Annotated in this window: 50 protein-coding genes; 38 read left to right on the top strand and 12 right to left on the bottom strand. The window is 61.5% G+C overall.

Annotated elements, in window-relative coordinates:
* Nucleotides 1–147: 147 nt before the first annotated feature.
* A complete protein-coding gene (locus NKI50_RS27995) occupies nucleotides 148–1,122 on the bottom strand; it encodes an alpha/beta hydrolase (RefSeq protein ID WP_352641884.1) in 975 nt (324 codons plus the stop codon).
* Nucleotides 1,123–1,130: 8 nt separating this feature from the next.
* Entirely contained in the window at nucleotides 1,131–1,952 is an 822-nt protein-coding gene (locus NKI50_RS28000; RefSeq protein ID WP_352482520.1) for an SDR family oxidoreductase, read from the bottom strand.
* 215 nt (nucleotides 1,953–2,167) lie between these two features.
* Here NKI50_RS28000 and NKI50_RS28005 point away from each other — a divergent pair, with 215 nt between their 5' ends.
* The 7 genes from NKI50_RS28005 (at nucleotide 2,168) to NKI50_RS28035 (ending at nucleotide 7,347) form a co-directional block, all read left to right on the top strand.
* Nucleotides 2,168–3,202, top strand: coding sequence for a cysteine synthase A (locus NKI50_RS28005; RefSeq protein WP_023717544.1), 1,035 nt, complete (start codon nucleotides 2,168–2,170; stop codon nucleotides 3,200–3,202).
* Entirely contained in the window at nucleotides 3,202–3,945 is a 744-nt protein-coding gene (locus NKI50_RS28010) for an alanyl-tRNA editing protein (RefSeq protein ID WP_352496515.1), read from the top strand. The genes NKI50_RS28005 and NKI50_RS28010 overlap by 1 nt, the downstream gene beginning before the upstream one ends.
* Nucleotides 3,946–3,980: 35 nt before the next feature.
* Entirely contained in the window at nucleotides 3,981–4,838 is an 858-nt protein-coding gene (gene sseA / locus NKI50_RS28015) for a 3-mercaptopyruvate sulfurtransferase (protein ID WP_023717546.1), read from the top strand.
* Nucleotides 4,838–5,401: a GNAT family N-acetyltransferase gene (locus tag NKI50_RS28020; protein WP_023717547.1), complete on the top strand. Its 564-nt coding sequence runs from the start codon at nucleotides 4,838–4,840 to the stop codon at nucleotides 5,399–5,401. The genes sseA and NKI50_RS28020 overlap by 1 nt, the downstream gene beginning before the upstream one ends.
* An 86-nt stretch (nucleotides 5,402–5,487) precedes the next feature.
* On the top strand, nucleotides 5,488–5,880 hold the full coding sequence (locus tag NKI50_RS28025) for an OmpA family protein (protein ID WP_352641881.1): 393 nt from the start codon (nucleotides 5,488–5,490) through the stop codon (nucleotides 5,878–5,880).
* Between the two features lie 116 nt (nucleotides 5,881–5,996).
* The gene (dapB, locus tag NKI50_RS28030; protein ID WP_023717549.1) at nucleotides 5,997–6,803 is read left to right on the top strand and encodes a 4-hydroxy-tetrahydrodipicolinate reductase; all 807 of its coding nucleotides are present in this window, start codon (nucleotides 5,997–5,999) and stop codon (nucleotides 6,801–6,803) included.
* Nucleotides 6,804–6,879: 76 nt separating this feature from the next.
* The gene (locus NKI50_RS28035; RefSeq protein ID WP_352641879.1) at nucleotides 6,880–7,347 is read left to right on the top strand and encodes a DUF1203 domain-containing protein; all 468 of its coding nucleotides are present in this window, start codon (nucleotides 6,880–6,882) and stop codon (nucleotides 7,345–7,347) included.
* A gap of 204 nt (nucleotides 7,348–7,551) precedes the next feature.
* Here the strand turns inward: NKI50_RS28035 and NKI50_RS28040 are convergent, their stop codons facing one another.
* Complete coding sequence (locus NKI50_RS28040) at nucleotides 7,552–8,853, bottom strand: outer membrane protein (protein WP_352641877.1); 1,302 nt, start codon at nucleotides 8,851–8,853, stop codon at nucleotides 7,552–7,554.
* Nucleotides 8,854–9,052: 199 nt separating this feature from the next.
* The gene (gene ald / locus NKI50_RS28045) at nucleotides 9,053–10,168 is read right to left on the bottom strand and encodes an alanine dehydrogenase (RefSeq protein WP_352641875.1); all 1,116 of its coding nucleotides are present in this window, start codon (nucleotides 10,166–10,168) and stop codon (nucleotides 9,053–9,055) included.
* 158 nt (nucleotides 10,169–10,326) lie between these two features.
* Between ald and NKI50_RS28050 the strand changes: the two genes are divergently transcribed.
* Nucleotides 10,327–10,800 carry an Lrp/AsnC family transcriptional regulator gene (locus NKI50_RS28050; protein ID WP_023675099.1) on the top strand — a complete coding sequence of 158 codons (474 nt, stop codon included), beginning with the start codon at nucleotides 10,327–10,329 and terminating at the stop codon, nucleotides 10,798–10,800.
* Nucleotides 10,801–10,830: 30 nt separating this feature from the next.
* On the opposite strand, the gene NKI50_RS28055 is transcribed toward NKI50_RS28050, so the two are convergent.
* Complete coding sequence (locus NKI50_RS28055; RefSeq protein ID WP_352641873.1) at nucleotides 10,831–11,487, bottom strand: 5-formyltetrahydrofolate cyclo-ligase; 657 nt, start codon at nucleotides 11,485–11,487, stop codon at nucleotides 10,831–10,833.
* Between the two features lie 180 nt (nucleotides 11,488–11,667).
* Between NKI50_RS28055 and NKI50_RS28060 the strand changes: the two genes are divergently transcribed.
* Both NKI50_RS28060 and NKI50_RS28065 read left to right on the top strand, forming a co-directional pair.
* The gene (locus NKI50_RS28060) at nucleotides 11,668–12,933 is read left to right on the top strand and encodes an NAD(P)/FAD-dependent oxidoreductase (protein ID WP_352496508.1); all 1,266 of its coding nucleotides are present in this window, start codon (nucleotides 11,668–11,670) and stop codon (nucleotides 12,931–12,933) included.
* 130 nt (nucleotides 12,934–13,063) lie between these two features.
* Complete coding sequence (locus NKI50_RS28065; protein ID WP_352641871.1) at nucleotides 13,064–15,043, top strand: bifunctional 2',3'-cyclic-nucleotide 2'-phosphodiesterase/3'-nucleotidase; 1,980 nt, start codon at nucleotides 13,064–13,066, stop codon at nucleotides 15,041–15,043.
* A gap of 87 nt (nucleotides 15,044–15,130) precedes the next feature.
* Here NKI50_RS28065 and NKI50_RS28070 read toward each other — a convergent pair whose 3' ends face one another.
* Entirely contained in the window at nucleotides 15,131–16,120 is a 990-nt protein-coding gene (locus NKI50_RS28070) for a glycerophosphodiester phosphodiesterase family protein (RefSeq protein WP_352641869.1), read from the bottom strand.
* A gap of 186 nt (nucleotides 16,121–16,306) precedes the next feature.
* Here NKI50_RS28070 and NKI50_RS28075 point away from each other — a divergent pair, with 186 nt between their 5' ends.
* From NKI50_RS28075 to NKI50_RS28150, 16 genes are all read left to right on the top strand, one after another.
* Nucleotides 16,307–16,441 carry a hypothetical protein gene (locus tag NKI50_RS28075; RefSeq protein WP_023675095.1) on the top strand — a complete coding sequence of 45 codons (135 nt, stop codon included), beginning with the start codon at nucleotides 16,307–16,309 and terminating at the stop codon, nucleotides 16,439–16,441.
* A 102-nt stretch (nucleotides 16,442–16,543) separates the two neighbouring features.
* Nucleotides 16,544–16,831 carry a Dabb family protein gene (locus NKI50_RS28080; RefSeq protein WP_023717556.1) on the top strand — a complete coding sequence of 96 codons (288 nt, stop codon included), beginning with the start codon at nucleotides 16,544–16,546 and terminating at the stop codon, nucleotides 16,829–16,831.
* Nucleotides 16,832–17,135: 304 nt separating this feature from the next.
* On the top strand, nucleotides 17,136–18,020 hold the full coding sequence (locus NKI50_RS28085; protein WP_023717557.1) for a VOC family protein: 885 nt from the start codon (nucleotides 17,136–17,138) through the stop codon (nucleotides 18,018–18,020).
* Nucleotides 18,017–18,868: a 3-deoxy-8-phosphooctulonate synthase gene (kdsA, locus tag NKI50_RS28090; RefSeq protein WP_031193559.1), complete on the top strand. Its 852-nt coding sequence runs from the start codon at nucleotides 18,017–18,019 to the stop codon at nucleotides 18,866–18,868. Before NKI50_RS28085 ends, kdsA begins: the two co-directional genes overlap by 4 nt.
* Before the next feature lie 122 nt (nucleotides 18,869–18,990).
* Nucleotides 18,991–19,356 (top strand): PRC-barrel domain-containing protein, encoded by a 366-nt coding sequence (locus NKI50_RS28095; protein ID WP_023717559.1) that lies wholly within the window; start codon nucleotides 18,991–18,993, stop codon nucleotides 19,354–19,356.
* Between the two features lie 399 nt (nucleotides 19,357–19,755).
* A complete protein-coding gene (gene eno / locus NKI50_RS28100) occupies nucleotides 19,756–21,030 on the top strand; it encodes a phosphopyruvate hydratase (protein ID WP_352718285.1) in 1,275 nt (424 codons plus the stop codon).
* A gap of 134 nt (nucleotides 21,031–21,164) precedes the next feature.
* Entirely contained in the window at nucleotides 21,165–21,485 is a 321-nt protein-coding gene (locus tag NKI50_RS28105) for an FtsB family cell division protein (protein ID WP_352641862.1), read from the top strand.
* Nucleotides 21,486–21,656: 171 nt separating this feature from the next.
* Nucleotides 21,657–22,697, top strand: coding sequence for a pyruvate dehydrogenase (acetyl-transferring) E1 component subunit alpha (pdhA, locus tag NKI50_RS28110; RefSeq protein WP_502895946.1), 1,041 nt, complete (start codon nucleotides 21,657–21,659; stop codon nucleotides 22,695–22,697).
* Nucleotides 22,698–22,712: 15 nt separating this feature from the next.
* Nucleotides 22,713–24,134, top strand: a complete 1,422-nt coding sequence (locus NKI50_RS28115; protein WP_352482537.1) for a pyruvate dehydrogenase complex E1 component subunit beta — start codon at nucleotides 22,713–22,715, stop codon at nucleotides 24,132–24,134.
* An 18-nt stretch (nucleotides 24,135–24,152) separates the two neighbouring features.
* Nucleotides 24,153–25,568 carry a pyruvate dehydrogenase complex dihydrolipoamide acetyltransferase gene (locus NKI50_RS28120; protein ID WP_023717564.1) on the top strand — a complete coding sequence of 472 codons (1,416 nt, stop codon included), beginning with the start codon at nucleotides 24,153–24,155 and terminating at the stop codon, nucleotides 25,566–25,568.
* Nucleotides 25,569–25,585: 17 nt separating this feature from the next.
* Entirely contained in the window at nucleotides 25,586–26,005 is a 420-nt protein-coding gene (locus tag NKI50_RS28125; protein WP_023717565.1) for a hypothetical protein, read from the top strand.
* A complete protein-coding gene (locus tag NKI50_RS28130) occupies nucleotides 26,002–26,640 on the top strand; it encodes an SGNH/GDSL hydrolase family protein (RefSeq protein ID WP_352718288.1) in 639 nt (212 codons plus the stop codon). Before NKI50_RS28125 ends, NKI50_RS28130 begins: the two co-directional genes overlap by 4 nt.
* Before the next feature lie 12 nt (nucleotides 26,641–26,652).
* A complete protein-coding gene (gene lpdA, locus NKI50_RS28135) occupies nucleotides 26,653–28,098 on the top strand; it encodes a dihydrolipoyl dehydrogenase (protein WP_352641858.1) in 1,446 nt (481 codons plus the stop codon).
* A gap of 95 nt (nucleotides 28,099–28,193) precedes the next feature.
* Nucleotides 28,194–28,451, top strand: a complete 258-nt coding sequence (locus NKI50_RS28140) for a GlsB/YeaQ/YmgE family stress response membrane protein (protein WP_023717568.1) — start codon at nucleotides 28,194–28,196, stop codon at nucleotides 28,449–28,451.
* A gap of 134 nt (nucleotides 28,452–28,585) precedes the next feature.
* Nucleotides 28,586–29,551: a lipoyl synthase gene (gene lipA / locus NKI50_RS28145; protein ID WP_023717570.1), complete on the top strand. Its 966-nt coding sequence runs from the start codon at nucleotides 28,586–28,588 to the stop codon at nucleotides 29,549–29,551.
* A 12-nt stretch (nucleotides 29,552–29,563) separates the two neighbouring features.
* The gene (locus NKI50_RS28150) at nucleotides 29,564–30,025 is read left to right on the top strand and encodes a type II toxin-antitoxin system RatA family toxin (protein WP_023717571.1); all 462 of its coding nucleotides are present in this window, start codon (nucleotides 29,564–29,566) and stop codon (nucleotides 30,023–30,025) included.
* Here the strand turns inward: NKI50_RS28150 and NKI50_RS28155 are convergent.
* Nucleotides 30,001–30,510, bottom strand: coding sequence for a CinA family protein (locus NKI50_RS28155; protein WP_023717572.1), 510 nt, complete (start codon nucleotides 30,508–30,510; stop codon nucleotides 30,001–30,003). The two genes, NKI50_RS28150 and NKI50_RS28155, sit on opposite strands and share 25 nt — an antisense overlap.
* Nucleotides 30,507–31,727, bottom strand: coding sequence for a bifunctional 2-C-methyl-D-erythritol 4-phosphate cytidylyltransferase/2-C-methyl-D-erythritol 2,4-cyclodiphosphate synthase (locus tag NKI50_RS28160; protein ID WP_352482539.1), 1,221 nt, complete (start codon nucleotides 31,725–31,727; stop codon nucleotides 30,507–30,509). The genes NKI50_RS28155 and NKI50_RS28160 overlap by 4 nt, the downstream gene beginning before the upstream one ends.
* Nucleotides 31,728–31,908: 181 nt before the next feature.
* On the opposite strand from NKI50_RS28160, the gene dusB reads away from it, so the two are divergent.
* The 8 genes from dusB (at nucleotide 31,909) to hflX (ending at nucleotide 42,126) form a co-directional block, all read left to right on the top strand.
* A complete protein-coding gene (gene dusB / locus NKI50_RS28165) occupies nucleotides 31,909–32,934 on the top strand; it encodes a tRNA dihydrouridine synthase DusB (protein ID WP_023717574.1) in 1,026 nt (341 codons plus the stop codon).
* Nucleotides 32,931–34,070, top strand: a complete 1,140-nt coding sequence (locus tag NKI50_RS28170; RefSeq protein ID WP_352496544.1) for a two-component system sensor histidine kinase NtrB — start codon at nucleotides 32,931–32,933, stop codon at nucleotides 34,068–34,070. The genes dusB and NKI50_RS28170 overlap by 4 nt, the downstream gene beginning before the upstream one ends.
* Entirely contained in the window at nucleotides 34,067–35,527 is a 1,461-nt protein-coding gene (gene ntrC, locus NKI50_RS28175; RefSeq protein WP_023717576.1) for a nitrogen regulation protein NR(I), read from the top strand. Before NKI50_RS28170 ends, ntrC begins: the two co-directional genes overlap by 4 nt.
* A 127-nt stretch (nucleotides 35,528–35,654) precedes the next feature.
* Nucleotides 35,655–37,940 (top strand): sensor histidine kinase NtrY-like, encoded by a 2,286-nt coding sequence (locus NKI50_RS28180; RefSeq protein ID WP_352641853.1) that lies wholly within the window; start codon nucleotides 35,655–35,657, stop codon nucleotides 37,938–37,940.
* Complete coding sequence (gene ntrX / locus NKI50_RS28185; protein ID WP_352482545.1) at nucleotides 37,930–39,291, top strand: nitrogen assimilation response regulator NtrX; 1,362 nt, start codon at nucleotides 37,930–37,932, stop codon at nucleotides 39,289–39,291. The genes NKI50_RS28180 and ntrX overlap by 11 nt, the downstream gene beginning before the upstream one ends.
* A gap of 188 nt (nucleotides 39,292–39,479) precedes the next feature.
* Complete coding sequence (locus NKI50_RS28190) at nucleotides 39,480–40,343, top strand: D-amino-acid transaminase (protein WP_023717579.1); 864 nt, start codon at nucleotides 39,480–39,482, stop codon at nucleotides 40,341–40,343.
* A 145-nt stretch (nucleotides 40,344–40,488) separates the two neighbouring features.
* Nucleotides 40,489–40,734: an RNA chaperone Hfq gene (gene hfq, locus NKI50_RS28195; RefSeq protein ID WP_006202172.1), complete on the top strand. Its 246-nt coding sequence runs from the start codon at nucleotides 40,489–40,491 to the stop codon at nucleotides 40,732–40,734.
* Entirely contained in the window at nucleotides 40,735–42,126 is a 1,392-nt protein-coding gene (gene hflX / locus NKI50_RS28200) for a GTPase HflX (RefSeq protein WP_023717580.1), read from the top strand.
* 4 nt (nucleotides 42,127–42,130) lie between these two features.
* On the opposite strand, the gene mazG is transcribed toward hflX, so the two are convergent.
* Together mazG and NKI50_RS28210 are read right to left on the bottom strand one after the other, a co-directional pair.
* Complete coding sequence (gene mazG, locus NKI50_RS28205; protein ID WP_023717581.1) at nucleotides 42,131–42,955, bottom strand: nucleoside triphosphate pyrophosphohydrolase; 825 nt, start codon at nucleotides 42,953–42,955, stop codon at nucleotides 42,131–42,133.
* A 135-nt stretch (nucleotides 42,956–43,090) separates the two neighbouring features.
* A complete protein-coding gene (locus tag NKI50_RS28210; protein WP_352587530.1) occupies nucleotides 43,091–44,275 on the bottom strand; it encodes an amino acid aminotransferase in 1,185 nt (394 codons plus the stop codon).
* Between the two features lie 215 nt (nucleotides 44,276–44,490).
* Here NKI50_RS28210 and NKI50_RS28215 point away from each other — a divergent pair, with 215 nt between their 5' ends.
* The 4 genes from NKI50_RS28215 to NKI50_RS28230 are packed head-to-tail and all read left to right on the top strand — an operon-like array spanning nucleotide 44,491 to nucleotide 47,115.
* On the top strand, nucleotides 44,491–45,024 hold the full coding sequence (locus tag NKI50_RS28215; protein ID WP_023717583.1) for a sigma-70 family RNA polymerase sigma factor: 534 nt from the start codon (nucleotides 44,491–44,493) through the stop codon (nucleotides 45,022–45,024).
* On the top strand, nucleotides 45,021–45,794 hold the full coding sequence (locus tag NKI50_RS28220; RefSeq protein WP_023717584.1) for an anti-sigma factor family protein: 774 nt from the start codon (nucleotides 45,021–45,023) through the stop codon (nucleotides 45,792–45,794). The genes NKI50_RS28215 and NKI50_RS28220 overlap by 4 nt, the downstream gene beginning before the upstream one ends.
* Before the next feature lie 27 nt (nucleotides 45,795–45,821).
* A complete protein-coding gene (locus NKI50_RS28225; protein WP_023717585.1) occupies nucleotides 45,822–46,529 on the top strand; it encodes a Bax inhibitor-1/YccA family protein in 708 nt (235 codons plus the stop codon).
* Nucleotides 46,530–46,560: 31 nt separating this feature from the next.
* Nucleotides 46,561–47,115, top strand: coding sequence for a DUF2076 domain-containing protein (locus tag NKI50_RS28230; RefSeq protein ID WP_352547211.1), 555 nt, complete (start codon nucleotides 46,561–46,563; stop codon nucleotides 47,113–47,115).
* Between the two features lie 89 nt (nucleotides 47,116–47,204).
* Here NKI50_RS28230 and NKI50_RS28235 read toward each other — a convergent pair whose 3' ends face one another.
* Together NKI50_RS28235 and NKI50_RS28240 are read right to left on the bottom strand one after the other, a co-directional pair.
* Nucleotides 47,205–47,789, bottom strand: a complete 585-nt coding sequence (locus tag NKI50_RS28235; protein ID WP_352641850.1) for a hypothetical protein — start codon at nucleotides 47,787–47,789, stop codon at nucleotides 47,205–47,207.
* Nucleotides 47,790–48,439: 650 nt separating this feature from the next.
* Nucleotides 48,440–49,501, bottom strand: a complete 1,062-nt coding sequence (locus NKI50_RS28240) for a rolling circle replication-associated protein (protein ID WP_352718291.1) — start codon at nucleotides 49,499–49,501, stop codon at nucleotides 48,440–48,442.
* Nucleotides 49,502–49,673: the final 172 nt, after the last annotated feature.

The raw sequence follows: 49,673 nt of genomic DNA on the forward strand, positions 1-49,673 counted from the left end.
ACCGCCTAACGTCGGTCGGCCGCGCATGATGTTAAAAAGCCCCGGGCCTCCCGGGGTGGGGGGGGGCCATGGTGGGTTTGGCCACCCCCTTTTTAACGGGGGCCCCGTATTCTGGCGCGGGCCCCCCTTTTGCTTTGAGGCCTTTGGTTACTTCACCACCGCCTCGACCCACACGACAATCCGCTGCGCCAGGAAAGCCGTGGTCGATGGCGACAGCGCGTCACCCGCAATGACGTGGTTGTCGGGGTCGCCGGTATCGTCGACCGGCACCAATTCATGTGCGGCGCCCCAGCGAGCCGCGATTTCGCGGGTGCGATCTGGTCGTACCACCTTGTCCGAATCCGAAAAAATGAACAGGGCAGGGATGGACGTCTTCTCCACCGGCGCGCCGTAGGCAAGCTCTGTCAGCGCCGCCATCGGCAATGTCGCGGCGATCGGGTAGCGGTAGGTCCAGAACCTTTCATGCAGCGCGTTGCGTGGCACGAAGCTACGCTCCTTGCCGGCGACGAGCTCGACGATCTGTCTGCCCCACGGTAGGGTCAGCAATTCGGCGCCGGAAGCCTTGACGCCGAAATTCGGCGAGATGAATGCGATCGCCGCGACGCTGTTCGATGCGCTTGGCTGCGTCGCGGCCCACGCCGCCAGCGAGCCGCCGGTCGAGGTGGCTATGACGATCACCTTGTCGCCGATCGCTCGGCCGATAGCGAGCGCTTCCTCGTAGTCGTTGATCCAGGCACCGACGCTGCCTTGCGTCATCGCGGCGCCATCCTGTCCATGTCCCCTCAGGCGCGTGTAGAAAAGATTGGCGTCAAGCTGGTCGGCCACCTCATCGGGCAGTGGACGAACCTCGCCCTTCGACGCAGAAAAACCGTGGATGTAAACGATCGCGAATGGCGTCTTGGCATGGACCATCGGGTCGGCCCAGATGATTTCCTTGTCCAGCCCGTCGCGGATGCCGGGCACGGCCGCCTCCCGGCGCGCCAGATAGGCCTGCGGATCGTCGCCGATTACTGAGGGATCGAAACGGATTGTGGTTTCGACGAGGACGCGTGGACCAAGCGCCAAGGCCAGGACAAGGATGAGGACAAGACCCAGCACCGCAAACATGATCCGTCGCCCCATCACGGATCCTATTCGACCGGTGGCTTGCGGTCGAAATTCAACGGCCGCGCATTCCAGCGGGTGACGGTGCTGATCACCCATCGGCAGAACGGCCTCGGTAGTATCCTGAGCAGCTTCAGTGTCCAGCTCAGGCGGCGTGGGAAAGTGACTTCGAAGCCACCGCATTCGATGCCTCGCGCGATGCGGCGCGAGGCCAGATTGACCGGCATCAAGCCCGGCATCGGCAGGAAGTTCTTCTCGGTCAGCCGCGTGTCGACAAAGCCTGGATTCATCACCTGGATGCGGACGTTCATCTTGTCGAAATCGTATTTCAGCGACTCGGCCAAGATATTGACTGCCGCCTTGGTGCCGCCATAGGCGGCGGTGGTGGGCCAGCCGAAATAGGCGGTGACCGAACCGATCAGCACGACATGGCCGCGCGAGCGCACGCGCATGCGTTCGATGACCGGCAGCAGGCCATTGATGATGCCGAAATAATTGACTTCGAAAGACCGACGGAAATTGCGCGCGACAAGATCCTCGCCCGGCGTTGCGATATAGCTTCCCGCGTTGAACACTGCCAACACGATCGGACCGAGATCTTTCTCGATCGCTGCAACCGTCTTTGCCATGCGTTTTTCGTCGGTCACGTCGCAGGGAAAGGCTACGACACGGCCCGCCATCTGCGCCGTTTCGACGATGAGCGTATCGATCGGATGGTCATCGGGCGCAGTTACTGCGACGACATAGCCCTGAGCCGCAAGATCCTTGGCCAGCGAACGGCCGATACCGCTGCTGCCGCCCGTAATCCAGGCGACGCCATGCTTCGGATTGGCCCGATAGAGTGTCATGCTGCGCCCCGCCGGCTCTTCTTAGCCTGTGCTCTAGCGGTGAAGAAATCGAATGAAAAGAGTGCTTTTCGGTACATGGTTGAAATGAATGCCGGCCGGGCGCTCCTGGCTGCAGCAATTGCAGTGTGCGAAATGCGACTGGACCAGGCAAATTCTTGCCTTGAAACCGAAGCGTCGGGTTTCTAGGGTTTCGCCGCACCCACAAAGGAATCTCCATGCCCCGTTCTGTGATCGACGTGATCGGCAACACGCCCCTGATCCGCCTCAACAAGGCCTCGGAAGCAACCGGCTGCGAGATCCTGGGCAAGGCCGAATTCATGAATCCCGGGCAGTCGGTCAAGGACCGCGCCGGCCTGTTCATAATCCGCGATGCGGAACAGCGCGGGCTGCTGCGGCCCGGCGGCGTCATCGTCGAAGGGACGGCCGGAAATACCGGCATCGGATTGACACTGGTTGCCAAGGCGCTCGGCTACCGCACGGTGATCGTCATTCCCGATACCCAGAGCCAGGAGAAGAAGGATACGATCAAACTGCTCGGCGCCGAGCTGATCGAAGTGCCAGCCGTGCCCTACAAGAACCCGAACAACTACGTGAAGCTGTCGGGCCGGCTGGCCGAGCAAATGGCGAAGACCGAGCCGAACGGCGCGATCTGGGCCAACCAGTTCGACAATGTCGCCAACCGCGACGGCCATATCCGCACCACAGCCGAAGAAATCTGGAACCAGACCGGCGGCAAGGTGGATGGTTTCGTGTCGGCGGTCGGTTCCGGCGGCACGCTGGCAGGCGTTGGCTTCGGGCTGAAGGCCAAGAACAGCCAGGTCAAGATCGCACTGGCCGATCCGCTGGGGGCTGCGCTCTATTCCTTCTACACCAGCGGCGAGTTGAAATCCGAGGGCAGTTCGATCACCGAAGGCATCGGGCAGGGGCGGATCACCGCCAACCTCCAAGGCTTTACACCCGATTTTGCCTTCCAGATCCCCGACGAGGACGCACTGCCGATCGTATTCGACCTGATCCAGGAGGAGGGACTTTGCGTTGGCGGTTCGACCGGTATCAACATTGCCGGCGCCATTCGCCTGGCGCGCGAGCTAGGCCCCGGCCAAACCATCGTGACCATGCTTTGCGACTACGGCACGCGCTATCAGTCGAAGCTGTTCAATCCTGAATTCCTGCGCGAAAAGAAGCTGCCGGTGCCGGGCTGGATGGAGCAACGGAGCACGATTTCGGTGCCGTTCGAAAGGGTCGCGTGATGGCGCACAAGACCGAAGCGCTGTTTCGTGACGACGCCTATCTGGGGACGGCCGACGCCACCGTCGTCGCAGTCAACGATCGCGGCGGCATCATTCTGGACCGGACCGTGTTTTACGCCACATCGGGCGGGCAGCCGGGCGACACTGGCAGCCTCGAACGCACCGACGGCACCGGCATTGCGATTGCCGCTACGATCACCGGCGAAACCAAGGACGAGATCATCCATGTGCCGGCGCCGGAGCAGGCGGTTCCACGGTTGGGCGAGCGGATGAGGCTCGCCATCGACTGGCCGCGGCGGCAGCTGCTGATGCGGATGCACTCGGCCTGCCATCTGCTTACCGTCGTCTGTCCGTTCCCGATCACCGGTGCCGCGGTTTCCGAGGACGACAGCCGTATCGATTTCGACATCCCGGATGCCGGCTTCACCAAGGAAGACGTGACGGCCAGGCTGATGGAACTGGTGCGGGCCGACCACCCGATCTTCACCCGGCTGATCTCCGACGAGGAGCTGGCATCCAATCCAAGCCTGGTGAAATCCAAGAATGTGCGGCCGCCGGCCGGCACGGGAAAGATCAGGCTGGTCTGCATCGGCGAGAATGCTTCGGTCGACAGCCAGCCTTGCGGCGGTACCCATGTGAGGAGCACCGGCGAAATCGGCGAGATCCATATCGGCAAGATCGAGAAGAAGGGCCGCGAGAACCGGCGCTTCCGCATTCGCTTTGGCCCGATGCCGCCAGCCTGATATAGGACTGGGACAGGCGGGACAGGAGAGAAAAGATGGCCGACGACAGTCCTTTCACCATCGATGCCGATTGGTTGCAGAAGCGGCTCGGCGAGCCTGGGCTGACGATCGTCGACGCGTCCTGGTATCTGCCGGCGCAAAAGCGCGACGCGCGCGCCGAGTATGACGCAGCGCATATTCCAGGCGCCCGCTTCCTAGACCAGGATGCGGTTTCGGACCCCGACGCGGCTCTGCCTCACACGCTGCCGTCGCCGCAGCATTTTGCCCAATATGTCGGCGCGATGGGCATTTCGGCCGACGACACGATTGTTGTCTATGACGGGCCAGGGTTCTTTTCTGCACCGCGCGCCTGGTGGTTGTTTCGCGTTATGGGCGTGTTCCAGGTCTATATACTCGACGGCGGTTTCGATCGTTGGAAAGCCGCCGGACGGCCGGTGACGGCGGAGCCGACGAAGATCGCGCCTTGCGTGTTTTATGCCAACTTCGATGCCGCCCGCGTCGCCAGCCTTGCCGACATGCGCCGGATCGTCGAGACGGGGGAGAGCCAGATCGCCGACGCACGCTCGCCTGGCCGTTTTGCCGGCACCGAGCCGGAGCCGCGCCCCGGCATCCGCTCCGGCCACATGCCGGGCGCGCACAACGTGCCGTTTTCGGCGCTTTCGGAAAACGGCGAATTGCTGCCCAAGGACAGGCTGCGCAAAGTGATCGAGGAGGCCGGCATCGATCTGTCGAAGCCGGTCGTCACCTCCTGCGGTTCGGGGGTCACCGCGGCAGCCATCACGCTGGCCCTGGAGACGCTTGGCCATGCCGAAAACAGGCTTTACGACGGGTCATGGACGGAATGGGGTGGGCTTTCCGACACGCCCGTCGTGACGGGCAAGGACCGACGGTGATGAAAAACGGAGCGCTGGAAGACATCGACGTCACCGTGACATTTCTCGAAATGCATGTGCCGCCTGCCTATTCGCCGCCGCTGCCGTACAACCGCCAGATCGCGCTGCTCAAGACCAAAGACATTCCGCTGCATTTCTACCGCTATTTGATGGATCGGGTCGGCCGCAAATGGCACTGGGTCAACGTGCTGAGACTGAATGACGAGGAGCTTGCGGCGGGCATCCATCGCGAGGACCGCGACATCAGGGTGCTTTATCTCGACGGCGCGCCGGCCGGCTTCTTCGACCTCAAGCCGCATCTGCCGGAGGAAGTGGAACTCGCTTATTTCGGCATGATGGAGCACGCGACCGGGCAAGGCATTGGCCGCTGGTTCCTCGGTGCGGCAATCGCCGCAGCCTGGGCGCACGGACCCAAGCGGGTGACGGTGCAGACCTGCACCCTTGATCACCCAGCAGCCTTGCCGCTTTATCAAAAACTCGGCTTCACGCCGGTGGCGCAAAAAAAGGAGGTCGTACATCCGATGCCTTTTGCCGAGCGCGCGGCCAGCGTCATGCGGCCCTGATTTTCAGGCTCGTTCATCCAAGCTTCAGCTAGTCTTTGCCATCTTGTCGGCATCACAATGCGGCCGAGGGCCGAAGGAGAAAAGACATGCTGACCCGACGCACATTTGCCGCCGTGCTGGTTGCGGCACTCGCCATGCCGACCCTTGCCGTTGCCCAGGCGACCACGCCTTCGGCCGCGCAATACGCCAAGATCGAAAACATCGCCGATGCACTTCAGCGCATTCTGCGGCGCGATCCGGGTGCCCGCGTGCTGATCGAAGGCCATACCGATGCTGTGGGCTCCTTCCAGTCGAATCAGATTTTGTCCGAACAACGTGCCGCCTCGCTGAAGCGCACCTTGCTGCGTGAATTCGGTGTGCCGGGCTATGCGCTCGAAACCGTCGGCTACGGCGAGGAGTTCCTGCTCGTGCAGACGCAGAATGAGAACTGGCGAAATCGCCGGGTGACGCTGCGCCGCTTCGACGACTTCATCCGTTAAAATGATCTAGCCGTTCAGGGTCTGGATCAATATTCAAAGGCGAGCCCGACTTGAATGAGCCGGGCTCTTTCCATATCGCTGTCGTCTAAAAACCGATGGTGATGGAGGATCGCACGATGGCAATTCGCGTGGTAATGGCCGGCGCGACCGGTTGGGTCGGCAAGGCGCTGGTTCCGGCGATCGGGGCGCAAGGTGACATGGCGCTGGCCGGGGCTGTGTCACGTAGCGGCGCGGGGCAGGATTCCGGCCTGCTGGTTGGCATGCCGGCTAATGGTATCTCCGTTTCGGCCTCGCTGGCCGAGGCGCTGGAGGCGCCGTCGGACGTACTGGTCGACTTCACCAAGCCACATGTCGTGAAAGACCATGTGCTGCTCGCCATCGACAAGGGACGGCACGCTGTGATCGGCACATCGGGACTGGGTGCTGCCGACTATGCCGACATCGACGCCGCGGCGCGCGCCCACGGCGTCGGCGTCGTTGCCGCCGGCAACTTTTCCATCACCGCTACGCTGATGAAGCGGTTTGCACTTATGGCGGCAAAATACGTGCCGGATGTCGAGGTCATCGATTATGCCAGTGCAAAGAAGCCCGACGCGCCCTCCGGTACCGCGCGGGAACTTGCTGAAGCGCTGGCCGACATCCGCAAGGCTTCGACGGCAAAGCCGGTCTCCGAGGTCTCCGGCGTGCCGGCTACACGCGGTGCTGCGGTCGGCGCGGGCGAGGGGGTGCAAGTGCACGCGCTTCGCCTGCCGTCCTACATCCTGTCCTGCGAGGCGTTGTTCGGCCTGCCAGACGAGCGGCTGACCATCCGCCACGATGCCGGCTCGTCCGCGGCGCCTTACGTGGCGGGCACGCTGCTCGCCATCAGGCGGGTACAGCAGATCAAAGGCCTGGTGCGTGGTCTCGACGCGTTGATGGACTGATTCATTTGGCAGGAATCGGGTGGGAAGCTCTGTCTTGCGAGCATAATTTCCGGTCAACGACACCGGAGATTTAGCCATGACGCTAAAATTCAAAGCCTTGCCAACCGATGCGGTTCGCGCGCTTCAGCGCGGCGGACCTGATGCTTATGACCTGAAGCCAGAGCGGCAGATTTCGGACGGCGACGACGTGCCTTGCCGCCACTGCCTGAAGAATGTTGCTGTGGGAGAAGCCTATCTTGTTCTGGCCTATCGGCCTTTTCCTGAGCTGCAGCCTTATGCCGAAACCGGGCCGATCTTTCTGCATGCGGAAGAATGCGAACGCGCCGCCGAGGGGGAAACGCTTCCCGATATACTCGAAAGCAGCGATTACATCGTGCGCGGCTACGGCAAGGACGACCGCATCGTCTATGGCAGCGGCGGCGTCATTCCGACCGATGCCATCGCGGCACGGGCGGAGACGTTGTTCGAGCGCGACGACATTGCTTACGTCCACATCCGCTCTGCACGCAACAATTGCTATCAGTGTCGGATCGACCGCGTGTAATCGGATCGGCTGCACCGGCTTGAGGCTGTCGTACTCCCGCAGAAAGCGACTGTCGATCGATTTGCCGACCGCGGATGAACCGGCGGGAATTCTCGACAACCGAGGAAGCGGGGCTTTGGCTCCGCTTTTTTGTGCCTGCATCGTCCGCAAAGAAAAAACCCGCCGGGATTAACCGGCGGGCTCGAACGATTTGCCTGGAGGGCCTTAGTTGAATTTATACTTCGCACCGATGCGGACGGTATGGAAAGAAGGAGTGGTGGTGAGGACATCGCCCGGCCCTCCAAACTCCTCCAGAATATCCTTCTCGGCAAACTGCGAATAGCGATATTCGAGACCGACAGTTACGTTGTTGGTCACGGCCGCTTCCAAACCACCACCGACCGAGAAGCCGCTAGAGCCCCAATCGATGATGTCGCCGATGGGTGAAGATGCGTTCAGATCGAAATGCTGCCAGCTGTAGCCGCCAAGCACATAGGCGAGGGTCGATTCGTTGACTTTCAAACCGACCCGGCCCAGCACATCGAAGCCATAGTCTGTGTCCAGATTGATGGATCCGCCGGGCACTTCCAGCTCCGTAGTCATGCCGGAGTAGCGAGCATCCACCATGACTCCCACAACCCAGCTGCCGAAATCATGGTCGTAGCCCGCGTTCAATTCGCCAAATACGCCTTCGCCGCCGATACCGTTGAATTCCAGGTCGCCAAGCGGCGGCACATTGATCTGATGCACCGACGCACCCGCGCCGCCCGCACCACCGATATAGAAGCCGGTCCAGTTGTAGGCAGGCGCTTCAAAAGACGCAACGCCGCCATTCTGGGCGCCAAAGCGATAGTTGGCGGCAACCTGGAACGTATGCCGCGATGTGTCGAGGTTGAGTGCGCCATCTGGTGCGCCGAACTCGGAGAGGAGATCATCGTTGGTGCTGAATTGGGTATAACGATATTCGGTTTTGATGGTCCAGTTGCTGTTAATGGCCGTCTCAACGCCGGCTCCGACGAAATAGCCGTTCTGGTCCCAGTCGAAATCAAAGCCTGCGTTCGTGTCGAATTTGTATTTCTGCCAGGAATAGCCACCAAGCACGTAACCCAAAGTGTTTGGCGTGAAGAGGTAGCCTGCCCGCAAGCCAGCGTCGAAACCATAGGTTTCTTTGACCGACGCATCGAATCCAGCAACGTCGAGCGAGGTTTCGATGTTGCCGGCATGAGCGTCTAGAAGTCCTCCGATCAGGAAGCGCGGCGCCACCATATAGTCGTACCCAACGGTGAGTTCACCGTACACGCCTTCGCCACCAATGCCGTTGAACGACACCCCAGGAATGAAATCGCTGCTCAACTCGTGGACGTTCGCCCCGGCGCCAACGCCAAAGCCGACGTAGAGTCCACTCCAGTTAAAACCCGCCGTCTCAACCACCGGTTCGACCACGTCGGCGGCGTGAGCAACCGACCCAAGCGCCAGAATGGAAACTGCGCCAAGAAGAAGAGATTTAGCGGATTTTCTGCTGATCATTTGCCCTACCCCTAATAAACCCAGCATCTTCTTAGCATCGGGTCATTAGGGCGGCTGTAACAAAAAAGCCACAGAAAGAGCACATTGCATCAAACGGGCACCAGATGCGGGAAAAATCCGCTGTAGACCGTGAAAATTGCCTGTGAACAAGCAAGCCGCCGACGGCATCGGCGACTCATCCGGAAAAAACGGTTGGAAATCAGGCCGCGAGAACGGCCTTTGATTCGACCAGCTCGTAACCGAGTGCTTCGGCCACTGCGCGATTCGTGATCTTGCCCTTGTGGACGTTCAGCCCGTTGCGCAGATGGTGGTCGTCTACCAGCGCCTTGAGGCCCTTGTCGGCGAGTTGCAGGCCATAGTGCAGCGTCGCATTGTTGAGCGCGTGGGCCGATGTGACCGGCACCGCACCCGGCATGTTGGCGACGCAATAGTGGATGACGCCGTCGACCTCATAGGTCGGCTCGGCATGGGTGGTGGCGTGCGAGGTCTCGAAGCAGCCGCCCTGGTCGATGGCGACGTCGACCAGCACGGCGCCTTTCTTCATGCCCGAGAGCATTTCGCGCGTCACCAGCTTGGGCGCGGCTGCCCCCGGGATCAGCACGGCGCCGACGACGATGTCAGCCGAAAAACATTCTTCCTCCAGCGCCTCGACGGTCGAGTAGCGGGTGTGGACGCGGCCTCCAAAGATATCGTCGAGCTGACGCAGGCGCGGGATCGAGCGGTCGATGATGGTGACGTCGGCGCCAAGCCCGGCAGCCATCCGTGCAGCATGCAGGCCGACGACGCCGCCACCGAGCACAGTGACCTTGCCGGGCAGCACGCCGGGCACGCCGCCAAGCAGCACACCGCGGCCGCCATTGGCCTTTTGCAGCGCCGTGGCCCCCGCCTGGATCGACAGGCGGCCGGCAACTTCCGACATCGGTGCCAAGAGCGGCAGGCCGCCGCGCTCGTCGGTGACGGTCTCGTAAGCTATTGCGGTGACGCCGGAGGCCAGCAGGCCCTTGGTCTGCTCCGGATCCGGGGCGAGATGCAGATAGGTGTAGAGGATCTGGCCGTCGCGGAGCTGAACCCATTCGTTGGGCTGCGGCTCCTTGACCTTCACGATCATGTCCGACTTGGCAAACACGTCGGCCGCCGTCTTGGCGATCGTGGCGCCGGCGGCGCGGTACGCGTTGTCGTCGGCTCCGATGCCGGCGCCGGCGCCGGTCTCGATCAGCACTTCATGGCCATGCGCGACATATTCGCGGACCGAGCCCGGTGTCAGGCCGACGCGGTATTCATGGTTCTTGATTTCCCGGGGGCAACCGACGCGCATCTTTTTTCTCCTGATCCGGCCCTTTTAGGGCCTGTTCCCTGTCTAGAGATAGTGAACCACGAATCGTTCGGGAAGTGTTTGCGAATGCGCTTGCCGAAGAGACTACTGTTCGATAATCGTTGCGCGAAACAGTAGAATTATCGCAGGAACCCGCAAAAATGCCGCTCGACAGGATTGATATCGCCATTCTCGAGACATTGCAGAAGGATGGGCGGATACCCAATGCAGCGCTCGCCGAAAAGGTCGGCCTGTCGCAGTCGGCCTGTTCGCGGCGGCTGGACAATCTGGAGAAATCCGGAACCATCCGCGGCTATCACGCCCGGCTGTCCAACGCCGCACTTGGGCACCAGATGACGGCGATCGTGCATATATCGCTGTCCGGGCAGTTCGAGAAAACGTTGTCGGATTTCGAAGCGGCGATAAAGCGCTGCCCGAACGTCCTGTCCTGCCATCTGATGTCGGGCGAGTATGATTACATCTTGCGCATCGCGGCGAAGGATCTCGTCGACTACGAACGCATCCACAAGGAGTGGCTTTCGGCAATGCCGCATGTGACGAAGATCAATTCGTCCTTTGCCTTGCGCGAAATCGTCGATCGCACGGCCGTTGGAATGAAGCCTGAGCTAGCCTAGGCCCCGAACTCGCCTAGGCCCCAAACTCGCCTAAACGTTGAATGACTCGGTCACCACACGGTCCATCGGAATATCGTGCGGCTGCGGGTAGATGGTCACGATGCGCTGCAACTCGTAGCCGACGCCGATGACCAGCGGCTTGAACGGCATCGCGGCAAGCGTGCGATCGAAGAAGCCGCCGCCATAGCCCAGGCGAAACTGTCCGGGATCGATGCCGACGATCGGCGAAATGACGATGTCGGGCAGCACCGGATCACCCTCGGCAGGTATCGGGATATTCCAGACGCCCTTCTCCAGCCGGTCTCCGTGGGTATAGGCGCGAAAGACCAGCGGCCGGTCTTTCTCCACAACAACGGGCAGCGCCGTGCGGCCACCCCGCGCGTTAACGGTTTCCATCCACGAGCGCAGGTCCGGCTCGCCGCGAAACGGCCAGTAGAGGCTGACCATGCGCCCGGCGATGTCGCCGATCACCGCATCGAGACCATCGGCAATGCGCTGCGACATGGCTGTGCGCATGTCGGCGGAAACGGCAAGGCGGGATGCGATCAACCGCTCGCGCTCGGCCTTGCGCCAGCGCCTGACATCGGTCCATTCGGACAGCGGCGCTTGGAACTCCGGATCGAGCTCGTGCATAAAACAAGGCGGCGAGGCGTACTGCCCCGAGCCTTCATCTTCATCCTTAGCCATGATTCACCTGCAATATACTGTTCCGACCAAGCCATATCTGGGACGTAGGCTATATCCGGGAATGAGTCTGCAGCATGCGTATTCACGACATCAGGCGACGAGTCCCAGGCAGGTGCAGCGCAGGCATTGCTGCACTGCACAAGGATACTTACATCAGCCTTGGCGAGAGGGATGAGTGAGATGAACACAGCCAACCATCACGTCGTCGTCGTAGGCGCCGGATTCGGCGGCCTCGAATTCACCCGCGCACTTACTGGCGCGCCGGTGCGCATCACCATGATCGATAGGCGCAATCATCACCTCTTTCAGCCGCTACTCTACCAAGTGGCGACGACGGCGCTGGCAACCTCCGAAGTCGCCTGGCCGATCCGCCATCTCCTGCGCAAACGCAAGGACGTGACGACGCTGCTTGCGACCGTGACTGGCATCGACCGCACCGGCAAGCGCGTGCTGCTGCAGGATGGCGGAGCGGTCGCCTACGACACGTTGCTGTTGGCCACCGGTGCGCGGCACGCCTATTTCGGCCATGACGAATGGGAGCCGTTCGCGCCGGGCCTGAAGACGCTGGAGGACGCCACCACCATCCGACGGCGTATTCTTTTGGCTTTCGAGCAGGCCGAGCGGGAAACCGATCCCGCCAAGCGCCAGGCACTGCTGACGCTGGCGATCGTCGGCGGCGGGCCGACCGGCGTGGAATTGGCCGGCACGATTGCCGAACTGGCGCATGACACGCTGCGCGGCGAGTTCCGCAACATCGACACGCGCGAGACGCGTGTGGTGCTGATTGAGGCCGGCGACCGCGTTCTTGCCAATTTCGCGCCGGAGCTCTCCGTTTATGCAATGAAGGCGCTCGAACGACTCGGCGTGACCGTCGAACTCGGCCGGGCGGTTACACGCTGCGATGCTGAGGGTGTCGTCTTCGGCGACAGGCATTTGCCGGCCAGGACAATTCTTTGGGCGGCGGGCGTCGCCGCTTCGCCGGCCGCCGAATGGCTCGGCACGGCAGCGGACCGCGCGGGCAGGGTGCTTGTCGAGCCCGACCTCACTGTGCCGGGAAACCCGGAGATTTTCGTCATCGGTGACGCAGCACACGTCCTGCGGCCGGATGGCCGGCTGGTGCCGGGCGTCGCGCCCGCCGCCAAGCAGCAGGGACGGCACGTCGCCGCGACGATCAAGGCCAGGCTCGCCGGCGAAACAACGGTACGTCCGTTCCGCTACAGGCATGACGGCGATTTGGCGACGATCGGCAAGCGCGCCGCGGCCATCGATTTCGGCTGGATCAAGCTCACCGGCCGGCTTGCCTGGTGGCTGTGGGGCTTGGCGCATATCTACTTCCTGATCGGCTTCCGTAACCGGCTTGCGGTTTCCCTGAGCTGGCTATGGATCTACTTCACCGGTCAGCGCAGCGCTCGGCTGATCACCCAGGGCGACGACGACAAGGGCTGATTGTTCGCTGCCGGACGTTCATCAGCGCGTCACCTCCTCTTGATGGAATCGACTTCTGGACTCGGCTGGATTTCGGCGCGAAGCTTTGCTTCGGGCAGGACTTGTCACGTCGTGGAAGAAAGAGAAACGAATGTCCCAATTGCGCCACCTCGTCTCACGCCGCGATTTCCTCGCCGGCGTCGCCACCGGCGGAGCGCTGATCATGCTGCACCCGTTCTCCGCCCGGGCTCAAGCCAATCAGGCGCATCTGAGGATTATGGAGACGACCGACATCCACGTGAACGTGCTTCCTTACGATTACTACGCCGACAAACCTAACGACACGATGGGGCTGTCGCGAACGGCATCATTGATTGAAGCCGTGCGCAAGGAAGCAACCAACGCGATGCTGATCGATAATGGCGACATTCTGCAAGGCAACCCGATGGGCGACTACTTCGCCTACGAGAGGGGCATGAAGGACGGCGATCTGCATCCGGTCATGAAGGGCATGAACCTGCTCGGCTACGAATGCTCGACGCTCGGCAATCACGAATTCAATTACGGCCTGTCGTTCATGGACAAGGTGCTGGCCGGAGCCAATTTCCCGTTCGTCTGCGCGAATTTGATCCGCGGCACGGAGCTTGCCGCGAACCCGCGCGAAGACAAGCTTTATCTCAAACCTTACGTCATCCTCGACAGGAAGATCAAAGACGGGTCGGGCGCCGAGCAGCCGATCAGGATCGGCATCATCGGCTTCGTGCCGCCGCAGATCATGGTCTGGGATCTGAAAAATCTCGAGGGCAGCGTCAAGACGCGCGACATCGTCGAGGCGGCCAAGGCGTGGGTGCCGCAGATGAAGGAAGAAGGCGCCGACATCATCATTGCGCTCTCCCATTCTGGCATCGACGTGAAGCAAGGCGACATGATGGAGAATGCCTCCTTCTTCGTTGCCGGCGTCGAAGGTATCGATGCGGTGTTCACGGGCCACCAGCATCTGGTCTTCCCTGGTAAGAAGGACTTTCAGTCGCTGGAGGCCGTCGATACGGCGAAAGGCACGTTGCAAGGCAAGCCCGCCGTCATGGCCGGCTTCTGGGGCTCGCATATGGGGCTGATCGATCTGTTGCTGGAGCGCGACGGATCGACATGGAAAATCGTCTCGGCGACCTCTGAGGCCAGGCCTATCTTTGAGCGGGCCGACAAGACGAACAAGCCGACCGTCGCTGACGACCAGCGCATCGTCGACGCGCTCAAACAGGACCACGAGGCGACGCTTGCCTATGTGCGTCGGCCGGTCGGCAAAACCTCGGCGCCGCTTTATTCCTATTTTGCGCTGGTCGCCGACGATCCATCGGTGCAGATCGTGAGCCAGGCGCAGACCTGGTACTTGAAGGACATCCTGAAGAACACCGAATGGAAGGATATGCCGCTGCTGTCGGCGGCGGCACCGTTCAAGGCGGGCGGGCGCAACGGCGCCGACTATTACACCGACGTGCCGGTAGGCGATATCGCCATAAAGAACGTCGCCGACCTCTATCTCTATCCAAACACGGTGCGCGCCGTCGAAATCACGGGGGCAGAGGTGAAGGAATGGCTGGAAATGTCGGCCGGCATCTTCAACCGGATCGAGCCGGGCAAAGCTGACCAGGCGCTCATCAACACCGACTTCCCGTCTTATAATTTCGACGTGATCGACGGCGTCACCTACCGGATCGACCTGTCGCAGCCACCGAAATATGATTCGAAGGGCGGGCTGGTGAACGCCGGCTCGAACCGCATCATTGACTTGATGTTCGACGGCAAACCAATTGATCCCATGCGGAAATTCGTCGTCGCAACCAACAACTACCGGGCCGGCGGCGGCGGCAATTTCCCGGAGATCAATGCCTCGAAGATCATCTACGAAGCGCCCGACACCAACCGCGACGTGATCGTGCGCTATATCGTCAGCAAAGGCACCATCAACCCGTCGGCGGATGCCAACTGGTCGTTTGTGCCGCTGCCGGAAACCAGCGTCGTGTTCCAGACCGGCGCCAAGGCGAGAGAGTTTATTGCGCAAGTGAAGTCGCTGAAGATCGAGCCGGCGGGCGAGGGCGAAGCGGGGTTTTCCAAGTACCGCATCACTCTTTGAGGCGAGGATTTGAGCGTCGGCTCGAAACTGTCTCAGCGTTAAGATACTGTCCCGATACGGCCGATCCGTTTGAGGCAGGCAGCCTCTTCAGGCAGGTGGTGCGAAACGCCGCTTGACGGCAGGCATGACAAGATCCAGCGCATCCGTCGAAATCCCACCGGAATAATCGTCCGGCAGTTGGTCGATCGAGGCGGGGTCGTCGAGGCCTTGTGAAAAGCCGCCGCCGGAATAGGGACCGAGCAGGTAGACGCGGCTGCCGACGCTGTCCATACGGTCGAGAAAACGGGCGGGCCAGCCCCACATCCACTTTGCGACATTGACGGGGATGAGCAAGGTGCCCTGGCGGCAGGCATCCGGAACGTAGCCACTCCAGCCGAGCGCAGCATAGCGAAGAATGCAGCGCGTCAGGGATGCGCGGCTCAGCGTATGCATGTCCGGCAACGCTGCCTTCACTGCTTCTATAGGCCTGTCGCCGCCATAGACCGTCAGATTGGCGCGCTCGGCCGGCGTCAATATGGCGAGCCAGGCGGCCAGCATCTCGCCTTCCTTGGGATCGTTGCTTTTGATGTTGATATTGAAACGCCGGTTCGGGAAGCGCTGCAAGACTTCATCCAGCGACGGCATGATGCCGACACCCTTGCCGCGAAACGGAAAGGTCTTGCCGCCATCGGCAGTGTAGCCATAACCGATATCGAGCGTCTTCAATTCGGACATCGCATGGCGGCGCGTTTCTCCCTTGCCGTTGGTGCGACAATCCAGCGTCCAATCGTGGAAGACGGCGAACTTGCCGTCCGTAGTGGGATGGACATCGAGTTCGAGCGCGTCCGCACCGAGCGCGAAGGCGGCTTCCATCGAGGGTATCGTGTTTTCGAGGAAGGAATGGCGCGGCGTCAGCATGCGATCGGCCGTGCATGTTTCCGATCCGAGGTTCGTACGGTCGAAATCCTGAGCCAGGCCGCGATGGGCAAGCACCGAAGGGGTGACGGCCGGCCGGCTCGACAGCAGCGAAGTGTTGTTGAGCCAGATGCCGCCTGCAGCGACAAGAACTGCAATGAGGGAGATCGTCCGTTTTCGCATGGTATGATTCCTGAAGCGGTCGTCGAAGCCGAGCGGGGTTATCTTTCCAAGCCGCCTGCAGCGGTAGCGCCAGTTTGGCCAGCAAGCATCGCAGCAGACAGGCCAAAGACCGTTAAAATTCGGGGAGGGTCCCAGCAGGGCCGGAATCACTATGGTTGCAACCACCCATATGCGCTAGTTTTAGCCATGCGTTATGTCATCATCATCACGACCGTCACCTTCTTCCTGATCTGGGACGGCATTTACAACCAAGGCCGCTACCTCGACAGGACCATCAGGGAGGTGACCCGCGTCGTGCACTATGTAACCAGTATGGTGTAGTTTCTCTTCTTCGCCACGGTTCGCCGACGCGACATCCTGCCGATTGACGGCACGCTCCCGCTGACACAAAAGAACGCCGGTCCAACGGTCGAGGAGGCTGGGTTGATCCGGCATATCGTTTTCTTCAGCGCGCGTCGTAAAGTGGACGTCGAGGCAGTGCGTACGGGTCTGCTGGCGCTCGGCAAGATACCCCACTCGCGCCGTTTCGAGGTGACGCTCAACACCAAGGTCGACCCGCTCTCGGATGAAATCGATGTGGTCGTCTACGCCGAGTTCGAAGACGAGGCAGCGCTCGCCGCCTACAAGGCGCATCCGCTCTATGCAGAGACCACCAGCCGGGTAAAACCGCTGCGCGAATTGCGTTATTCGGCCGATATAGTGGCAAGTTGACCGCCCTAAGGCAGATTTCACGTCGCGGAGCGGGGCCGCGCCGCAGCCCGATTCATTCCGTCTGAGCCGCGGAGGTCTCGGTCGGATCGACGCCCGGCCGCTTTGGCGCGTTCCAGATCAGCACGGCGATAACTGCTATCGCAATAACGGCCAGGGCAATGAAAAGGTCTCTTCCCCTGGCAATGAGCTAGGATGATTTTTGACGGCGGCAAGTCGGCTCCTCGCGGCCGGGCACTGCGATCGCCGCCGAGGTGCCGGCTAAGCCCTTGAACCATTTTCAGGAATGAGGCACACCGCGCGGGACATGACCGAGAACACCCCCGCAAGCCCTCATCCGCTCGATCACCTGGTGTTGCCGACCGCGAGCCTCGATGTTGCGCGGGCGCGCTTGACCTTGCTCGGCTTTACCGTTGCGCCGACGGGTATCCATCCCTTCGGAACGGAAAACTGTTGTGTCTTCCTCACCGACGGTACCTATCTCGAGCCGCTCGCGGTCGCCGACCGACAGGCCGTGGCAACGGCGATCGCGAACCGCAATGTCTTTGTCGCGCGGGATCACACCTACCGCGAAAGAAACGGTGATGAAGGATTTTCTGCCGTGGTGCTGGGCACCGAAAGCGCCGCCGCGGACCACGCGCGCTTCATCGAAGCCGGACTGTCGGCGGGAGACATGCTCAGCTTTTCGCGCGCCTTCGCTGATGCGACAGGAAAGAGCGACACCGCATCATTCAAGCTTGCCTTCGCGGCTCTAGGCAAGGCAACGGACGCTTTTCTCTTCGCCTGCGAACGGATCAATGCGCCGAAGGTCGACCGCACCGCTTTGCAGGCCCACGCTAATGGCGCAACCGGCATTGTCGAAGTCGTGGCAGTCAGCCGCGAACCTTCCGAACAAGGCCATGTGATTTCGATCGCAGCCGGGATGGAGGCGCAGAGCGGCACTGTCTATAAGCTGCCGAATGCCGCTGTGACCGTTCTGGATCCTGCAGCCTTTGCGGCACGCTTCGGCATTCCCGCCGGGGCGCCGTCTGAACTCCGCTTTGCTGGGATCGTCTTTTCGATTAGGCACTGCGACACCGTCGCAAAGCTGCTTGCAGCCAATTCCGTCGAACACGACATACGCGGCGGTGATATCATCGTGTCGCCGGCGCCAGGGCAGGGCGCGGCCTTCATTTTCCGGGAGATCGCATGAACAAGCTCAATCCTCTGATGCCAAATTCTTCCGTTGCGATCGGAAAGGTCATTTTCGGCAACAGCGCGCCCCTATCGCTGATCGCCGGTCCATGCCAGCTGGAATCGCGGCAGCACGCTTTCGACATGGCCGGTGCGCTGAAGGAATTGACCGAACGGCTCGGCATCGGGCTCGTCTACAAGACCAGCTACGACAAGGCCAATCGCACCTCGCTTGGCGGCACGCGCGGTGCGGGACTTGAAGCGGCAATGCCGATCTTCGACGATTTGCGCAAGAATTTTTCGCTGCCGATCCTGACCGACGTCCACACTGAGGAACAATGCGCGATCGTCGCGCCGCATGTCGACATTCTGCAGATTCCTGCCTTCCTCAGCCGGCAGACCGATTTGCTGATTGCTGCGGCAAGAACCGGCAAGGTGGTCAATGTAAAGAAGGGCCAATTCCTCGCGCCATGGGACATGAAGAACGTCGTCGCCAAGATCACCGGCTCCGGCAACGCCAATGTCTTGGTGACCGAGCGCGGCGCATCCTTTGGTTACAACACCTTGGTGTCCGACATGAGGGCGCTGCCGATCATGGCCGAGATCGGCGCGCCGGTCATTTTCGATGCCACTCATTCGGTGCAGCAGCCGGGCGGGCAGGGCGGTTCGTCTGGGGGCGACCGGCGCTTTGTCGAGACGCTGGCGCGCGCGGCTGTCGCGGTTGGCGTCGCCGGCGTCTTCATCGAGACGCACCAGGACCCCGACAACGCGCCTTCCGACGGCCCCAACATGGTGCCGCTAAAGGATCTTCCCGCATTGCTTGAACGGCTGATGGCGTTCGATCGCATCGCCAAGAGCGTGGGTTGAACCAGCAGTTGCGCCACAGCAGCGTCGCCAAGAAAACTTTGAAGAATTTCGAACCTGTCTGGAACCTTAGCCCGCGGCCCTCATTGTCAAAATCTAATGTCAACGACGACGAGGAGCACACCATGACGACCCAGACGGGACACACCGAAGCCATTGCCGCTTCGCGGGTTATCGGCACATCGGTCTACAACACGGAAGGCACTCATATCGGCGACATCGAGGACGTCATGCTCGACAAATTGTCGAACGGAATCATGTTCGCCGTGATCGGTTTTGGCGGATTTCTCGGCATTGGCGAGAAATACCACGCCATTCCGTGGGCGAGCCTTGATTATGATGAGAACAGGGGTGGCTATGTCGTGCCGTTCACCAAAGACCAGCTGATGGCCGCTCCTTCCTACTCGATCAACGAGCTGACCGGCGCCGACGGCGAGGCTGCACGTGACGCCTCATACAACTACTACAAGGTCGAGCCTTACTGGCACTGACTAAGTCTCCTGGAATCAAAAAGGCCCCCGGGAAATCGGGGGCCTTTCGATGTGGCGGGATGCTACTGCGCAATTTGCAGGGCCGGCAAAGGCGACGATCCCTGCGGGGGTTGCTGATTGTCGCACGACGTCAGGAACGCAGCCGCAATCAGGAACAAACTCACAATACCGCTCAACTGGGACATGGCGAAACTCCTCCTGTTTCGCCCCGCGCGACAACAGCCATAAACCAGAAACCGGCATGCCGCGCATGACAAATGATGACAGCGCTTTGTGCTTCGTGAATCCCAAGAGCGGCAATGGGCGCACGGGCAATATTTGCAAGTGCCCCGATTGCGTTTTGCAGCGCTTTGGCTAAGAGGTGCGCGACGCTTCAATCGATCAATCGGGGACATCGCAATGACGGCCATCATCGACATCGTCGGGCGTGAAATCCTGGACAGCCGCGGAAATCCGACCGTCGAGGTCGACGTCGTGCTCGAAGACGGCTCAATGGGCCGCGCCGCGGTGCCGTCCGGCGCATCGACCGGCGCGCATGAGGCGGTCGAACTGCGCGACGGCGGCCCCCGCTATCTCGGCAAGGGCGTGCTCAGGGCGGTTGAGGCAGTGAACGGCGAGCTGTTCGAGGCGATCGGCGGCATGGAGGCCGAGAATCAGATCCACATCGACCTAACCATGATCGAGCTCGATGGTACGCCCAACAAGAGCCGGCTCGGCGCCAATGCCATTCTCGGTGTGTCGCTGGCCGTGGCCAAGGCCGCGGCCGAAGCGGCCGGCCTGCCGCTCTACCGTTATGTCGGCGGCACCAAGGCGCATGTGCTGCCGGTGCCGATGATGAACATCATCAACGGCGGTGCGCATGCCGACAACCCGATCGATTTCCAGGAATTCATGATTCTGCCGATCGGCGCGCCGACGCTGCGCGATGGCGTGCGCTGGGGCTCGGAGATATTCCACACGCTGCGGAAGAGGCTGAAGGATGCCGGCCATAACACCAATGTCGGCGACGAGGGCGGCTTTGCCCCCAACCTGAAAAGCGCGCCGGCCGCGCTCGACTTCATCATGGAATCGATCGAGAAGGCCGGCTTCAGGCCAGGCGAGGAGGTCGCACTCGGACTCGACTGCGCGGCGACCGAGTTCTTCAAGGACGGCAACTACGTCTATGAAGGCGAGAAGAAGACCCGCGACCCGAAGGCGCAAGCCAAATATCTGGCCAAGCTCGCTGCCGACTACCCGATCATCACCATCGAGGACGGCCTGGCCGAGGACGACTGGGACGGCTGGAAAATGCTGACCGACCTCATCGGCAAGCAAACGCAGCTGGTTGGCGACGATCTGTTCGTCACCAACACGGCGCGGTTGCGCGACGGCATCCGCATGGGTGTCGCCAATTCGATTCTGGTCAAGGTCAACCAGATCGGCTCGCTTACCGAAACGCTCGACGCCGTCGAGACCGCGCACAAGGCCGGCTATACCGCGGTGATGTCGCACCGCTCGGGCGAGACCGAGGATTCGACCATCGCCGACCTCGCCGTTGCCACCAATTGCGGGCAGATCAAGACTGGCTCGCTGTCACGCTCGGACCGCATGGCCAAGTACAACCAGCTCATCCGCATCGAAGAGGAGCTCGGCAAGCAGGCGCGGTATGCCGGCAAGTCGATCGTTAAAAGCTGATTTTCGACAGAAAATCCGAGCGAGCGAGGGCGGGGACATTCCCGCCCTTTTGCTTTCAGGGCTCCGAATCCAGCAATCCGTAACCATCCATTAAGCACAATCGGGCGACAAAGGCGGCGCAGAGGATTCGGACCATGTGGACACGCCAGCACAAGCAAAGAAACACCGGCCGGCTGATCATCCCCTCGCTCTGCGTGGTGTTCCTGACCTATTTCGGCTTCCATGCCTATCATGGCGAGTTCGGCATCTATTCCAAGTATCGGCTCGAAGCCGAGACTGTCGCATTGCAGGGCAGGCTTGATGCCGTCAAGGCACGCCGGATCGACCTGGAGCGCCGCGTCCAGCTGATGCATGAGGGCACGCTCGAGAAGGACATGCTGGACGAGCAGGCGCGCAAGGCGCTCAATCTGTCCCATGCCGACGAGATCACCATCATGCTGCCGCTCGCAAGATAACGCAATTTCAGTTAATCAGCGATATTTGCAATGATTTTAGGCGCTTAGATGCATGACAGCCATGCGTTTTCGGCATGGCGAAAGCCTTCCCTGCATGTTAGCCTGCCTCAAATCGGTGGGAGAACTGATCTCCCTCGCTGTCCGCCAAGAGACGCCAACAGGGAGTGATGCATGGCCACCGCCGCCAGAAAAGCGCCTGCCAAATCCAAATCCGACGGCAAAACGATGGGCCTTTCCACCCCAAAGCCTGTTGAATTCACCAAAGACCAGGAGCTTGCCGCCTACCGGCACATGCTGCTCATCCGCCGCTTCGAGGAAAAGGCCGGCCAGCTTTACGGCATGGGCTTCATCGGCGGTTTCTGCCATCTCTACATCGGCCAGGAGGCGGTCGTTACCGGCATGAAGATGGCGCTGATCGATGGCGACCAGATGATCACCGCCTATCGCGACCATGGCCATATGCTGGCCATGGAGTTGTCGCCGCGCGGCGTCATGGCCGAACTGACCGGGCGCCGTAGCGGCCTGTCGAGAGGCAAGGGCGGCTCCATGCACATGTTCTCCAAGGAGAAGCATTTTTACGGCGGCCACGGCATCGTCGGCGCGCAAGTGTCGCTCGGCACCGGCATTGCCTTCGCCAACCGCTATCGCGGCAACAACAATATGACGCTGACCTATTTCGGCGATGGCGCCGCGAATCAGGGCCAGGTCTACGAAAGCTTCAATATGGCCTCGCTATGGAAGCTTCCGGTGGTCTACATCATCGAGAACAACCGCTACGCCATGGGCACCTCGGTCTCGCGCTCGTCGGCCGAGACGGATTTTTCGCATCGCGGCGCCTCCTTCAAGATTCCAGGCATCCAGGTCGACGGCATGGATGTGCGCGCCGTCAAGGCCGCCGGCGACCTCGCCGCCGAATGGTGCCGCGCCGGCAACGGGCCGCTCATTCTCGAAATGCAGACCTACCGCTACCGCGGCCATTCGATGTCGGATCCAGCAAAATACCGCTCCAAGGAAGAAGTGCAGAAAATGCGCTCCGAACGTGACCCGATCGAACAGGTCAAGGCACGGTTGCTCGACAAGAAATGGGCAAGCGAGGACGAGCTCAAGGCCATCGACAAGGAAGTCCGCGACGTTGTCGCCGACGCTGCAGAATTTGCCCAGAACGACGCGGAGCCGGATCCGTCCGAGCTCTGGACCGATATCGTACTTTAACGAGAGGGCAAGGACATGCCGATCGAAATTCTCATGCCCGCCCTCTCGCCGACCATGGAAGAGGGTAATGTTTCCAAGTGGTTGAAGAAAGAAGGCGACAAAGTCGCAGCCGGTGACGCCATTGCCGAGATCGAAACCGACAAGGCAACGATGGAAGTCGAAGCCGTCGATGAAGGCACACTTGCCAAGATCGTGGTTCCTGCCGGCACCGAAGGCGTCAAGGTCAACACGCTGATCGCTGTGCTGGCCCTCGATGGCGAAGACATCGACGAGGCGGGCGAAGGCATTGGCGAGGAGGCTGTCGAGTCGCAAGCGGCAGCGCCCGCGGCTGCTCCGGCCCCCGCGGCTGCTCCGGCCCCCGCTGCTGCTCCGGCCAAGAGCGAAGCGGCAACACCTGTTGCCGCCGCGCCCAAGCTGGAAATTGCCGCCGATCCGGACATCCCGGCCGGCACCGAAATGGTCTCGACCACGGTGCGTGAAGCGTTGCGCGACGCAATGGCGGAGGAAATGCGCCGCGACGGCGACGTCTTCGTCATGGGCGAGGAAGTCGCCGAGTACCAGGGCGCCTACAAGATCACACAAGGCCTGTTGCAGGAATTCGGTCCGAGACGCGTGGTCGACACGCCGATCACCGAGCACGGCTTTGCCGGCGTTGGTGTTGGCGCGGCGATGGCCGGCCTGAAGCCGATCGTCGAATTCATGACCTTCAACTTCGCCATGCAGGCGATCGACCAGATCATCAATTCAGCCGCCAAGACGCTCTACATGTCCGGCGGCCAGATGGGCGCCCCGATCGTCTTTCGCGGCCCGAACGGCGCTGCTGCCCGCGTCGCCGCGCAGCATTCGCAGTGCTATGCCGCCTGGTACAGCCATATTCCTGGATTGAAGGTGGTGATGCCTTATACCGCCGCCGACGCCAAGGGTCTGCTCAAGGCGGCGATCCGCGATCCGAACCCGGTCATCTTCCTCGAAAACGAAATCCTTTACGGCCACTCCTTCGACGTGCCGAAGATGGACGATTTCGTGTTGCCGATCGGCAAGGCGCGCATTCACAAATCCGGCAAGGACGTGACCATCGTCTCGTTCGGCATCGGCATGACCTACGCGATCAAGGCGGAGGCGGAGTTGCGCGGCATGGGCATCGATGCCGAGATCATCGACTTGCGCACTATCCGCCCGCTCGACTTCGACACGATCATCGCCTCGGTCAAAAAGACCAATCGCCTGGTGGTGGTCGAGGAAGGCTTTCCGCAGAACTCGGTCGGCGACCATATCGCCAATCAGGTCTCACAGCGCGCCTTCGATTTCCTCGACGCACCGGTCATTACCATTGCCGGCAAGGACGTGCCGATGCCCTATGCGGCGAACCTCGAAAAGCTGGCGCTGCCCAATGTCGGCGAGGTCGTCGAGGCGGTCAAAGCCGTCACGTATCGCTGAGCAGGGCGGGAGGACAAAATGCCGATCAACATCACCATGCCGGCGCTGTCGCCCACGATGGAAGAGGGCAATCTTTCCAAGTGGTTGGTCAAGGAAGGCGACAAGGTTTCGCCGGGCGACGTGATTGCCGAAATCGAGACCGACAAGGCAACGATGGAAGTCGAAGCCGTCGACGAAGGCACGGTTGCCAAGCTGGTGGTTCCGGCCGGCACTGAAGGCGTCAAGGTCAATGCGCTGATCGCGGTGCTGGCGGCCGAGGGCGAGGATGCTGCTTCTGCCGCCAAAAGCGGTGATGGCGCTGCGCCGGCAAAGGCTGAGGCGAAGCAGGAAAAAGCGCCAATCTCCCCACCCGTGGGGGAGATGTCGACGAAGTCGACAGAGGGGGGCGCTGTCCCTCCTGCCGCAGGGAGCGAGGCGCCCCCCTCTGGCCTGCCGGCCATCTCCCCCACACGGGGGGAGATCAGTCAATCCGCGAACGGCCGCATCTTCGCCTCGCCGCTGGCCCGCCGCATCGCCAAGGAAGCCGGTGTCGATGTGTCGGCGGTGACGGGCTCCGGCCCGCATGGTCGCGTGGTCAGGGCCGATGTCGAGGCCGCAATTTCCAGTGGCGGCGCCAAGGCGGCACCAGCAGCAAAAGCAGCGGCCGCCGGTGCTCCGGCACCTGCGGCAGCAGCACCCAAGCCAATGTCCGACGAGCAGGTGCTCAAACTGTTTGCCGAAGGCTCCTACGAGCTGGTCCCCCACGACAATATGCGCAAGACAATTGCGCGGCGGCTGGTCGAGGCCAAGACCACCATCCCGCATTTCTATCTGACGCTCGACTGCGAACTCGACGCACTTCTGGCCCTGCGCACGCAGATCAATGCGGCCGCCCCGGTGAAGAAGACCGAGAAGGGGGAAACGCCGGCCTATAAGCTTTCCGTCAATGACATGGTCATCAAGGCTCTGGCCATGGCGCTGATGGCGGTGCCGGATGCCAATGCGTCGTGGACAGAAAACGCCATGGTCAAGCACAAGCATGCCGATGTCGGTGTTGCAGTGTCGATCCCCGGCGGCTTGATCACGCCAATCATCCGGCGTGCCGACGAAAAGACGCTGTCCGTTATCTCCAACGAGATGAAGGATCTTGCCGGCCGCGCCCGCAGCCGCAAGCTGAAGCCGGAAGAATATCAGGGCGGCACCACGGCAGTGTCCAATCTCGGCATGTTCGGCATCAAGGATTTTTCTGCCGTCATCAACCCACCGCATGCGACGATCCTGGCGGTCGGCGCCGGAGAGCAACGCGCGGTGGTCAAGAACGGCGAGATCAAGATCGCCACGATCATGTCGGTGACGTTGTCGACCGATCACCGCGCCGTCGACGGTGCGCTCGGCGCCGAGCTGCTCGTCGCCTTCAAACGCATGGTCGAAAACCCGATGGGCATGCTGGTCTAAGAGAAGGGAACAGGGCGGTGCGGAAATTCTTCACCAGCCTTTTTGCCTTCTTTCTTTCCGGTTTGGCCGGCGGATTGGTGGCGCAGTGGCTCGCCGTCGCAACCAATGCCGACGTAGAGTACATCCTTGTGTTTATGATCTCGGCTCTCGTCACCGTCCTCGTGACGGTCGCGTTCTTCATCGCACAATTCATGTCGGACCCACGACGGGCAACAAAGCTGACGGCGACCATAGGGGTAGCGTTTTTTGTGCTCGTTGGAGTTTCCCTGATCGGCTGGACTTTCTCCCAGCCCCCAGGCAAGAGCCAATGGTCGGGCGATCTTCCCATAGTCGCGGGTCTCGTCCTGCCGGGCATCGCTACGGTGCTGGTCCAGTGGCTTTTCGTGCGCTGGCGATTGGCGCGCTCGCAACCAGGTTTCGGCGGGGCAGGCACATGAAGACGGTCCTCTGCTACGGCGATTCGCTTACTTGGGGCTATGACGCGGCAAACCTCGGCCGACATCCGCTGGAAGATCGCTGGCCGAGCGTGCTGCAGGCGGCATTGGGCAGCGGCGTCGAGGTCATCGCCGAAGGCCTGAATGGCCGAACCACCGCCTTCGACGATCACGTGGCCGGAGCGGACCGCAATGGCGCAAGGCTGTTGCCAACGATCCTGACGACTCATGCGCCGATCGATTTGATCGTCATCATGCTCGGCGCCAACGATATGAAGCCGTGGATTCACGGCAATCCGGTCGCGGCCAAACAAGGCGTGCAACGCCTGATCGATATTGTGCGCGGTCATGATTACCCGTTCGATTGGCCGGCGCCGCAGATCCTGATCGTCGCGCCGCCCGTAGTCAGCCGCACGGAAAACGCCGAGTTCAAAGAAATGTTCGCCGGCGGAGATGACGCGTCAAAGCGGCTGGCGCCGCAATATTCCGCCCTTGCCGACGAGGCCGGCTGCGGCTTCTTCAATGCGGGCGCGGTGGCCGAAACGACGCCGCTCGACGGCGTCCACCTCGACGCGGAAAACACGCGGAATATCGGGCAGGCGCTGGCGCCGCTCGTGCGTGTCATGCTGGAATTGTGAAGGAGAAAAGCCGTGGCTGAGAACTACGACGTCATCATCATCGGCTCCGGCCCCGGCGGCTATGTCACTGCAGTGCGTTCGGCGCAGCTTGGCTTCAAGACGGCGATTGTCGAGCGCGAGCACTTGGGCGGCATCTGCCTCAACTGGGGCTGCATTCCGACCAAAGCGCTGCTGCGCTCGGCCGAGATCATGCACTATTCGGATCATCTGAAGGATTACGGCCTGAAGATCGACGGCAAGGTCAGCGTCGACACCGCCGCCGTCGTCGATCGCTCGCGAAAGGTCTCGCTGCGGCTCAACGGCGGCGTCGGCTTCCTGATGAAGAAGAACAAGGTCGACGTCATCTGGGGCGAAGCCAAACTGACGAAACCCGGCGAGATCGTCGTGTCGAAATCGTCGAAGAAGCCGATGGAGCCGCAGCCGCCGGCGCCAAAGGGCGTCAAGGGCGAGGGCACCTACACCGCCAAGCAAATCATCCTGGCGACCGGAGCCAGGCCGCGCGCACTGCCCGGCATCGAGCCGGACGGCAAGTTGATCTGGACCTATTTCGAGGCGATGGTGCCAAAAGAGATGCCGAAATCGCTGCTGGTGATGGGCTCGGGCGCCATCGGCATCGAGTTCGCCTCGTTCTACCGCACCATGGGCGCGGAGGTGACGGTGGTCGAACTGCTGCCGGCCGTGATGCCGGTCGAGGACGCCGAAGTGTCGAAGTTTGCGCAAAAGCAGTTCGAGAAGCAGGGCATGAAGATCATCCTCGAGGCCAAGGTGACCAAGGTCGAGAAGGGCGCCAATTCGGTCACCGCGCATATCGAGATGAAGGACGGCAAAGTTGAGAAGATCACCGCCGACCGCATGATTTCAGCCGTCGGGGTACAGGGCAACATCGAAAATCTCGGCCTCGAGGCGCTCGGCGTGAAGACCGAGCGCGGTTGCGTCGTCGTCGACGGCTACGGCAAGACCAACGTGCCCGGCATCTATGCCATCGGCGATGTCGCCGGACCGCCGATGCTCGCCCACAAGGCCGAGCATGAGGGCGTGGTGTGTGTGGAAAAGATCGCCAATTTCCCCGGCGTGCATGCCATCGACAAGCTGAAGATCCCGGGCTGCACCTATTGCAATCCGCAAGTCGCCTCGGTCGGACTGACGGAAGCCAAAGCGAAAGCCGAGGGCAAGGACATCCGCGTCGGCCGCTTCCAGTTCGCCGCAAACGGCAAGGCGATTGCGCTGGGCGAAGACCAAGGCTTCGTCAAAACCATTTTCGACAAGAAGACCGGCCAGTTGCTGGGCGCCCACATGGTCGGCGCAGAAGTAACCGAACTGATCCAGGGCTTCGTCGTGGCTATGAACCTGGAAACCACCGAGGAAGAGCTGATGCACACAATCTTCCCGCACCCGACGCTGTCGGAGATGATGAAGGAGAGTGTTCTCGACGCCTATGGCCGTGCGCTGAACGCATGATAAATTGGCTGCGCGAGACTCACACATGTATGTCAAGGAACTCGACTGCAAGGTAATTCGTTTCCGGATGCATTCATCACCACAGGAGAGGGCATATGGACGTGAACGGCGTGGGCTGGGTAGCAGCCATCATCATCGGCGGTTTGGCAGGCTGGTTTGCCGAGATGTTCATGAAGAGCAACACCGGCATCTTGATGAACATCATTCTTGGCATCGTCGGCGCGATCGTGCTGAATGCCATCCTGCAGGCGCTCAACATCGGCGCCTTCGGCGCCGGCTGGATCGCCTATCTGATCACCGGGTTCATTGGTGCCTGCCTGCTGATCTGGGTAGGACGCATGGTGCGCCGTTAGTTGCTGAACTCTTGCCATGCGAAAACGGCGGTGGCGGCATGCGCCGCCGCGGCCTTTTTCTTTGCAGCGAAAAGTCCTAGATGACTTGGGAAAGCGAACGTCGGACAGGCGATCGCGAATGAACCGGATTTCATATGGTCACCGTCCTTGACACGATCGCCAATGCGCCGCGCCTGCGGCATCCCGAAAAGGCGCACAAGCCCGACCAGGATGTGCTGCGCAAGCCCGACTGGATCCGCGTCAAGGCGCCGATGTCGAAAGGCTATGCCGAGACGCGCGAGATCGTGAAGTCGCATAAGCTGGTGACGGTGTGCGAAGAGGCCGGTTGCCCCAATATCGGCGAGTGCTGGGAAAAGAAGCACGCCACCTTCATGATCATGGGCGAGATCTGCACGCGCGCCTGCGCCTTCTGCAACGTGGCTACCGGTATACCGACTGCGCTTGATCCCGATGAGCCGGCGCGCGTCGCACACGCCGTCAAGCAAATGGGCCTAAGCCATGTCGTCATCACCTCAGTCGACCGCGACGATCTCGCCGATGGCGGAGCTCAGCACTTTGCCGAGGTCATCCGCGCCATCAGGGCGGCAACGCCCCTGACGACGATCGAAATCCTGACGCCCGACTTCCTGCGCAAGGACGGTGCACTGGAGATCGTCGTGGCGGCCAAGCCCGACGTTTTCAACCATAATCTCGAGACCGTGCCGTCGAACTATCTGACGGTTCGGCCGGGTGCGCGCTATTTCCACTCGATCAGGCTCTTGCAGCGAGTCAAGGAACTCGACCCCTCGATCTTCACCAAGTCCGGCATCATGGTTGGCCTTGGCGAGGAGCGGAACGAAATCCTGCAACTGATGGACGATCTGCGTTCGGCCAATGTCGACTTCATGACCATCGGCCAATATCTTCAGCCGTCGAAGAAGCACCATCCGGTGATCCGCTTTGTCACACCGGAGGAGTTCAAGTCCTTCGAGACGATCGGCCGGACCAAGGGCTTCCTGCTGGTGGCGTCGAGCCCGCTGACGCGCTCGTCGCACCATGCCGGCGACGATTTCGCCAGGTTGCGCGCGGCGCGCGAAGCGTTTCTCAGGAAGTCCGCCTAACAAACTGGTTTCATGCCACAATTCGAAGCCCATCGCCGCGTCGCGCATACGCCTGAACAGATGTTCGCTCTGGTCGCGGATATCGAATCCTATCCGCAATTCCTGCCGCTTTGCGAGGCACTTACGGTTCGTTCGCGCAAGGAACGCGACGGACGCACGCTGCTCATCGCCGACATGAGCATTGGCTACAAGGCGATCCGCGAGACTTTCACCACGCAGGTGCTGCTGAAGCCTGACGAGAACGCCATCGACGTCAAATATATCGACGGCCCGTTCAAATATCTGAGCAATGTCTGGCGCTTCGACCCGGCGGACGGCGGTGGTTGCAACGTCTGCTTCTTTATCGACTATGAGTTCAAGAGCCGCATTTTGGGTGCGCTCATGGGAACCATGTTCGACCGCGCCTTCCGCATGTTCTCCGAGGCGTTCGAGAAACGCGCCGAAATCATCTACGGCACGCCATCGGCGGCCTGATCCGCAGCGAGCGCGCGCAGACCCAGTTCAAGCGCATGCCGGACCGTCTCCCGGCGGATGAAATCACGGCCCTTGTCGCCGAACAGCTGGCATTCGCTGACCACCGGTCGGCCAGCCACGGCAACGCCGAACCAGACCAGGCCGACAGGTTTTTCCGCTGAGCCACCGCCCGGACCGGCGATGCCGGTCACCGCGAGCGCAAGCCCGGCGCGCGAATGGGCCAAGGCGCCGGCCGCCATCTCCACCGCAGTCTCGCGCGAGACCGCCCCGTTCGCCTCGAGTGTAGCGGCCGAGACGCCGAGCATCTCGGTCTTGGCCTGGTTGGAATAGGTAATGAAGCCGCGATCGACCACAGTGGAAGAGCCGGCAATGTCGGTCAGCGTGGCGATGATCATGCCGCCGGTGCAGCTCTCGGCCGTCGCCAGCATGATGCCGCGCTGCTGGCAGGCCTGAAGCAGGGCATCTGCGAGATCGCTATTGCTCATTCGGGGACATCCCCTGGAAACACAACGCTGGCGGTCGCGATGGCCGCTATGCCTTCCTCACGGCCGACGAAGCCGAGCTTCTCATTGGTTGTCGCCTTGATCGAGATGCGGTCGCGCGAAATTCGCAACATTGCGGAAAGCGTTTCGGTCATGGCCTCGCGATGCGGGCCGACGCGCGGCGCCTCGCAAACCAATGTGATGTCGGCGTTGGCGATGCGCCCGCCGCGCTCGCGCACCAGCTTCGCTGCGTGTTCGACGAAGATGCGTGAAGCGGCCCCTTTCCACTGCGGGTCGGAGGGCGGGAAATGCGTGCCGATGTCACCGGCGCCGCAGGTGGCGAGCAGCGCGTCGGTCAACGCATGCAGGCCGACATCGGCATCCGAATGGCCGGACAATTTCCTGTCGTGCGGAATAGCGACACCGCACAGGGTGACATGGTCGCCGGGCTCGAAGGCATGGACGTCGTAGCCGTTGCCGGTTCGGATGTCCGGAAAACGTGAGGCGCTGGAAAGCCGCTGATCCGCCATCGCAATATCCCGTGCCCAGGTCAGTTTGACATTGTCCGGCGAGCCGGGAACGATCTTCACCGGAATATGCGCCCATTCGGCGATTGCCGCATCGTCGGTGAAATCCGCCTTGCCCAATTGATGAGCCTTTTCGTGCGCGGCCAGGATCGGCCAGAACGGAAAGCCTTGTGGTGTCTGTGCGGCATGGAGCCCGGCCCTGGACACTGTTTCGCCGCTCATGCCTTCGGCCGTTTCGCGCTTCAGCGTATCGGCAACGGGCAAAGCAGGCAGCGCTCCCTGGCGCTCTTCAATGGCGGCGATCGTGCGATCTATCAGTTCCGCATCGACAAACGGCCGAGCCGCATCATGGATCAGGACCCGGCCCGGCGCATGGCTTCTCAACGCCAGCAGTCCAAGCCGGACGGACTCCTGCCGTGACGTACCGCCGATCAGAGCGACGACACGGTCGGCGTTCGCGCCGGCGGCGCGGCGGAAAAGCGCGCCGTCTTCGGCATGGATAGCAACGACGACAGGTCCAATTTTCGGATGCGTCAGAAAGGCGTCGAGCGTGCGTGCGATAACGGCGCCGCCGCCAATCTGCTGGTACTGCTTCGGCCCATTGGCCTGCCCCGCGCGCGCGCCGCGCCCGGCAGCAACGATGACCACGGCGACCTTGTCGTCGGCAGCTGGCTTTTCGCTGACATGTCTCATGCCGAGACGCTTAGCGCATGATCCTGAAAAGTGATATCGCTTTCACAAGACCTAGGATTGATGCCGTCCGGCGATCCATATTTTTCCCAAATGCGCCTTAATGTCACGACATTGCGCGTTGCACATTGCCGTCGTTCTGGCTAGAGAATGTGCAGCAATCGAAGGTGCTTGGTTTTTGTGCATGCCTGATGTGACCAAATTGGCTTCGCCGCTGGAGGTGGGTGGCGTGAGAATCCGCAACCGCGTGTTTCTCGCGCCGATGTCGGGCATTACCGACGAACCGTTCCGGCAGCGCGCCCATGCGCATGGCGCCGGGCTGGTTGTATCGGAAATGGTGGCGAGCGGCGAGCTTGCAAAGGGCAGGGCTGGCTCGGGCCTGCGCATCCGTCATTCCGGGCTGCCTGTCCACATGGTCCAGCTTGCCGGCCGCGACGCGGTGCACATGGCCGAGGGCGCACGAATCGCAGCCGGCGAAGGCGCCGACATCATCGACATCAACATGGGCTGTCCGGCCAAGAAGGTGACGGGCGGCTATGCCGGTTCGGCACTGATGCGAGACCTCGACCACGCGCTGTCGCTGATCGAAGCGGTAGTCGGCGCGGTCGACGTGCCGGTCACGGTCAAGATGCGGCTTGGCTGGGACGAGAGCGCGCTCAACGCGCCGATGCTGGCGCGACGCGCCGAGCAGGCCGGCGTCAGGATGGTGACGGTGCACGGCCGCACACGTTGCCAGTTCTATCAGGGCACGGCCGACTGGCGTGCCATCGCACGCGTCAAGCAGGCCGTCTCCATCCCTGTGGTTGCCAATGGCGATGTCGGCTCGCCGGCAGAGGCAGCCTTGATCCTCGACCAGTCCGGCGCCGACGCGGTGATGATCGGCCGTGCGCACTATGGCGCGCCGTGGACTGCCGGCAGCATTGTAGCGGCCGCGCTGGCCGAGCCAGTATCCGGCATGCCGGACAGCCCGCAAGCGCTGACCGACTACGTCATTGCCCATTACGAAGACATGCTGACGCTCTATGGCGCCGAAAGCGGATTGCGCCAGGCGCGCAAGCATCTCGGCTGGTATCTCGACCGCCATGCCGTCACAAGCGATGACTGGCGCAAGGCCATCCTCACGTCTTTCGAGCCTGGGCGGGTCATTGCCTTGCTGCGCGACATGTTTTCAAGCGCTCCCGAAGCGCCGAATCTGCGGAGTGCGGCATGAACGCCACCGTCACACAGAGCACGGACATGGCGGACGCCGCGCATATTGTGCTCAACACAATTCGTCGGCCGGTGATCATGGTCGATCCGCAAGGCTTCATCACCTTCGCCAATGCCGATGCCGAGGATTTTTTCCGCTCGAGCGCCACGATGCTCGCCCGCAACACGCTGCACAAGCTCATTCCTTTCGGCAGTCCGCTGCTGACGCTTGTCGACCAGGTGCGCGAGCGCCGTGCGCCGGTGAACGAATACCGGGTGGACGTGTCGTCGCCGCGTCTCGGCATCGAGAAGGTGGTCGATCTCTACGTCGCGCCGGTGACGGAATTTCCAGGCTCCGTCGTGGTGATGTTCCAGGAACGCTCAATGGCCGACAAGATCGACCGGCAGATGACGCATCGCGGTGCGGCGCGCTCGGTCACCGGCCTTGCCGCGATGCTTGCCCATGAGATCAAGAACCCGCTGTCCGGCATTCGTGGCGCCGCGCAGCTGCTAGAACTGTCGGCGTCCGATGAGGATCGCGCGCTGACGCGTTTGATCACCGACGAGACCGACCGCATTGTCTCGCTGGTCGACCGCATGGAGGTGTTTTCGGACGAGCGGCCGATCGACCGCTACCCCGTCAACATCCATGTCGTGCTCGACCATGTCAAAGCAATCGCCAAGAACGGTTTTGCCAAGCGGATCAAGATATTAGAGGACTATGATCCATCATTGCCTCCGGTTTTTGCCAATCGCGACCAGCTCATCCAGGTGTTCCTCAATCTGGTAAAAAATGCCGCCGAGGCGATCGGCAGCGATCCGCAGGGCGAGATCATGCTGTCGACCGCCTTCCGCCCGGGCATCCGTGTTTCCGTGCCCGGAACGCAGGACCGGGTGTCGCTGCCATTGGAATTCTGCGTGCGCGACAACGGTTCGGGTGTCTCCGAGGATATCCTGCCGATCCTGTTCGATCCCTTCATCACCACCAAGCCGAACGGCTCCGGTCTCGGTCTGGCGCTGGTCGCAAAGATCGTCGGCGAGCATGGCGGCATCATTGAATGCGAATCGACGCCGCGCGGGACCACCTTCCGCATCCTGATGCCGGCGTGGAAAGAAACCCAGTTTGCCGACGACGACGGTGAAGGAGACCGCAAATGACCATTCGCGGCAATATTCTCGTCGCCGACGACGATGCGGCCATCCGCACTGTCCTCAACCAGGCGCTTTCGCGCGTCGGTCACGACGTGCGCGTCACCTCCAATGCCTCGACGCTGTGGCGCTGGGTGGCCGCGGGCGAGGGGGATCTGGTCATCACCGACGTTGTCATGCCTGACGAGAACGCCTTCGACATGCTACCGCGCATCAAGAAGGCGCGACCGGAACTGCCGGTCATCGTCATGAGTGCGCAGAACACGTTCATGACGGCGATCCGGGCCTCCGAAACCGGAGCCTATGAATATCTGCCAAAACCGTTCGACCTGACGGAGCTGCTCAACATCGTCAATCGGGCGCTTTCCGAGCCGCGGCGGCCCAAGATCGATACGCGTGCCGACGAGCCGCCTGAAACGATGCCGCTGGTCGGCCGCTCGGCGGCCATGCAGGACATCTACCGCATGCTGGCGCGAATGATGCAGACCGACCTGACGGTGATGATCTCAGGCGAATCGGGTACCGGCAAGGAACTGGTGGCGCGCGCGCTGCATGAATATGGCCGTCGTCGTGGTGGCCCCTTCGTCGCGATCAACATGGCGGCGATCCCGCGCGACCTGATCGAATCGGAACTATTCGGGCACGAGAAGGGCGCCTTTACCGGCGCACAGAGCCGCTCCACTGGCCGTTTCGAGCAGGCCGAAGGCGGCACGCTGTTCCTCGACGAGATCGGCGATATGCCGATGGAAGCGCAGACGCGGCTTCTGCGTGTGTTGCAGCAGGGCGAATACACCACGGTCGGCGGCCGCACGCCGATCAAGACCGACGTGCGCATCGTCGCTGCCACCAACAAGGACCTGCGCACGCTGATCAATCAGGGGCTTTTCCGCGAGGACCTGTTCTACCGCTTGAACGTTGTGCCGCTCAGGCTGCCGGCGCTGCGCGAGCGATCGGAGGACATTCCGGACCTCGTCCGGCACTTCTTCAAGCTCGGCGCCAGTGAAGGCCTGCAGACCAAGCGCATTTCCACCGGCGGCATCGAGCTGATGAAGCGCTACCCATGGCCTGGCAACGTGCGCGAACTCGAAAACCTCATCCGCAGGCTGGCTGCACTGTATTCGCAGGACGAGATATCCGCCGAGATCATCGAGGCGGAGTTGAAGACTGGCGAAAGGCCTGTCGTTCCAGGTGGCGGCAACCTCATTCCCGACGACCTTTCCATCGGCCAGGCGGTGGAGCATTTCCTGCAACGCTATTTTGCCTCGTTTGCCGGCGACTTGCCGCCGGCCGGCCTCTATCAGCGAATCCTCTCCGAGGTCGAGTATCCACTGGTCCTCGCCTCTATGACTGCAACGCGCGGTAACCAGATCAAGGCCGCCGAACTGCTAGGACTCAACCGCAACACGCTGCGCAAGAAGATTCGCGAACTCGGCGTCAACGTCTACAAGTCCTCCAGGCAGGTCTAGACGAACCCCTTACGAGCGCTTTCCAGGGGATCGATCGCCGAAAGATTTCCGTCTCGGCCACACTTGTTGCATAATCGCCACAATGCGTTGCATACATCCGACGCAATCACTGGCTCTAGACGGCGACATGGCTCTGCACGCACCGACACTGAGCAAACCGCTTTTCAGCACGTCCGGCGCGCGAGACGGTCGCCGGCTGCTTGCGCTGCCCGGCGTGGTCGCCATTGCCGGTGCGCTGGTGACGGCGGCGATCTCCTTCGCCATTCTGGTTGGCGCCACGCCGATCACGCCCGACGCGCGGACGACGCTGGCGCTGATCGCGCTTAACGCCGCGTTCGTGCTGTTTCTGATCTTGCTGGTCGGCCGCGAAGTGCATCGCATCCTGATGGCACGCCGGCACGGCAAGGCTGCGTCGCGCCTGCATGTGCGCATCGTGGCGATGTTTGCGCTGGTCGCCGCCATCCCCGCGATCATGGTGGCGATCATCGCGTCGATCACGCTCGACATCGGCCTCGACCGCTGGTTCGAGATCCGCACCAAGACGATCGTCAATTCGTCGTTGTCGATCGCCGACGCCTATGTGCAGGAAAACGCACGAAATCTTCAGGGCACGACGTTGTCGATGGCTTACGACCTCGACGCTTCGCGCACGCTTTACGGCCTCGATCGGACCGGCTTCCTTGACCTCATGAACAAGGAGGCGGTTGGACGCTCCCTGGCACACGCAGCACTCATCAAGCCCGATGGTTCCTTCGTCATGAGCGCCAAGACCGACGCGGACTTTGCCATGCCGGAGCCGCCGGAGGGCGCTGTGGCAAGCGCTGCCAACGGCAAGCCGGTGCTGATCGAGCCGCGCACCCGTAACATCATGGGGGCCATCGTCAAGCTGCGCGAGATCGACGGGCTCTATCTCTACACCATTCGCCTCGTCGATCCCGAGGTGATCAAGGCACGACAGATCGTCAAATCCAACACCGCAGAATATCGCGGTCTCGAAGACAATCGCCGCACCTCGCAAGTGGCTTTCGCGCTTCCCTATCTGTCGCTGACGCTGATCATCATCCTGTCCGCCATCTGGACCGGCATTGCGGTGGCCGACCGCCTGGTGCGGCCGATTCGTCAGCTCATCGGCGCGGCCGACGAGGTCGCTACCGGCAATCTCGATGTGGCCGTGCCAGTCCGCCCCTCCGATGGCGACGTCGCCTCGCTCGGCGACACCTTCAACAAGATGCTGATGGAGCTGAAATCGCAGCGCAACGAGATCCTGTCGGCCAAGGATCTGATCGACGAGCGGCGGCGCTTTTCGGAGGCTGTGCTTGCCGGCGTCACCGCCGGGGTCATCGGCGTCGATCCATATGGCATCGTCACCATCGTCAATCGTTCGGCCGAAACGATGCTGGCCATATCCGCCACCGCGGCGCTTGGGCAGAACCTTTCCGCCGTGCTACCGCATGTCGGCCGCGTCTTTGAGATCGGCCGCAAGTCGGGCAAGCCGGTCTATCGCGAACAGGTCACCTTCTATCGTGCCGGCACCGAACGGACCTTCAACGTGCAGATCACGATTGAAGCCGGCGACGACGGTTCGGAGGATAAATCCTACGTCGTGACAGTCGACGACATTACCGATCTGGTCCAGGCACAGCGTTCCTCTGCATGGGCCGACGTGGCGCGGCGCATCGCCCACGAGATCAAGAACCCGCTGACGCCGATCCAGCTTTCGGCCGAGCGTATCAAGCGCCGTTACGGCAAGGTCATCACCGAGGACCGTGAGGTTTTCGATCAATGCACCGACACCATCATCCGGCAAGTGGAGGACATCGGCCGCATGGTCGACGAGTTCTCAGCGTTCGCCCGCATGCCGAAACCAGAAATGAAGGCCATCGATCTGCGCGATTCGTTGCGCGAGGCCTCGTTCCTGGTCGAAGTGAGCCGCGCCGACATCACCTTCGAGCGCGTCTTCGGCAATGAGCCGCTCAAAGGCACGTTCGACAGCCGCCTGATGGCGCAGGCTTTCGGCAACGTCATCAAGAATGCTGCCGAAGCTATCGACGGACTTGATGCAGAGGATCGTCCGCACGGCATAATCCGGATTCAAGCCGGGCGTCAGAATGGCGCGATTCGAATCGACGTCATCGACAACGGCAGGGGCTTGCCGCGCGAAAACCGGCAGCGCTTGCTCGAGCCTTACATGACGACACGCGAGAAAGGCACCGGGCTTGGCCTCGCTATCGTCAAGAAGATCGTGGAGGACCATGGCGGGCGACTCGAATTGCACGATGCACCAGCGGAATTCCACGATGGGCGGGGTGCGATGATCAGCATCATCCTGCCGGTTGCCGCCACCGTTCCGATACGCGGCGAAAGCAAGACGGAACACGAAAAAGAAACTGAAAAGGTCGGTAATGGCGTCTGATATTCTCATCGTCGACGACGAGGAAGACATCCGCGAACTCGTCGCCGGTATCCTGAGCGACGAAGGTCACGAAACCCGCACGGCGTTTGACGCCGACAGCGCGCTGGCGGTGGTTGCCGACCGGGCACCCAGGCTGATCTTCCTCGACATCTGGCTGCAGGGTTCGCGGCTCGATGGCCTCGCTTTGCTGGACGAGATCAAGACGATGCACCCGAACCTGCCGGTGGTGATGATCTCGGGCCACGGCAATATCGAAACGGCAGTCTCGGCCATCCGCCGCGGCGCCTATGATTTTATCGAAAAGCCGTTCAAGGCCGACAGGCTGATCCTTATTGCCGAACGGGCGCTTGAAACGTCCAAATTGAGACGCGAGGTTTCGGATCTCAAGCTGCGCAGCGGCGAGACTTTCGACCTCATCGGCATGTCGTCGGCAATGAGCCAATTGCGCCAGACCATCGAGCGCGTCGCGCCGACCAACAGCCGCGTCATGATTATCGGCCCCTCCGGCTCGGGCAAGGAACTGGCGGCGCGCGCCATCCACGCACTGTCGGCGCGCAAGAGTGCACCGTTTGTGACGCTGAGTGCCGCCAACATCACGCCTGAGCGTATGGAGATCGAGTTGTTCGGCACCGAATCGAACGGCGTCGAACGCAAGGTCGGTGCGCTGGAGGAGGCCCATCGCGGCATTCTCTACATCGATGAAGTGGCCGACATGCCGCGTGAGACGCAAAACAAGATCCTGCGCGTGCTGGTCGAACAGCAGTTCGAGCGGGTAGGGGGCACCAAGCGGGTCAAGGTCGACGTACGCATCATCTCGTCGACCTCGCAGAACCTGGAAGCCATGATCGCCGACGGCCGTTTCCGTGAGGACCTTTATCATCGCCTGGCCGTGGTTCCGGTCATGGTGCCGGGACTGGCCGAGCGTCGCGAGGACATTCCTTATCTGGTCGACAATTTCATGAAGCAGATCGCTCGCCAGGCCGGCATCAAGCCGCGCCGCATCGGCGACGACGCGCTGGCGGTGCTGCAGGCGCACAACTGGCCGGGCAACGTTCGGCAGTTGCGCAACAATGTCGAGCGCCTGATGATCCTGGCGCGCGGCGACGATGTCGATGCGCCGATCACCGCCGACCTCCTGCCAGCCGAGATCGGCGACGTCATGCCGCGCACTCCAACCAAGTCCGATCAGCACATAATGGCACTGCCGCTGCGTGAAGCACGCGAACAATTCGAGAAGGACTATCTGATCGCCCAGATCAACCGTTTTGGCGGCAACATCTCGAAGACGGCAGAGTTTATCGGCATGGAACGCTCTGCACTGCACCGCAAGCTGAAGTCGCTGGGCGTCTGAGAGCCAAACCAGCCGTGGCCCACGCAATTACCGGTTACGGCGGTCGTGGAATCGCATAAGAGCACTGCAGCGCCGCGCGTCTTTGGGACGCATAAAGGAGGCTGTAGCATTTTGATTTTTGCGCATGATCCTTTCCGAAATCGATTCCGATTTTCGGGCTCATGCGCTGACTTCTCCAGGGGTTATCCATGCCGCGCATTGCCTATGTGAACGGACGCTATGTCGCTCACGCCGAAGCTTCCGTGCACATCGAGGACCGTGGCTATCAATTCGCCGACGGCGTCTACGAGGTCTGCGAGGTGGCGCGGGGCTTCATCGTCGACATGCCGCGCCATCTCGCCCGATTGAACCGCTCGCTCACCGAACTCTCGATCGACTGGCCGATCACGCGCGGCGTGCTGCCGCTCGTCATGGGTGAGGTGGTGCGCCGCAACCATGTCGTCGACGGCCTGGTCTATGTCCAGGTGACACGCGGTGTCGCCAGCCGTGAGTTTTTCTTCCCGCCGGCGGGCACGAAGCCGTCGCTGGTGGTGACCGCCAAAAAAGCCGATCCTGCAGCTGCCGCGAAGCGGGCCGAGAGCGGGATCCGGGTTATCACGGTGCCGGAGAACCGGTGGGATCGGGTCGATATCAAGTCGGTCGGCCTGTTGCCGAACGTGCTGGCCAAACAGAAAGCCAAGGAAGCAGGCGCCCAGGAGGCGTGGTTCGTCGATGTTGACGGCACCGTCAAGGAAGGTGGATCGTCGAACGCCTGGATCATCACCAGGGACGGCGTGCTGGTGACGCGGCCGGCCGAGCATGGCATCCTGCGCGGTATCACCCGCACGACACTGTTCGATGTCGCCGCCAAGCTCGGCCTGAAGATCGAGGAGCGCGGCTTTTCGGTTGCCGAGGCCAAGGCCGCGCGCGAGGTTTTCATCAGCTCCGCGACCACGATCGCCATGCCGGTGGTGGCAATCGATGGCGCTCCCGTCGCCAACGGCCACCCGGGCTCGATAACAGTTTCACTACGGCGGGCCTTTTTTGACGTTGCGGAAAAAAGTCCAGCCTGATAACCGCACAGATGGAATGAACATCAATATATCTCGTTCTGCTTGTCGTTACTGACGGCAAGATGGTGTTTGCGTGCTTGACATGTGCCAGCTAATTTGGCGCATTGGCTTGCAAACCGAAGGGGATCGGCGAAAGACAAGAACAATGGCGGAACGATCGCAAAATCTTCAGGACCTGTTCCTGAATTCAGTTCGCAAGAGCAAAAACCCACTCACCATCTTTCTCATCAACGGCGTGAAGCTGACCGGCGTGGTCACTTCGTTCGACAATTTCTGCGTTCTGCTGCGTCGCGACGGCCATTCCCAGCTCGTCTACAAGCACGCCATTTCCACGATCATGCCGAGCCAGCCGGTTCAGATGTTCGATGGTGAGGAAAGCCAGGGCGCCTGATTGGCACGTGAGAAAGACGCGGACCGCAGCGTTCGCGGAAAACCAGCACATCAGACCGGGACAGAGGCCAACGGTCCGACCCGGGCGGTGGTCATCGTGCCGGTGCTTACCCGGCAGCCGCGTGGCAACGACGACACCAATCGCCCGCGCCTGACCCGTTCCGCCGAGGCCCGTCGCGACGAGGCGGTCGGCCTCGCCAGCGCCATCGACCTTGACCTGGTCCACACGGCAGTGGTGACCGTCAACGATCCACGCCCGGCGACCTTGCTCGGCAGCGGCAAGGTCGCGGAGTTCGCCGAGATCGTCAAAGAGGGGCACGCGGAAGTGGTCATTGTCGATCATCCGCTGACACCGGTACAGCAGCGCAATCTCGAAAAAGAGTTGAACGCCAAGGTGCTCGACCGCACCGGGCTGATCCTGGAGATTTTCGGCGAGCGCGCCCGCACCAAGGAAGGCACGCTGCAGGTCGACCTTGCCCATCTCAACTACCAGAAGGGCCGCCTTGTGCGGAGCTGGACCCACCTTGAGCGCCAGCGCGGCGGCGCCGGCTTTCTCGGCGGCCCTGGCGAGACGCAGATCGAGTCGGATCGGCGTGTGTTGCAGGACAAGATCACCAAGCTGAAGCATGAGCTCGAAACGGTGCGCCGCACCCGCGATCTGCACCGCGCCAAGCGCAAGAAGGTGCCGTTTCCGGTGGTGGCGATCGTCGGCTACACCAATGCCGGCAAGTCGACGCTGTTCAACCGGCTGACCGGAGCAGGGGTGCTGGCGGAAGACATGCTGTTTGCCACGCTCGACCCGACGCTGCGCCGCGTGCGCCTGCGGCACGGAACGCCGGTCATCCTTTCCGATACGGTCGGCTTCATTTCCGACCTGCCAACGCATCTGGTCGCGGCCTTCAGGGCGACACTGGAGGAAGTGGTCGAGGCAGACCTCGTCATTCATCTGCGCGATATCTCCGACCCCGATACGGCCGCACAGGCCGAAGATGTCGAGCGCATCCTTGCCGATCTCGGCGTTGATGCCCGCGATAGCAAGCGCGTCATCGAAGTGTGGAACAAGATCGACCGGCTCGACGAGGGCAACCGCGCGCGGCTGCTTGCCGATGGTGCTGACGGCAGGAAGGCGCCGCCTATCGCCATATCGGCGGTTACCGGCGAAGGCATCGATGCGCTGAAGGCGATCATCGAGACGATGATGTCGGGCGAACTGGAGACGTTCACGGTCACGCTCAAGGCCGACCAACTCGGCGTCGTCGACTGGCTTTACCGCAACGGCGACATCGTTTCGCGTGATGACAATGAGGATGGCAGCGTGACCATCGCGCTCAAGGCCACACACAGTGCTCGACAAGAGATAGAAAGCCGATTGCGACGTCAAAACAATGGGTAGGCGTTTATTTCGCGCTTTTTGCCTGCTGCCAGAGCGCTTCCATCTCGTCCAGCGTCGCCTCTTCGAGGTTGTTTCCCGACGCTTGCAGCGCCTGCTCGACATGGTGGAAGCGCGACCGGAATTTTTCGTTGGTGCCGCTGAGTGCCGCTTCGGAATCGATTTTGAGGTGCCGGCCGAGATTGACGATCGCAAACAGCATGTCGCCGAACTCGTCCTTGATCGGTGCGCTGTCGCCTTTGGCCAGCGCTTCGCGTAATTCGCCGATCTCCTCCTCGATCTTTTCGAGGATCGGTGCCGCCTCGCTCCAGTCGAAGCCGACGCGGGCGGCCTTTTCCTGCAGTTTGAGGGCCCGGGTCAGCGCGGGCAGGGCGACCGGCACGCTGTCGAGAAAGCCCTTGCCATGGTCCTCGGGGTCGAGCCCTCGGACGAGGCGGGCGCTGCGCTTCTCCGCTTTTTCCTCCGCTTTGATCTTTTCCCACATGCCCTTCGCCATGCCGGCGCTGCGCGCCTTTTCGTCGCCGAAAACATGCGGGTGGCGGCGGATCATTTTTGTGGTGATGGCCTCGACCACATCGCCGAATGAGAATTCGCCGGCCTCCTCGGCCATTTGCGCGTGGTAGACCACTTGCAACAGGAGATCGCCGAGTTCATCGCGCAGATCGTCCAGGTCGCCCCGCGCGATGGCGTCCGCCACTTCGTAGGCTTCCTCTACCGTGTATGGCGCGATTGTCGAAAAGTCCTGCTCGATATCCCACGGGCAGCCGGTTTCCGGCGCCCGCAGCGCTGCCATGATCTCGATCAGCCGGGAAATGTCTTTCGAGGGTTTCATCTGGGAAACGCTATCCTGTACACGGCTGTGCGGCCAACGGCTTCAGCCGGTGAGGGCGCCTTGTCCACAGATCGGCGGCCAGACCATGATCGTGGAAGCCGGTTTTCGGAAAAGATCATGGTCAAGCAAAAAGTATCAGTCGAGCACGGAGACAATCGCCTTGGCGAGCGCGTCCATGCCGTCCTCGGGCAGGCCGGCAACGTTGATGCGGCTGTCGCCGACCATGTAGATGCCATGCTCGGCGCGCAGCCGCTCGACTTGCGCTTCCGACAGGCCAAGCCGGGAAAACATGCCGCGATGGCTGGCGACGAAATCGAAACGGTCGGAGTTGGACTGCCGCCGCAGCGCTTCGGCGAACTGGACGCGCAGCCGCAGCATGCGCAGGCGCATCTCTTCAAGCTCTGCTTCCCAGTCGGCCCGCAACGTAGCGTCCTCGAGCACCATGCGCACCGCAGCCGCGCCATGGTCCGGCGGCATCGAATACATGGCGCGCGCCGCCGACAGCATCTGGCCCATCGCCATATCCGCCTGCGCACCGTCTTTCGCCATGATCAGCGCTGCACCAACGCGGTCGCGATAGACGGCAAAGTTCTTCGAGCAGCTCGAGGCAACGACCATTTCCGGAACTTTCGCCGCCAGCAGGCGCAAGCCGGCGGCATCCGCATCAAGCCCCTCGCCAAAGCCTTGATAGGCGATGTCGACAAAGGGCAGCAGACCACGCTCAACGACGAGATCGGCAACGGCAGCCCATTGCGAGATGTCTAGATTGGCGCCCGTCGGGTTATGGCAACAGCCATGCAACAGCACGACGTCGCCGGGATTCGCGGTTCTCAACGCATCCAGCATGTCGTCGAAGCGAACCGCACCAGAAGCAACGTCGAAATAGGGGTACTCGCGTATCTGCAGGCCAGCGGCGCGCATCACCGGCATGTGGTTCGGCCATGTCGGATCCGATAGCCAGACCGTCGCGTCGGCGCGGGTCCTTTTCAGCAGCTCTGCCACCAGCCGCAGCGCGCCGGAGCCGCCGGGCGCCTGTGCCGCACGAATGCGCGTCATGTCGGCGGTTGGGCCGAACACCAACCTAGCCATTGCCGCGTTGAAGGCGGTATCGCCGGCAAGGCCGAGATAGGTCTTGGTGTCCTGGCCTCGCAGCAGCCGCTTTTCGGCTTCGCGCACCGCGCGCATCACCGGCGTCTTGCCGTCGCGATCCTTATAGACGCCGACCCCAAGATCGACCTTGTCGGGACGCGGGTCGGCGCGATAGAGCCCGATCAAGGCAAGGATCTTGTCGGCGGGCGCGGGCTGGAGATTTTCGAACATCGACAAGGTTCCGTTGGCGGCGGAGTGATACGCAAACCGGCCGTGCTTTGCCAGCGGTTTCATATGCGCCAACTCGGCGCCGGTTTGCCTCGAAGGCGGCCGATACTATCTGCCGGTCGAGGGCAGGCCCGAGATCTCCCAGGACGAGAGCGCGGCGAGCCGAAAAAATTCGGGGAGAGCGGGATTAAAACCCCGACCTGCTCCGTAAACAGGACATGAAACGGCCGATGCCACGCTTCGATATTCTGGGACAGCTCGGTTCGCTGCGCCGCTACGCACGCTCGCTGACGCGCGACAGCGCCGATGCAGAGGATCTGGTGCATGATGCGCTGGTGCGTGCCTATGAGCGACGCGGCAGCTTCCGCTCAGGCGGAAATCTTCGCGTATGGCTGCTGTCAATCGTCCACAATGCGTTCATCGACGGCTTGCGATCCCGCAAATCCGAAGCGGTGCGCATCGAACAGGCCGGCCATCTCACCGAGGCCAGCGTCCAGGCTCCGCAGGAACATTCCGTCCGGCTGGCACAGGTGCGCGACGCTTTTTTCACATTGCCGGAAGAGCAACGTTGCGCGCTGCATCTCGTCGCCATCGAGGGGCTTAGCTACAGCGAGGCGGCCGAGGTTAGCGGCGTGCCGCTTGGCACGCTGATGTCGCGCATCGGCAGGGCGCGTGCGGCACTCCGCGAGATGGAGGACGCGGCACCGGCACGCACGAAAAGCCATCTGAAGATCGTCGGAGGTGGATCATGAACCAACTGCGCGATCCCGTCACCGACACCGATCTCGACGCCTATGTCGACGATCAGCTGGACGTTGCTCGTCGCATCGAGGTCGAGGCGTTCCTTTCGGCTCGCCCGGAAGCGGCCGCGCGGGTGATGACTGATCTGAGGACGCGTGACGAGCTGCGCGTGGCGCTTGCCGGATCGAAAGGCATGGCGCGGCCGGCGACGGCTGATGCGGCACGGCGGCTGGAGCGGGGGTTAGCGCGCGGCCGTGTCCTTGGTGCTTTGCAGCGCGCGGCGGCTGTCGCTGTTTTCGTCGCCGCCGGCTGGCTTGCGAACGGGCTCATCGGACCGATATCGGTGACGGAAGTCGTCGCTTCGACCCATCCGCCCGCCTATGTGGAGGACGCAGTCCGGGCGCATCGGACGACGCTCGTGCGCGAGGCGATGTCGTCACAACTCGAGGCGCCCGGCTACAATGCCGACGAAATCCGCGCCGCCACGGCGATCGTCATGCCATCGCTGCCAACGGACTGGACGGTCCGTGACGTGCAGATCTACCCATCGCAGTTCGGCCCGAGCGTCGAGATGGCTGTCGAGACAAAAGAGATGGGGCTGCTCTCGCTGTTCGCCATCCGGCCCGGAACATTCGACGTCGTCAAGCCGACTGTCGTTCCGTCGGGCGAGGTTTCCTCGGCCTATTTCCAGATCGGCGAGGTCGCCTACGCAGTCGTCGCACGTAGCGATGTCCGCGGCCTCGATCGCACGGCCGAAGCGCTCGCCAAAACACTCTACTGATCGACTACCTCTAAGAAGGAGAACCAAATGAACAATCTGGGATACATTGGGACCAGAGCCCGAGCCGGAGCCGTCTACGACGAAGGCCTGCGCCGGCACATGCTGCGCGTCTATAACTACATGGGCCTTGGCCTCGTCGTTACGGGCGTGATCGCCCTCGTGGTGGCCTCCACGCCCGCCCTTTACGTGCCGATCTTCTCCACCCCGCTGAAATGGGTGGTGATGCTGGCGCCGCTGGCCTTTGTGCTGCTGTTCTCGTTCCGTATGCAGACGATGTCGGCGGCCGGGGCCCAGGCAATGTTCTGGGCGTTCTGCGCGGTCATGGGTCTCTCGCTGGCTTCCGTGTTCCTGGTCTTTACCGGCACCAGCATCGCCCGCACCTTCTTCATCGCCGCCACCATGTTCGGCGCCACCAGCCTTTATGGCTATACGACCAGTCGCGACCTGACGCAGTTCTCGTCCTTCCTGATCATGGGCCTGATCGGCGTGGTGATCGCCAGCATCGTCAATATCTTCCTGGGTTCGACAGCGCTGCAGTTTGCGATCTCGGTGATCGGAATCGCCGTCTTCGTCGGGCTCACGGCCTGGGACACGCAGACGATCAAGGAGCAGTACGCCGAAAACTTCGGCGCCGAAACACAGCAAAAGCTCGCCGTTTTTGGTGCATTCTCGCTCTATCTGAACTTCGTCAACATCTTCCAGCTGTTGCTGAACTTCACCGGCGAGCGCGAATAGCCGCGTCGGACCGAGACCGGAATAGTACATCATGGACAGAAACGACCAGCAGGCGATCGGACAGCTCTTCGAGAAGCTCGCAAATGTCGAGCGCCAGGCGCCGCCGCGCGATGCCGAAGCGGAACGCTTGATCCAGGACCAGATCACCCAGCAGCCTGGGGCGCCATACTACATGGCACAGACGATCGTGGTGCAGGAGCGGGCCCTGAACGCAGCGCAGGCGCGCATCGAAGAGCTGGAGGAGCAGGCGCGGCAGCCTGCCGGCGGTGGACCGCTCAGTGGCTTCTTCGGCCGCAGCGGCGGCAGGCGCTCAGGCTCGGTTCCGCGGGTAGCGCGCACCGCCTCTGCTGCCGCGGAGGAGCCACAAGACCAGTCACAGCGGGCCGGCGGCGGGTTCCTTGCCGGCGCCGCGCAGACCGCGATGGGGGTGGCAGGCGGCGTGCTGCTCGGCAATGCGATCGCCGGCATGTTTGGCGGCAGCGAAGCGCAGGCAGCCGAACGGCCGGCACCGCAGCCGGACGAAGCCGACCAGGCAGACGATGCCAGCTCCGATAATGGCGGTGACTTCGGGGATATGGAATTCTGACGAGCGACCCAGCCTGTGCCGGCGCTCGTGACGATTGCCGGTCACCGGGTAGGCGGAGGCAGCATCCGGCAAGCGAGCCTCGCCGGCGGCTAATCGCCCAAGCGCTTCAATTCAGCCTTGACCGCCCTGATCGTCTTGAAACGGAAACGCTTCGTCGTGCCGTCGCGCCATCCGCAGTCGCAGGTGGCGTCGAACTTTTGGCTCACTTTCAATTGCGTCAGCGCCTTCTGGCCCGGTTTGGGGGCGTCGAAGATGCGAACTTCGTAGAGCGTCCCCGAAACGTCGTAGTGCGAAACAGGCCAGGCAAGTATGACAGTCAGTTCCTTTGCCGGATCGTGATCGGCGTTGACGAGGCCGAGCGCTGTAATCTCTGGCGTGCCGCCTTCGTGTTCGCCAAGCGTGACCTGGATTGTACGGTACCCGTCGGGTTGCTGCTGTAGTGCGACGAGTGGGCGTTCCGGATATTCCTCAGTGGTCTGGTAATCGACGAACAGTGTCTGGAGGCCGTTCCAGGTCACGGCTGTGGTGTGCGGATCAGCGTTGTCCGCGAACCCAACCACACGTTTCGCGAAAGCCAGGTCATTCTCGCCTGGCGCACGATCAAAGTCCTGCGCTCGCGCGTCAGTGAATGCGCAGGCGGGGGTGAGGGCAAGACTTGCAAGCAGTGTGTTCATGATTCGCAACCTAGCACGCCGTTGCCCCACAAATGCTGTCTCGCTGCCAACGGACGCTACAGGCTTCAGTGGACGCTACAGGCTTCAGTCGCATAAGATAGATAATGGAACTTATGCGACAATTCTATTCAATTTCAGGTTCTATATTGTAGATGCTCAGAATAGGGGGCACCTATTAGGAGCTACTTACATTAGTCCTATTCACTTTTCAAAGAACGTGTACTCGGCCAATACTTGGATTTTGGCCCGACACGGCGTTATGAGCGCCTGATTTGGGTGTTACGCTGATTTGGCCCGCAGCGTCAAGCTAGAAACGGACCCCTACGCTATCGTTATTTGGGACTTAGCCGCTACGGGGTCCTACCGACACCACGGGATAAATCCCTTACTATTTCCACCGCCTGTTTTTTTATTATGGCGCGGTTTTTCCTTGCACGTATGTATTAGGTCGCGCGTCCTATGGTCCGACCGCGTAGCGGGCTCCAGTTTCGTGCTGAGTTTTGGTTCGCGCCATGTGCGACGGTGGTCGCTTTCTAGAGGGGCCGCGTCAAGCGCGGCCCGTAGGCGTGGGGTATGTACGTTGTGGACAACGTTTAGTTGCGGTGTCTTTTTTTTGGTGACCGCCCACGGCTTAGCGCGCCTGAAGGCGCTTATTGGTTTCGTGGCAAGCGGGGAGGGGGCACTTGTGATCCGTCCTGGCCCCGCTTTGCGATGGCGTACGTGTTCCCGTCTGACTGGGTCAACGTGCCTCCGTCGGTCTCTTTTTCTCTTAGCCATGCATAGCCTTCCTTTCCTTTGCGATACCACCAGCGAACGCCGTCAGCGTCGCTATAGAGGGTTGCGCGGTTGTCCTCGGGGCAGCGCCCGAGATAGGGGCCGGTCCCGCTAAACGGGGCCTGTACAGGATAGCGCCGAGGTTCCGGGATAGGGTCGTAACGACCCCTCGCTAATCTGTCGTCGTGTTCTTCGATGATGGTCGAGTTTGGATGATGTTTTGCGCTTTGGTGGAGGAACCACAAAGCTTGGTAATATCTGATAAAGTTTTGGGCGGTAGCGCCGCCCATAAAGAACAACTTCGGCTTACCCTTCGTGTCTTTTACCTCCGGAAATCTATATGTGAGGTCTTGAGGGGCAAGCCCTGCTTTGACGTATTTCAGAGCAAGCTCATAAAAATACTGGTCACCTAGCGGGGGCTTTTTAGACATTGAGATATGACCTTGACGTTCATCTTTCCCAATGTCTTTTTGTATGTATTTGCACACGTACCGTATGCTTTTGGCGTTTGGCTTTTCCCAGTGCTGGAAGCCGTGGGGCCAATACTTATTTTCGAACCGCTTTTGGTTCCACCGGCTAGTTGTGAGTTCGTGAGGCGGGACTTTCCCCTGCCAGAACATGAGTAAGTGCCAGTGCGCCCGGCCCTTTTCAGAGCCGTATTCGCCACAGACGAGGTATCGAAATTTGTAGCCATCGCGGCGCAGTAGTTTGAAGAACTTTTGAACGTCCGAATAGGTTAACCATGCGGCGCGGAAGTGATCCTCATTCCCGTCTTCGTCGCGACCATAGGTCAGCGTAATTGAATGGCCGACGTTGGCTGTTTTATTTTCGGCAAGGCAGCGCCCGACCCAATCGTCTATTCGGCGTTCGCTGCATTGCCAGCATTTGCGACACGCGAACTCTGTTCCGTCTGGTAGTCTTCCGGGGTTCAGACACATTTTCCAGTCCTTCGTTCGGGCGTGTCACTAAATGCATATTTGGACAAGGTATATGTAGGCGCGGGGGGCCCAACCGGGGGTTTGGGGGGGGCGTGGGGGTGGTGGGTTAGGGGGGGGGGGGGGGGGGGCGGGGGGGGGGTACCAGCACCGCCCGCGCGATTGGCGGGTAGGG

This window comes from Mesorhizobium sp. M0563 (genome assembly GCF_040321065.1).
Taxonomy (GTDB): domain Bacteria; phylum Pseudomonadota; class Alphaproteobacteria; order Rhizobiales; family Rhizobiaceae; genus Mesorhizobium.

Excerpts from the sequence above, each read along its gene's own strand:
- NKI50_RS27995 (WP_352641884.1), bottom strand. The coding sequence starts at position 1,122 with ATGGGGCGACGGATCATGTTTGCGGTGCTGGGTCTTGTCCTCATCCTT.
- NKI50_RS28000 (WP_352482520.1), bottom strand. The coding sequence starts at position 1,952 with ATGACACTCTATCGGGCCAATCCGAAGCATGGCGTCGCCTGGATTACG.
- NKI50_RS28005 (WP_023717544.1), top strand. The coding sequence starts at position 2,168 with ATGCCCCGTTCTGTGATCGACGTGATCGGCAACACGCCCCTGATCCGC.
- NKI50_RS28010 (WP_352496515.1), top strand. The coding sequence starts at position 3,202 with ATGGCGCACAAGACCGAAGCGCTGTTTCGTGACGACGCCTATCTGGGG.
- sseA (WP_023717546.1), top strand. The coding sequence starts at position 3,981 with ATGGCCGACGACAGTCCTTTCACCATCGATGCCGATTGGTTGCAGAAG.
- NKI50_RS28020 (WP_023717547.1), top strand. The coding sequence starts at position 4,838 with ATGAAAAACGGAGCGCTGGAAGACATCGACGTCACCGTGACATTTCTC.
- NKI50_RS28025 (WP_352641881.1), top strand. The coding sequence starts at position 5,488 with ATGCTGACCCGACGCACATTTGCCGCCGTGCTGGTTGCGGCACTCGCC.
- dapB (WP_023717549.1), top strand. The coding sequence starts at position 5,997 with ATGGCAATTCGCGTGGTAATGGCCGGCGCGACCGGTTGGGTCGGCAAG.
- NKI50_RS28035 (WP_352641879.1), top strand. The coding sequence starts at position 6,880 with ATGACGCTAAAATTCAAAGCCTTGCCAACCGATGCGGTTCGCGCGCTT.
- NKI50_RS28040 (WP_352641877.1), bottom strand. The coding sequence starts at position 8,853 with ATGATCAGCAGAAAATCCGCTAAATCTCTTCTTCTTGGCGCAGTTTCC.
- ald (WP_352641875.1), bottom strand. The coding sequence starts at position 10,168 with ATGCGCGTCGGTTGCCCCCGGGAAATCAAGAACCATGAATACCGCGTC.
- NKI50_RS28050 (WP_023675099.1), top strand. The coding sequence starts at position 10,327 with ATGCCGCTCGACAGGATTGATATCGCCATTCTCGAGACATTGCAGAAG.
- NKI50_RS28055 (WP_352641873.1), bottom strand. The coding sequence starts at position 11,487 with ATGGCTAAGGATGAAGATGAAGGCTCGGGGCAGTACGCCTCGCCGCCT.
- NKI50_RS28060 (WP_352496508.1), top strand. The coding sequence starts at position 11,668 with ATGAACACAGCCAACCATCACGTCGTCGTCGTAGGCGCCGGATTCGGC.
- NKI50_RS28065 (WP_352641871.1), top strand. The coding sequence starts at position 13,064 with ATGTCCCAATTGCGCCACCTCGTCTCACGCCGCGATTTCCTCGCCGGC.
- NKI50_RS28070 (WP_352641869.1), bottom strand. The coding sequence starts at position 16,120 with ATGCGAAAACGGACGATCTCCCTCATTGCAGTTCTTGTCGCTGCAGGC.
- NKI50_RS28075 (WP_023675095.1), top strand. The coding sequence starts at position 16,307 with ATGCGTTATGTCATCATCATCACGACCGTCACCTTCTTCCTGATCTGG.
- NKI50_RS28085 (WP_023717557.1), top strand. The coding sequence starts at position 17,136 with ATGACCGAGAACACCCCCGCAAGCCCTCATCCGCTCGATCACCTGGTG.
- kdsA (WP_031193559.1), top strand. The coding sequence starts at position 18,017 with ATGAACAAGCTCAATCCTCTGATGCCAAATTCTTCCGTTGCGATCGGA.
- NKI50_RS28095 (WP_023717559.1), top strand. The coding sequence starts at position 18,991 with ATGACGACCCAGACGGGACACACCGAAGCCATTGCCGCTTCGCGGGTT.
- eno (WP_352718285.1), top strand. The coding sequence starts at position 19,756 with ATGACGGCCATCATCGACATCGTCGGGCGTGAAATCCTGGACAGCCGC.
- NKI50_RS28105 (WP_352641862.1), top strand. The coding sequence starts at position 21,165 with ATGTGGACACGCCAGCACAAGCAAAGAAACACCGGCCGGCTGATCATC.
- pdhA (WP_502895946.1), top strand. The coding sequence starts at position 21,657 with ATGGCCACCGCCGCCAGAAAAGCGCCTGCCAAATCCAAATCCGACGGC.
- NKI50_RS28115 (WP_352482537.1), top strand. The coding sequence starts at position 22,713 with ATGCCGATCGAAATTCTCATGCCCGCCCTCTCGCCGACCATGGAAGAG.
- NKI50_RS28120 (WP_023717564.1), top strand. The coding sequence starts at position 24,153 with ATGCCGATCAACATCACCATGCCGGCGCTGTCGCCCACGATGGAAGAG.
- NKI50_RS28130 (WP_352718288.1), top strand. The coding sequence starts at position 26,002 with ATGAAGACGGTCCTCTGCTACGGCGATTCGCTTACTTGGGGCTATGAC.
- NKI50_RS28140 (WP_023717568.1), top strand. The coding sequence starts at position 28,194 with ATGGACGTGAACGGCGTGGGCTGGGTAGCAGCCATCATCATCGGCGGT.
- lipA (WP_023717570.1), top strand. The coding sequence starts at position 28,586 with ATGGTCACCGTCCTTGACACGATCGCCAATGCGCCGCGCCTGCGGCAT.
- NKI50_RS28150 (WP_023717571.1), top strand. The coding sequence starts at position 29,564 with ATGCCACAATTCGAAGCCCATCGCCGCGTCGCGCATACGCCTGAACAG.
- NKI50_RS28155 (WP_023717572.1), bottom strand. The coding sequence starts at position 30,510 with ATGAGCAATAGCGATCTCGCAGATGCCCTGCTTCAGGCCTGCCAGCAG.
- NKI50_RS28160 (WP_352482539.1), bottom strand. The coding sequence starts at position 31,727 with ATGAGACATGTCAGCGAAAAGCCAGCTGCCGACGACAAGGTCGCCGTG.
- dusB (WP_023717574.1), top strand. The coding sequence starts at position 31,909 with ATGCCTGATGTGACCAAATTGGCTTCGCCGCTGGAGGTGGGTGGCGTG.
- NKI50_RS28170 (WP_352496544.1), top strand. The coding sequence starts at position 32,931 with ATGAACGCCACCGTCACACAGAGCACGGACATGGCGGACGCCGCGCAT.
- ntrC (WP_023717576.1), top strand. The coding sequence starts at position 34,067 with ATGACCATTCGCGGCAATATTCTCGTCGCCGACGACGATGCGGCCATC.
- NKI50_RS28180 (WP_352641853.1), top strand. The coding sequence starts at position 35,655 with ATGGCTCTGCACGCACCGACACTGAGCAAACCGCTTTTCAGCACGTCC.
- ntrX (WP_352482545.1), top strand. The coding sequence starts at position 37,930 with ATGGCGTCTGATATTCTCATCGTCGACGACGAGGAAGACATCCGCGAA.
- NKI50_RS28190 (WP_023717579.1), top strand. The coding sequence starts at position 39,480 with ATGCCGCGCATTGCCTATGTGAACGGACGCTATGTCGCTCACGCCGAA.
- hfq (WP_006202172.1), top strand. The coding sequence starts at position 40,489 with ATGGCGGAACGATCGCAAAATCTTCAGGACCTGTTCCTGAATTCAGTT.
- mazG (WP_023717581.1), bottom strand. The coding sequence starts at position 42,955 with ATGAAACCCTCGAAAGACATTTCCCGGCTGATCGAGATCATGGCAGCG.
- NKI50_RS28210 (WP_352587530.1), bottom strand. The coding sequence starts at position 44,275 with ATGTTCGAAAATCTCCAGCCCGCGCCCGCCGACAAGATCCTTGCCTTG.
- NKI50_RS28215 (WP_023717583.1), top strand. The coding sequence starts at position 44,491 with ATGAAACGGCCGATGCCACGCTTCGATATTCTGGGACAGCTCGGTTCG.
- NKI50_RS28220 (WP_023717584.1), top strand. The coding sequence starts at position 45,021 with ATGAACCAACTGCGCGATCCCGTCACCGACACCGATCTCGACGCCTAT.
- NKI50_RS28225 (WP_023717585.1), top strand. The coding sequence starts at position 45,822 with ATGAACAATCTGGGATACATTGGGACCAGAGCCCGAGCCGGAGCCGTC.
- NKI50_RS28230 (WP_352547211.1), top strand. The coding sequence starts at position 46,561 with ATGGACAGAAACGACCAGCAGGCGATCGGACAGCTCTTCGAGAAGCTC.
- NKI50_RS28235 (WP_352641850.1), bottom strand. The coding sequence starts at position 47,789 with ATGAACACACTGCTTGCAAGTCTTGCCCTCACCCCCGCCTGCGCATTC.
- NKI50_RS28240 (WP_352718291.1), bottom strand. The coding sequence starts at position 49,501 with ATGTGTCTGAACCCCGGAAGACTACCAGACGGAACAGAGTTCGCGTGT.